This is a genomic window from Janthinobacterium rivuli, assembly GCF_009208735.1.
In the GTDB taxonomy this organism is placed as follows: Bacteria; Pseudomonadota; Gammaproteobacteria; order Burkholderiales; family Burkholderiaceae_D; genus Janthinobacterium.
This window is the reverse complement of the sequence record NZ_WFLJ01000010.1, coordinates 56516-113603: the sequence shown is the minus strand read 5'-3', so window position 1 is coordinate 113603 and position 57088 is coordinate 56516. Positions and strand designations below refer to the sequence as shown.

The window sequence follows — 57088 nt, the reverse complement described above, 5'->3', positions numbered from 1 at the left end:
GGCCATCGCCATCCTGACCCTGGTGCTGCCGAACTACACCTCGAGCGCCGCCGGCCCCTTCTACAATTCCAGCCAGCTGATCTTCATCGCCGTGATCTCGCTGGTCCTGTACGGCACCTTCGTGCTGGTACAGACGGTGCGCCACCGCGACTACTTCCTGCCCAAGGAAGCCGTCGGCGACGAAGAGGTGCATGCGGCGCCGCCCACGCCCACCGTCGCCTGGGTCAGCGCCGGCGCGCTGCTGGTATGCCTGGGCGCCGTGGTGCTGCTGGCCAAGTCCCTGGCGCCCGCGCTGGAGACGGCGATTGCCGCCATGGGCGCGCCGAAAACCCTGGTCGGCATCGTCATCGCCGCCATCGTGCTGCTGCCCGAAGGCCTGGCCGCCGTGCGCGCCGCGCGCGCCAACCGTTTGCAAACGAGCCTGAACCTGGCGCTCGGCTCCGCGCTGGCCAGCATCGGCCTGACGATTCCCGCCGTGGTGGTGGTGTCGCTGGCCACGGGCCTGACGATCACGTTGGGACTCGACATCAAGTCGACGGTGCTGTTGCTGCTGTCGCTGATGGTGGCCACCCTGTCGCTGGGCACGGGCCGCACCACGGTCATGCAGGGCACGGTGCACCTGGTGATTTTCGCCGTGTATCTGTTTACCACCATCGTGCCGTAAGCGTCCCTCCGCGCGACTTCTTGTCACAATCCTGTCACGCCGCTGTCATACGATGGGGGTAGTGTGGTAGGATTTTTAAATCGTTTAAATGATTTATATAGTTTAGCAACTGAATTTGCCAACTTTTTCAGTTGGCACAGTAATGACAAGACAAGAGGCCAGTATGTATGCAGCGGTGGACCTGGGGTCCAACAGTTTTCGTTTACACGTCGGCAAGCATGATGGCGACACGATCCGCGTGGTCAAGAGCGTGCGCGACCCGATACGCCTGGCCGCCGGCCTGGACGCCAATGGCGACCTGACCGAGGCGGCCATGCAGGGCGCGCTGGCCTGCCTGCAGCGCTTTCGCACCATCCTCGCCGGCTTCGAACTTGATGCCGTGCGCGTGGTGGCCACGTCGGCCATGCGCGTGGCGCGCAACGGCGCCGTCTTCCTGCCGCTGGCCGAGCAAGCCATCGGCTACCCGATCGAGATCATCTCGGGCGAGGAAGAGGGGCGCTTGATCTACATGGGCGTGGCCAATGCGCTGGCCATTCCCGGCGAACGCCGGCTGGTGATGGATATCGGCGGCGGTTCGACCGAACTGATACTGGGACGCGGCAACGACATCGAACGCGTCGAGTCCTTCAGCCTGGGCACCGTCAAGCAAAGCCTGTCGTTCTTCATGGGCGGGCGCATCGACGCGCCGTCGTTCGAGGCGGCCATCCTGTCGGCGCGCAGCCATTTCGAGGATGGCGCGCCGCCGTTCGGTCCGCAGCACTGGAAGACGGCGTATGGCTCTTCCGGCACCATCCGCACGATCGCCGACATCATCGCCCGCAACAAGCTTGGCGACGGCTTGCTCACCAGCGTCAGCCTCGATGCGCTGGCGCGCCGCTTCATCGAACTCGGTCACACCAGCCGCATCGACATGCCCGGCTTGCGCCCCGACCGCGCCAGCACCATCGTCGGCGGCCTGGCCATCTTGATCGGCCTGTTCCGCGAACTGGCCATTCCCGCCATGACGCCGATCGAGGCGGGCTTGCGCATGGGCGTGATGTGGGATCTGTACCTGCGCTCGACCAAGCGCGACCGCCGCGAACAGTCGGTGCAGGGCTGCATGAACAAATTCCATATCGACCAGCAGCGCGCCGGCCGCGTAGCCGAGCAGGCGCTGGCCATGTACGCGCAGCTCAAGCCCACCTCCGACGCCCTGGTGAAATGCCTGCGCTGGAGCAGCCTGCTGCACGAAGTGGGCCTGGCCGTGTCGCAGACGGGCTACCACAAGCACGCCTCCTACATCGTGGAAAACGCGGACTTGCCCGGCTTTACCACGCGCGAACAGAAGACCATGAGCCGGCTGATCCTGGCGCAGAAGGGCAACTTGCGCAAGATCGGCGAAGTGCTGTCCGACCCCGATTTCGCCAAGGCCGTGCTGGCGCTGCGGCTGTCGATTTTGCTCATGCATGCGCGCATCGAGGCTGATTTCAGCGAGCTGCGCCTGCGCATGAAGAGCCGCATCGAGCTCGATATCAAGCGCGGCTGGGTGGCGCATCATCCCACCGTGTCGTTCTGGATCGAGAAGGAGCAGGAATTCTGGGATGAGGTCGGGGTCGATTTCACCATCCGCGCCAGCGCGTGAGGAGGGGACAATATTGATGCAATTTGATGTGCAGCAAGCAAGGTTTTAAAAAACCGTATATATTGTTTATATTATTTATTAGATTGGAAAATCCATGACCAAACCCGTTCCAGCGAAAAAAGCCGACAGCGCGTCCGTATCGATGTTCCCCACCAGCGCCTCGATCCATGCCGCAGCGGCCAAGGCCGCACCGGCCGCCAAGCCTGCCGCCAAGCCGGTGGCGAAAGCCGCCGCCAAGCCTGTGGCCGCGAAGCCCGCCGCTGCGAAGCCAGCGGCAGCCAAGCCAGTCGCCGCCAAGCCTGCCGCTGCCAAGGCGCCCGTCGCCAAGCCTGCGGCCAAGGCCGTCGTGGCCAAGCCAGCTGCCAAGCCTGCCGCCAAGGCGGTCGCCAAGGCGGGAGTGAAAGCCGTTGCCAAGCCGGCGCCCAAGGTTGCCGCGAAGCCCGCCGCGAAAGCCGCCGTCAAACCGGTAGCCAAGGCGGCCGCCAAGCCGGCGCCAGCGAAGAAAGCGCCGGTCGCCAAAGCCGCCGCCGTGAAGGAAAAGGCCCGCAAGCCGAAACTGGTGCGCGACAGCTTCACCATGCCGGAAGCGGAATACGAAGTCCTGGGCCAGGTGAAAAAAGCCTGCCTGAAAGCCGGCTTCGAGGTCAAGAAAAGCGAATTGCTGCGCATCGGCGTGGCGCTGATCAGCCAGATCGACCTGGCCACGCTGCAAAACGTGCTGGCCGGCTTGCCGCAGCTGAAAACGGGCCGTCCGAAGAAGGATTGATGGCGCGGGCAGGGGCCGCCCCCTGCCTGGCCATTCTGGTTTACCATGGGGCCTGTGATAGTTCCCCCATGGTTGCCATGTCAGAAGAAACCCCTGTTGAGCGCGCCGGATTCGTCGAGCGCGCCATCGTCCGCCACCAGGCGGGCATCTCTATCCCAGCCACCGACCACGTCGCCGAGGAAATCCCCGTTGCGCTGGTCTTCAATGGCATTTCCCACGTCGTCATGATGGCCACCCCGCGCGACCTGGAAGCGTTCGCCTACGGCTTCGCGCTGACGGAAGGCGTGGTGGCATCGGCTGCCGCCATCTTCGACTGCGAAGTGTTCCTGCGACCTGATTCCGCCGAAGTGGCCTTGAGCATCGCGCAGGAAGACTTCGTGCGCCTGAAGGACCGGCGTCGCCAGCTGACGGGCCGCACCGGCTGCGGCGTGTGCGGCATCGACAGCATCGACATGCTCGACTTGCGGCCCGCCGCGCTGCCGCCGGCGCTGATCCGCGTCGACCTGCCGGCCGCGCTGGCACGCGCATCAAGCGGCCTGCGCGAACACCAGGCGCTGATGCGGGAAACGGGCGGCGTGCATGCGGCCGCGTGGTGCACGGCCGACGGCGATATCGTGCACGTCTTCGAGGATGTCGGCCGGCACAATGGCCTGGATAAACTGATCGGCCATTTGGCACTGAGCGGGGCGGACATGCGGCGCGGCTTCGTCTTCCTGTCCAGCCGCGGCAGCTACGAGCTGGCGCGCAAGGCGGCGCGCATGCAGATTCCCCTGCTGGCGACGATTTCCGCCCCCAGTTCGCTGGCCATTTCCATCGCCACGCAGGCGGGCATGAAGCTGGTGGGCTTCTGCCGCCAGGATGCGTACGTCGATTACACGCCCGGCATCGCCTTGTAGTTTTCGCTGCGTTCCAGCAGCACGGGGACGGACTTCGACGTCGGCGTGCCGGCGCCGTCGGCCGTGCTGGCCAGCGGCACCAGCGCGTTCGTCTCCGGGTAATACGCGCCCAGGCAGCCGCGCGGGATGTCGTAGGCGACGAGACGGAAGCCATCGGCGCGGCGCGCCACGCCGTCGTCCCAGGCGCCTATCATATCGACCATGTCTCCATCCTTAAAACCCAGCATGGCGATATCGGCCGCATTGGCGAAGACGACCTTGCGCGTGCCGTACACGCCCCGGTAGCGGTCATCCATGCCGTAGATGGTGGTGTTGTACTGGTCGTGCGAGCGGGTGCTCATCAAGACCATCAGGCGCTCGCCGTGGCGCTTGCGGGCGCGGTGCAGCGGCGTGTCGAGGTCCAGCGGGGCGACGAGGAAGCTGGCCTTGCCGCTGGCCGTCTTCCACACGCGCTCGCGCGAGGCCACCGTCAGATGAAAACCGCCCGGCTGCGCCACCCTGGCGTTGTAGTCGTAAAAATCGTCGAATACCTTTTCGATATCGTCGCGGATGCGCGCATAGTCGGCCGCGTACGCGCGCCAGTTCACCAGATTGCTGCCCACCGCCGCTTCGGCCATGCCGGCCACGATGGCCACTTCCGAGCGCAGCTGCGGCGAAGCGGGCGCATTGCGGCCGTACGAGATATGCACCATGCTCATCGAGTCTTCCACCGTCACGCCCTGCGCCACGCCGCCCTGCAGATCGATCTCCGTGCGCCCCAGCGTGGGCAGCAGCAGGGCTTCCTTGCCGATGACCAGGTGGCTGCGATTGAGCTTGGTCGCCACCTGCACCGTCAGCGCGCACTGGCGCAGCGCGGCAAAGGTCAGCGGCGTATCGGGCGTGGCGGCGGCGAAATTGCCGCCCAGCGCGATGAACACCTTGACGTCGCCGCGCCGCATGGCGTCGATGGTGGCCACCACGTCGTGGCCGTGCGCGCGCGGCGGAGTAAAACCGTACACCTGGCCCAGGCGGTCGAGGAAGGCGCTGGTCGGCTTTTCCTCGATGCCCACCGTGCGGTCGCCCTGCACGTTGGAGTGGCCGCGCACGGGGCACAGGCCCGCGCCGGGCTTGCCGATCTGGCCGCGCAGCATCATCAGGTTCGACAGCATGCGGATGGCCGCCACGCCGTGCTTGTGCTGCGTCAGGCCCATGCCCCAGGTGGCGATGATGCGCTGGCCCTTGACGACAATGTCCGTCAAGGCCTCGATCTGCGCGCGCGCCACGCCCGATTCCGCCACGAGCAGTTGCCAATCCTCCGCGCGCAGGTCGTCGCGGAAGGCGTCGAAGCCGCTGCAGTGTTCAAGAATGAAGGCGTGGTCGATGACGGCGGGCCCGCCTGCCGCCTGCGCCGCGTCGTCATGCTCGACGACGCGCTTGGCGACGGCCTTGATCAGGGCGAAGTCGCCGCCCAGGGTGGGCTGGACGAACAGACCGGCCAGGCGCGTGCTGCCCAGGGTCGCCATTTCCAGCGCGCTTTGCGGGTCCGTGAAGCGCTGCAAGCCCCGTTCGCGCAGGGGATTGATGGAGACGATGCTGCCGCCGCGGCGCGCGCAGTCGCGCAGTTCGCCCAGCATGCGCGGGTGGTTGGTGGCGGGATTCTGGCCGAAGATGAGGATGGTGTCGGCCAGTTCGAAGTCGGCCAGGGTCACCGTGCCCTTGCCGATGCCCACGGTGGCCGGCAAGCCGCGGCTGGTCGCCTCGTGGCACATGTTGGAGCAGTCGGGGAAGTTGTTGGTGCCGTACAGGCGCGCCATCAACTGGTACAAAAAGGCGGCCTCGTTGCTGGCCCGTCCCGACGTGTAGAAGGCGGCCTGGTTCGGGTCGGGCAGGGCGCGCAGGTGGCGGCCCACGAGGGCGTAGGCGTCTTCCCAGGCGATCGGCACATAGCGGTCGCTGGCGGCGTCGTACACCATCGGTTCGGTCAGGCGGCCGTGCTGCTCGAGCGCGTAGTCCGACTGTTCCAGCAGCTGCGTGACGGTATGGCTGGCAAACAGTTCCGGGCCGGCGCGGCGGCTGGTCGCTTCGGCGGCGACGGCCTTGGCGCCGTTTTCGCAAAAGGCGAACGTGGAAGCGTGGTCGCGGTCGGGCCAGGCGCAGCCGGGACAGTCGAAGCCGTCCGGCTGGTTTTGCGCCAGCAGCGCTTTCAGGTTGCCGGGCGCGACCCGCTCCTGGCGCAGGCTGATGGCCACGTGTTTCAAGGCGTCCCAGCCGGCTGCCGGCTTGGTGTAGGGCGTGATGTGCGGTGCATCCTGGTCTTTCATGGGCTCTTTCGGCTGGGCGGGTGTGGTAATTATGCACGATCCCCGCAGGGCATTGACTTGCGTCACGGAAATGACATTCGGCTGTCATTTTCCTGACATATTAGGCAAGTACGCTGGAGTCGTCTTGATCACAGGGATGAAACCATGCAAAACATAATCGCATCAAACGAAGCCAAGGCGCGGCCGGTCCAACTGGTGCTGAGCCAGGCCACTACCGCGGCGGAATTGCGCGAAGTCCAGCGTTTGCGTTACAAGGTGTTTATCGAGACCATGGGCCTGACGTCGCTGGCCAACGCCGATGGCCTCGACAGCGATGAATTCGACGCGCACTGCGATCACCTGATCGTGCGCGATGCCGACACCCTGAAAGTGGTGGGCACCTACCGCGTGCTGAGCGCGGCCAAGGCGGCCAAGATCGGCCGGCTGTATTCGGAAAACGAGTTCGACCTGAGCCGCCTGAAGAACCTGCGCGGCCGCATGGTCGAAGCGGGCCGCGCCTGCATCCACCCGAAATACCGGGGCGGCAGCGTGATCATGCTGCTGTGGTCCGGCCTGGCCGAATACATGCGCCGCGAGCGCTGCGACTACCTGGTCGGCTGCGCCAGCATCAGCCTGGCCGATGGCGGCCATAACGCCGTCGCCGTGTACCAGGCGCTGGCCGAAAAGCACATGGCCCCAAGCGAGTACCGCGTCACGCCGCACCTGCCTTTCCCCATCCATCAGGTGGAAGCGGCGCACAAGCCGCAGGTGCCGCCGCTGATCAAGGGCTACCTGCGTTCGGGCGCCTGGATTTGCGGCGAACCGGCGTGGGATCCTGATTTCGAAAGCGCCGACATGTTCATGATGATGCCGCTGGCGAATCTGGACGAGCGCTATGCGCGCCATTATGGCGTGGTGCCTGGCTAAGGGCGGGAAGCGAGGACTGCAGCTGGCTGGCCAGCGCCTGCACGGCGCTGCGCAAGCCGGTGTCCCGGCTGTCGCGCGGCAGCAGTTCGAGCAGGAAGCGCAGCGGCGCCGTGATCGCCTCGGGTTCGCCGATGCTGCCGTGGCGCCGCACGGCGTCGTGGTACAGGGCCAGGAAGGCGGCGCGCGCGGGCGTGTCGAAGGGCTGGCCGTCCGGCACCTGCCACAGGGCCGCGAGCAGGGCGGCGCGCACGGGGGCGCCGGCGTCGATGGCGCGGTGTTCGTCCGCGTGACGCTGGCGCGCATAGGCGATGGCGTCGTGCAGCAAGTCGCCCAGCTGCGCATCGAGCGCACCCCAGGGGCCGCTGTCGCCATGGGCTTTCAATAGCAGGGCGCCCGCCAGCACCTGGAAAATCAGGTCGCAGTCGGCCACGCCGCTGCGCCGCCGCGCTTCTTCCAGCGCGGCCAGGCAGGCGTCCGTCATGGCGCGCAGGGCTGGCGCGCCGGAATGTCCTGCGCCGCAGGCCAGGCGCGCCTGCAAGGCCCAGTAGCGTCCCAGCAAGGCCAGGCGCTGCGCCGTGGGCGCCAGCGCCACCAGCAGGTCGATGTGCTGTTTTCCATCCTGCAGCAACTGCCGTCCCTGCGCCGGGTCCGGCGCGGCCGGCACCTCGATGCCGGCGCCCGCATCGAGGCCGCACAGGGCCGCGCCCTGGCGTATCTCCAGTTCCGCCCAGTGCGCCAGCGCGCGCAAGCCCACCTTGCCGTCGGCCGCGCTGTGCGCTGCCCGGTAATGTTCGATGGCGCGCAGTGTGTTGTCCAGGCCACCGAGGCCGGCCCGCGTGGCGGCCATGTTTTCGCGGATGTCGGCGCAGCCGAAGAAGCGCGCGCGCACGGCTTCCTCGATGCTGCCCAGTTTTTCCTCGATGGCGGCGCGGCGCGCAGGATCGGCGCCCGCCAGGCACGCGTGCAGGGTTTCCAGGTCGGCCCGCAGGTGGCCGTGGTAGTGGTAGTCGGGCGCTTGCCAGGGCCGGCTTTGCGTGTTCGGAAAACGGTAGCGGTCGTCGCCATACGCCTGGTAGGCGCCCCAGGTGTTCGAGGCCGGGAACTGCAGATACGCCGCCTCGCGCGCCTGGCGCACGGCGTCGCCGAAGTATTCGCCGCTCAGCATGGCGTGATAAAAGCTGTGCGCGAAGATGCTGGCGGCCTGGTCGTCGATGCGCCAGCCGGCCGCGATCACCGCCTGCGAACCCATTTCAATGAAGGCCGTGGCCAGGCTGGCGGCCAGTTTCGACCACGGCGCGACGGCGTCCGGGCGCATGTCGCCCAGGTGGCAGCAATTGATGAAGACGAATTGCGGCACGCGTTTGAGCTTGCCCACCTGCGCCGCCGTCAGCCGCGTCTTCGGTCCCAGCACCAGGCCCGTGTGGGCGATGCCGGGTCCCGCCACTTCACCGTGGCCGGCCAGGTGGATGGCGAAATAGCGCTCGTCGAACAGGTGCACGAGCACGCGTTGGGCCTGCGGGCGCAGCAGCTCGCGCACCTGGTAGCCGTGCGCTCCGAACATGCGCGCCACGTCCTGCGCCTCGGCTTGCGCGGCGGGCAGCTCGGGCAGGCCGGAATCGGTGTCGCCGATCACCAGCACGCTGTTGCTGGGCGGGCTGACGGCCGATGGCTGCTCGCGCAGGCTGGCCAGCTGGCGCACCATGCCGATGCGCGTCGACAGCGGGCTTTCCTCGCTGCCCGCCTCGTCGCGCATCAGTTCCCACGGATAGATGGCGGCGCTCTGGTCGACGGCCAGGATCAGGCCGCGCATCTCGGGGATGGCCGCCTTCAGGCCATTGGGCAGCATCAGTTCGTACAGGGCGCGTGACAGGCCCGGCTGGTCGGTGGTGTTGTCGGTGGCGTCCATGATCAGGCCATCGACGGCTTGCCGCTGGTTCGGCTCCTCGTCGACGCTGTTGTGGGCGCGGTCCGTCAGCACGGTGAAGCGCAGGGCGCCGGAGAGATCCGCGGCGACGATCTGCACGCGGCGCCAGCCATTGTCGCCGCTCAGGCTGGGCAGGATGCGCCGGTAGCCCCCCGGGCTGTGGCGGATGCGCCGCTCGAACGTGAAGCTGCCCTGGTAGCGCGCTTCGGCCATGATCTGCTCGATGGCCACGGCGGCGGCGATGGCGCGCGCCTCGGACTGTTCGTAGATGGCGATATGGCCGATGCGGCACGCCATGCCCGCGTCTTCCAGGCGCCGGTTGGCGCTGCGCGCGCCGTCGATCAGCGCCCGCGCGCACAGGGCGATGCTCAAGCCGCCGTAGCCGGAACCGGACAGCAGGCTGGCCACGCGCAAGCCGTGTTCGCCCATCGGCGGCGCGGCCACGTGGCCGGCGGCGCGCACCTGCAGGCAGACGCACGCGTATTCGAGCAGGCCGCCGGCGAAGGCGCGCGCCAGTTCGCCCGGCGTCAGCTCGCCCAGCGCGCCCAGGCCGATGACGATGGCGCCGCCGGGCCGGCGCGCCGCGTCGGGCTGCAGCACCACGAGGGCGGAATCGGGACGTTGCGGAAAGCGTCCCAGCGCGTGGATTTCCTGCAGCTTGCCCGCCAGCAGACGGTCGAGAAAACTCATGCTGCCGCGCAGCGATTCGAACGCGTAGCAGCCGCTCATGACGGGCGCGTCGGCCGAGGCCATGCTGCCGTGGATGACGGATAGGCTCAGCTGCGGCGCGCGGCTCTCCGGCGCGCTGGCGGGGCCGGCGGCGCCGATGGCCGCGTCCAGCAATTCCTGCGGCTGCGGGTACAGCGGCATGGCGTCGGGAACGCAGGGATGGAAACGGGGCGGGATGCCGCCGGGCGCGTGCGGCGGGCGCCGTGGCAGGCCCGCGCCCTGGCCGTTCTCGAGCAGCTGCGCGATGGCCGGGTAGTATTCCTTTTGCAGCAGCAGGTCGCCATGCGCCACCGGCAGGTAGCAGGCCGCCACGCTGTCCGGCACCGCGCCTTGCCAGGGCGTGCGGCCATCGCCGTCCGGCGACCAGGCCGTCTCGATGCCGCCGTCGCGCAGGCGCAGCGCCACCGGCGTGTCGGCGCAGCCGGCCAGGTAGCTGCAATGGCGGGCGTCGAGCGGCGCCGCTTCCAGCAGGGCCACGGTGGCGCGCGCCGCGGCCAGCGCCTGGGCCTCGGGCGCCTGCCAGCCGCCGGGCAGGCCCGCTTGCCCGTCACCGGCGGCCAGCTGCGCCCACGCTTCGGCGTCGAAATAATCGATGCTGCCCGGCTGCGGCCACGGCAGCATGTCCAGCACGCCGGGAAAGGCGCGCACGAAGCCGAGAAACTGGCGCCGCGTGTGCTTCCAGCCTATCCAGCAAGCCAGCATCCGCACCAGCCGGTCGCGTCCCAGCAGCACTTGCACCATCGCCTGCGTGCCGCGGTTGGCCGTGCCCACCTGCAGCAGGCGGCTGCCGGACAGGGCGCCGAAGCGTTGCCAGCGGTCTTTCAGGGCCAGGCGCGCCACCAGTCCGCCCATGCCGTGGGCAAGGATGCGCAAGGGCAGTCCGCGCTGTTCGGCGTCGTGCATGGCGTCGTCGAGCACGGGCAGGAAGGCGCCGCTGGAGTGCCGCAGCGAGAGGCGCCAGTCATAGGTAAAGGGCCGCACTTCCTGGCTTTGCGCAAGAAAGCTGGCAAACGGTTCATAGCACGACTCGATCCAGCCGGCGCTGACGATGTGCGGCTGGCCCACGGCCAGGCGTTCGATGCGTCCTTCGACCAGGTTGACGGGGTCGAACCAGATGCGGTTGCTGCCCACTTGCAGGTGGCTGCCCATGATGTCGGGCAGCAGCAGCACGATGGGCGCGTGCGCGCGCCGTTTCGGCACTTCGCCGCCGCGCGCCAGCGGGCCGTGCTCGATGCCGGGCAGGGGCTGGTAGGCGCTCTCGTTGCCGGTGAGCGCCTGCACGGCGGCCTGGCTGGACGGCGTGCGCTCGAAGTAGTTCAGGTGGTGCGTGTGCGGCCCGCGCAGCAGCAGTTGCCGCACCGGCGTGCTGCGCGTGGCGCCGCCGGCCATCGAGGCGCAATTGACCACCAGGTCGCTCTGTCCGCCGTACAGCTGGTCGTCGAGGCAGTCGCCCAGCCAGCCCAGCAGGCCATCGCCGCTGCACGCGCCGGCCAGCACGTGCAGCGGGCTGGCCACGCGCACGTCGGGCGCGTTGAGCAGCGCCACCAGGGGTGAGTCGGGCATCATCGCTTCCAGGCCCGGCAGGATGCGCGCGTCGCAGCGCTGCTGCACCACGGCCAGCAGGAAGGCCATGGCGCCATCGGGAACGCCGCCGTGGAGCAGCAGGTTGAGCATCACGCTGGCCCAGCGGTCGAGCCGGCCCGACATCAAGGTGGTGCCGCGCGCCGGGCAGGCCACGCGCACGAAGCGGGCGATGCGGATGGCGCGCGCCTTCAATTCCAGGCCCAGCTCGCGCAGGCGCGCCGCATCCGCGTCGTGGCCGCCGCGTCCGCCCAGCCGCGCCTGCGCCGTGAAGTGGTCGATATCGTGGCCGTTGAACGCTTCGCCGCCCACGGTGTTTTCGCTCAATCGCTGCAGGCCGTCGCCGGCCAGGTCGACGGCGCCGCGGCTGTCGATGCGCTGCGCCCGCGCCAGCAATTCGCCCACCAGGCCGCCGCGCGAATGACTGAGCAGGTGCAGCACGGCGCCGTGCGGCAGCTGGCGCACGAGGGCCAGCGCGTTCTCGATGGGACTGTCGCTGAGGCTGCGGTGCTCATAGCCGTAGATGCGGTTGCCGTATTGGGCCACGAGTTGCGGCGCCAGGCCATTGCGCCACAGGCCGGCAAAGCTGCGCTGGGTCGACGACGCCGTGCCGTGCAACAGCAGCAGCACCGGTTCCGGCCCGGCGGGCAGGCTGGCGACGGCCGTCATGCTGCCCGCCTCGATGCCGCAGCGGTACAGGCCCAGGCGCTGTTCCAGCTGGCGGTCCTGGAAGGCGCCCGCCGCCACCAGCGCCGTCATGGCGGCGGCGCCGCAGCGGTACACGCGCACGGCCCGCAGCATCCAGGCGCCCAGGCCGTCGCGGCTGGCGCCGGGCGGCTGGCGCGCCCCCTGCGGGCGCAGGGTCAGCCCCACTTCGATGCTGGCGGGCGCGCCGTCGCGCGCCAGCGTGGCCGGTCCCAGATAGCGTGGCAGATCCAGGCTGCCTGCCAGCAGCGAACTGCCGTCGCACAACAGCAGTTGCACCACGTCGGCCGGGCCGATGTCGAGGGCGATGCGGCAGCTGCCGATGCCGCGCGCGCCGGACAGCACATGGGTCTGGCCATGCCAGCCGGGCGCGGCGGGGCAGTCGCCGGCGCTGGCGAGCGGGTCGCGCGTGAGCGTCAGGCGCAGCACGGGCGGCGCAAGAGGATCGCTGGACATGCGGTTGAAATCACTGGTTAAAAGCTGACCTTGATGCCTGCGCGGACTATGCGTGTTGTGTCAGATCAAGTTCGAGTGGAAATGCTGGCTGGCGCGAGCGTGCGCGGTGACGGCAGGGCGGGATGGTGCGGGAGCGGGAGGGCAGAGAAACGGTCAGCATGGTTTGGGCTGGGTCTCTTCGCTATCGTGCTCGGATGTTGTGCGGTGAGCGAACTACGCGAATGGTATGGCAAAAGTTCATTGCGCCGGGGACCTGGGTGCCTGGCATGGCGTTACAACAGCGGGTATATCAATGGACTGGCGTGGCCGACAGCTCCTTCAGTTCGCGGATGGTGATGTCCGATTTTTCATGCATGCGCAATAAAATCGTTGCACCGACCGCCAGTTTGCCGTGACGAATCTTGCTGATGATGGGAGGCTGGACTTCCAGCACACGGCACAGTTCCGCATCATTTTTCAGGTTCATCTTCTCGATCAGCGTATCGAGCAGCTTGTTGGGCACAAAACTCGATGGTTCGAGCGCACGCGCCCGGTTCATCGCTTCAATCATTTCCAGCTTCTTTTGCCGAACGTTCATTTACTCCTCCTTCAGGTTATGCAAGGGACGAGACCACACTGATGCGGTCCCGGCTAAAGTTCGTCATCGCAGTACAGCTGTCTGGGTGACGTGACAACATTCGTGCTACAACATTGATAACCAGGCAAGTGTTTTCAATAATACTACGATAACAAAACTTGTGACAGATGGTCAGTTAAATTAACTGATTGTTTGATCAATTTGGTTGACGATTGTTGTATTTTGTAAGCCGCTTTTCGTCAGGATCATGGTCCGGTCCGCCATTTCGGCGGCGGCCAGCGAATGCGTGACCATGATCGCGCAACTGCCGTTGGCCTTGATTTCGGCGCGCAGCAATTGCAGGATGCTGTGCGCCGTATCCGGGTCGAGGTTGCCGGTAGGCTCATCGGCCAGCACCAGCGCCGGCTTGTGCACGAGCGCGCGGGCAATGGCCACGCGCTGCATTTCACCGCCGGACAATTGCTGCGGAAAGTCGCCGCCGCGTCCGCCCAGGCCGACGGCCTCGAGCATGCTGGCGGCACGCTCCTGGGGCAGTCCGTTGAGCAGCAGCGGCAGGGCCACGTTTTGCAGCAGGGTCAGGTGCGGCAAGACGTGGAAAGCCTGGAAGATAAAGCCCATGCGGGCGCGACGCAGCCGGGTGGCGGCGGCGTCATCGAGGCTGGACATGGCAATGCCATCCACCAGGATAGGGTGCGCTTCGGCACCCGCGTCGGGCGTATCGAGGCCGGCGATCAGGTTCAGCAAGGTCGACTTGCCCACGCCCGAGTCGCCCATGATGGCGATGAATTCCCCCGCCTTGAAACGGCAGGAAATATTGGCCAGCACGGGACGGGCGTTGGCATAGGACTTCGACAGATGGCGCAATTCGAGCATGGTGTTAACGGCTATCGTAAAGGGAGGCACGCGGGGGAGAGGGGGGCCTGGGAACTGCAAAGGGGCGCGGATTGTTTGGCCGGCAATGTGTAGTATACGACAGGCTTATGCTTTTTGCTTGGCAATACCACTTTTGTGTCGTTCCTGCCGCAGGCGGCGCGCGTCGACCTTAAGTTACCTGCCGCACGGCTGGCTTGCGCGGATTCCGCTATGATGGGAAAAAGTCATCGCTAAAGCGCCCGCAGACTGCCATGGCAGGGGCGGCGCGTCCGGTGGCCGACCGTGCAAGCCCTTCGTGAACCTTGAGAAACGACGCCAGCCCATGACCCAGCCACCCGCGCAACAGCAGTCCGATTTGTATCCCGCCGGCAACGCAGAAACGGCCAGCGCCACTCCTGCCACGATAGCCGAGATCAGCGCCGGATTGCTGGCGCGCGCGGCCTGGACCTCGCCCAAGTACCTGTACGACGCGCTGGGCTCGACACTGTTCGAAGCCATCTGCGCCTTGCCCGAATACTATCCGACGCGCACCGAGGCGGCCATCTTCGCCCGCCACGGCGCCGAGATCGCGCACGCTGTGGGGCCGGGCGGCACCCTGATCGACCTGGGCGCCGGCAATTGCGCCAAGGCCGCCAGCCTGTTCCCGCTGCTGCACCCGGCCCAGTATGTGGCCGTGGATATTTCCTATGATTTCCTCAGTGAGTCGCTGAACCGGCTGCAACAGCGTTTTCCGCACATCGAAATGACGGGCCTGGGCCTGGATTTCTCCAGCCGCCTGGACTTGCCCGACAGCGTGCGCGAGGCGCGGCGCCTGTTCTTCTATCCCGGCTCGTCGATCGGCAATTTTGCGCCTGAGCAAGCAATCGCCTTCCTGCGCCGCCTGCGCGCGAATGCGGACGGCGATGGCGGCCTGCTGATCGGTGTCGACCTGATCAAGGACGACGCCATCCTCGACGCCGCCTATGACGACGCGCTGGGCGTGACGGCCGCCTTCAACCTGAACATGCTGCGCCACGTGAACGGGCTGATCGGCGCGGACTTCGACGTGCGCGCGTGGCGCCACCACGGTTACTTCAATGCGGAAGAAAGCCGCGTCGAGATGCACCTGGAGGCGCGCAGCGAGCAAGTTGTCCATTGGAAAGGCGGCCAGCGGCGCTTCGCGAAAGGCGAGCGCATCCACACGGAAGACAGCTATAAATACACGCGCGCCACCTTCGTCGGCTTGCTGGAGCAGGCGGGCTTTTCCACCGTGCAAGTGTGGACGGACCCGCAGCAGTGGTTCGCCGTGATTTACGCACGCGTGATTCGAGACTAAAAGGCGACGATGCTGATCGATCATTACCATCAAGTGCGCCAGCATTCTCTGCTGCTGGCCGAACCCCTGTCCGACGAGGACTGCGGCGCGCAATCGATGCCGGACGCCAGTCCCGTGAAATGGCATCTCGCGCATACCACCTGGTTTTTTGAAACGTTTATTCTGGAAAGCATGGAAGCGGCGTTCGTGCCATTCCACCCGGCCTTCCGCGTGCTGTTCAATTCCTATTACAACGGCGTGGGCGAGAAGCACCCGCGCGCCCAGCGTGGCTTGCTGACGCGGCCTGGCATGGCCCAGGTGCGCGCCTACCGTGCCGACGTCGATGCGCGCATCGGCCGCCTGCTGGCAGGGGAGCTGGCGCGCGACGAGCGCGAACGGCTGACCATGCTGCTGGCGCTGGGCCTCGAACACGAGCAGCAGCACCAGGAATTGCTGTTGACGGACGTCAAGCACCTGCTGGCGCAGAGCGCCCTGTTTCCCGCTTACCTCGATAGTGCGCCGGACGGCGCGCCAGCGCCGCGGCAAGCGTCGCCCACGGCCTGGCTCGCCTTCGACGGCGGCCTGGCGCAGATCGGCCATGCGGGCGACGGTTTTTGCTTCGACAACGAATTGCCGCGCCATCCGCAATATGTGGCGCCCTTCGAACTGGCCAGCGCGCTGGTGACGAATGGCGACTATCTCGCCTTCATCGAGGCGGGCGGCTACCGCACGGCCCACCTGTGGCTGGCCGAAGGCTGGGACTGGGTGCGCAGCCAGCAATTGCAATGTCCGCTGTACTGGCAGCGCGATGCGGCGGGGCACTGGCAGGAATTCACCTTGTTTGGCTTGCGCCCGCTCGACCTGCGGGCGCCGGCCACGCATGTGTCGCTGTTCGAGGCGGATGCGTATGCGCACTGGGCTGGCGCGCGCCTGCCGACGGAAGCGGAGTGGGAGCTGGCGGCGCAAGGCGTCGCGGTGGAAACGGGCCGGCTGCATCCGGCGCTCGGTGCGCCGGGAACGGGATTGCGGCAAATGTTCGGCCACTGCTGGCAGTGGACCAGCAGCAGCTATGCGCCGTATCCGGGCTACCGCACGGCGCCCGGGGCGCTGGGCGAATACAACGGCAAGTTCATGCTGAACCAGTATGTGCTGCGCGGCTCGTCGTGCGCCACGCCGGCCGGCCATGCGCGCGCCAGCTACCGCAATTTCTTTCCGGCCGGCGCGCGCTGGCAGTTTTCCGGCATCCGCCTGGCGCGCCAGGTGGAATAGCTGAACTAGTGCAAGCGCGGAGCGGAGGTCGGCGCAGGGCGGGGCGGCGCCTTGGCGACGGCGTTCTGTTCCAGCTTGAACTGGCTGACGAGGGTTTCCAGTTCGCCCGCCTGTTCATGCATGGCCGCCGCGGCCGCGGCCGCTTCCTCGACGAGGGCCGCGTTTTGCTGCGTCGTCTGGTCCATCTGCATGATGGCGGCATTGATCTGCTCGATGCCTTCGCTCTGTTCGTGGTTGGCGACGCTGATGTCGCCGACGATGGCGCTGACCCGGCCCACGCTGGCCACCACTTCATCCATCGTGGCGCCCGCCTGGCTGACCAGCTGCGCGCCCTGACCGACGCGGGTGACGGAGTCGGCGATCAGTTCCTTGATTTCCTTGGCCGCCGCCGCCGAGCGTTGTGCCAGATTGCGCACTTCGGAGGCCACCACGGCGAAGCCACGGCCTTGCTCACCCGCACGCGCCGCCTCGACCGCCGCGTTCAGGGCGAGGATATTCGTCTGGAAGGCGATGCCGTCGATGACGGCGATGATGTCGACGATCTTGCGCGACGAGGCATTGATGGCATCCATGGTGTCGATCACTTCCGCCATGGCCGAGCCGCCGCGCTGGGCGATGGCCGACGCCGAGCGGGCCAGGCTGTCGGCCTGGCGCGCATTGTCGCTGTTGCTGCGCACGGTGCCCGTCAGTTCGATCATCGACGAGGCCGTCTCTTCCAGCGCGCTCGCTTGCGCTTCCGTGCGGGCCGACAGGTCGGCATTGCCGCTGGCGATCTGGCTCGACGCCACGGCGATCGTGCCTGTGCCGCCGCGCACTTGCCCCACCAGGGTGGCCAGGTTGGTATTCATGTCGCGCAGCGCCTGCAGCAGCTGGCCCGCTTCATCCTTGCCGTCGGCCACGATTTTAGTGCTCAGGTCGCCTGCGGCCACGGCTTGCGCCACGCGCAAGGCATACGCGATCGGCGTGGTGATCGAGCGCGTGACCCGCCAGGCAAAGAGCACGCCCAGCAGCAGGGCGGTCGTGCCCAGGCTGGCCATCAGCACATTGGCTGCGGAAATATTCTGCTGGATTTGCTGGCCGCCATGCACGACCACCTGGCGCTGGAGTTCATTCAGGCGGTTCACCGTTGTTTGCAGCCGATTCAGGGCGGGCAGGGTATCGTCGCGCACGTGCTTGGCCGCTTCCGCGCGCTGTCCCGCCACCAGCAGCTTGTCGGCCTGGCTGAACGAGACGACATAGGCCTTGCGCTGCTGCTTCAGGGTGGCCAGCAGTTCCTTGCCTTCAGGCAGCACGATCAGGCGGTCGAGCACGACCAGCGCATCGGTGATGGTGGCCTTGTTGGCGTCGATTTCGCCATGGATGGCGTTGGCGCGGGCCGGATCTTCATGGATGAACAGCTCCAGCACCAGTGCCGCGTTCGAACGGGTGGTGCTGCGGATGGTGGCGATGGCGTCGGCCTTGGCCCAGTCTTTCTCGATGATGGCTTCGCTGAGCGCGCCGATCTTGTCCAGGCGGAACAGTCCCGTTCCCACAAGCACTGCCATCAGCAGCAGCACCACGCCAAAACCGGCGCCCAGGCGCACGCCTATCTTCATGTCCGTCAATTTCATACTGATTCCCTCGGTAGCTAATAATCTGTCTCCGGTGGTCTTATTATGAAACGATTATACGGCCGGTGATACTTCTTTTGCAGCAACAATTGCCCAGCGGAAATGAAAAAGCGGCACGGCGATCAAGCCGTACCGCTTTTTCTCCCTATGGAGCGCGCCGGAAGGGCTTAGGCGGCGCTGGCCACCACGTCGGCCGTTGTTGTTTTTTCGGCTTCCGTCTGCCCGATGCGGCGGTTCACGGCCGACAGGACCGCCTTGAACGAGGCGGTGACGATATTGCTGTCGATGGCGGCGCCGAACAGGGTCGGACCGTTATCGAGGCGCAATTCCACGTAGCAGGCAGCCTGGGCGTTGGCGCCGGAGCCGATCGAGTGTTCATGGTAGTCCATCAGCTTGATATCGAGGCCCAGCGCATTGACGAAGGCGTCGATGGGACCGTTGCCGCCGCCTTGCAGGGCCAGCGGCGTCTGGCGGTGGGACAGGCTGATGTCGATTTGCACGGACTCATCGCTGCTCGTGTCTTCCACCATGCGGTGCGAGGCATAGGCGTACGGCGCCGTCTGCTCCAGGTATTCCTGCTGGAAGATGGCATGGATATCCTGCGCGGCGATTTCGCGGCCCGTGGCATCGGCCACGGCTTGCACGGCGCGCGAGAATTCGATCTGCAGGCGGCGCGGCAAGACCAGGCCGTATTCCTGTTCCAGCAAGTACGCCATGCCGCCCTTGCCGGACTGGCTGTTGACGCGGATCACGGCGTCGTAGCTGCGGCCCAGGTCGGCCGGGTCGATCGGCAAGTACGGCACTTCCCAGATGCTGTCCGGCTGTTGCTTGGCAAAACCTTTCTTGATCGCATCCTGGTGCGAGCCGGAGAATGCCGTGAAGACCAGATCGCCCGCATACGGGTGGCGCGGGTGGACGGGCAACTGGTTGCACTCTTCCACGCATTTGCGCACGGTGTCGATGTCGGAGAAATCCAGGCCTGGGTGCACGCCCTGCGTGTACAGGTTCATCGCCAAAGTCACCAGGTCGACGTTGCCGGTGCGCTCGCCATTGCCGAACAAGCAGCCCTCGACACGGTCGGCGCCCGCCATCACGGCCAGCTCGGCCGACGCGACGGCCGTGCCGCGGTCGTTATGCGGGTGCACGCTGATGATGATGGAATCGCGGCGTGCCAGCTTGCGCGACATCCATTCGATCTGGTCCGCATACACGTTGGGCGTGCTGCATTCCACGGTCGATGGCAGGTTGATGATCATCTTGTTGGCCGGCGTCGGCTTCCAGATGGCGCTGACGGCGTCGCAGATATGCTTGGAGAAATCGAGTTCGGTGGTGGAGAACGATTCCGGCGTGTATTCGAAGCCCCATTCCGTTTCCGGATGCTGCGCCACCAGCTGTTTGACCAGGGTGGTGCCGGTGGTGGCGATGTTGGTGATTTCTTCGCGCGACATGCCGAACACGACCTTGCGGAACACGGGCGCCACCGAGTTGTACAGGTGCACGATGGCACGCTTGGCGCCGACGACGGATTCCACCGTGCGGCGTATCAATTCTTCACGCGACTGTGTCAGCACGATGATGGTGACGTCGTCCGGAATGCGGCCTTCATCGACGAGCTTGCGGACGAAATCGAAGTCCGTTTGCGATGCCGATGGGAAGCCCACTTCGATTTCCTTCAGGCCGATGGCGATCAGCATGTCGAAGAAACGCAGCTTCTTTTCCGCGCTCATCGGCTCGATCAGCGACTGATTGCCGTCGCGCAAGTCGGTGCTCATCCAGATAGGCGGTTTGCTGATGATCTGGTTCGGCCATTGACGGTCGGTCAATTTAACGGGAGGAAAGGCGCGGTATTTGGAAGCTGGGTTTTGCAACATCATGATCGGGTACTCCTGAAGATAGGGGGGGGAATCAATGGTTGTGGCGCAAGCTTGCCGGGCGGCCACGCAACACTAGGCCAGGCAAGCGATCGGTAGCGATAGCAGATGCGGTGCAGCGACGATGCCGGCAGGGGCGGTCGCAGCGGGGATTACGTGTACGAATGGGGATGGTGCAAACATCATCAAACCTTCCAGGGTTTTTGAAACACGCCGGCGTGTGGCCAGGCGAAGCAATGCGGCAAACTTATGCGCGTGCTAGGTGTAGTCGCGATAGCGACAGCAGGGAAGGGGAGGAATGTTTGAAGGAGGACATGTACTCAATGTAAGGGAAGTGGTGGCTGGCTGTCAAGCGTTTCCTGGCGACACCTTGTCTCAAACGTAACGCAGCTGCGCCGCCTGGTCCGGCATATCCTGCGCCAGGCGCGCCAGGCTGCGCTGCAGGATGGCCGCATCGTGCGGCAGGCGTGCGGCGAAGGCTGTCCAGCCGCGCAGCTCCAGCTGTTGCGGCATGTCCACCAGGCCCGTGATGGCATCCCAGAACGCATCCCAGTTCATGCCATACATGGCAGGGAAACCCAGCGCGGCGGCCAGGGCCGCGTGCAGCTGGCGTGGCGAATTGATTGCGCTCAAGTCGATCGTCACGCGGGCTTGCCGGCTCACAGTATGCCCTTGAGCAGGTTCTGCAGGTTGTGCCGCATGCCGGCGACCACCGTTTCGTGGCGCTCCAGGATGGCGGCGGCGTCCTGGAACGGCGCCGGGTCCAGATACAGGCGCGGCAGGTCGGCCACGGCCACGCCGCGGGGGGCGCCGCGCAGGATGTCGTCCGCATGCTGCTGGATCGAGTCGACGGCCGCCTGGATGCGCGGCGTGGCGGAGGCGGCCAGGCAGGCGGCCAGCGCCGCATCGAGGTCGGCGCGCGCGGGCGCTTGCGGCAGCACGGGCGCGGCGATCTGTTCCAGCGGCGACATGTTGACGGCCGGCTTGCGATAGGCGTACAGGGTGTCGAGCGCCATCAGCCGGTGCGGGCCGCCGCGCTGCAGCCAGTCCAGGATGCGTGGCCACGGCGTGCCCAGCAGGGCCGCCGCCACGCCCCATGCTCCCGCCACGGGCGAGCCGACGTTGGCGTCGATCCAGGCGAGGGCGGCCGGATTGCCCGTGTAGGCCAGCAAGGTGGCGTTCGACGAGCGCAGCGCGGGCGCCTGCGTGGCGAGGATGGCGGTCAGCCAGGCGAGGGCGCCGTCGGGCGGGTTGGCGGATAACTGTTGCGCGTACTGTTCGGCCAGGGCGCGGCTATCGGCAAATTGAAGTTCTGACATAGCGGGAGCACGTAAAAAAACAGCTGCCAGTTTAACAGCAGAGCAGAGGCGCACGTTTCCTCTAAATATTGTCATTTATAAACATTTAAGGCGGCCTTCAGTGCCGGCGGCCCCGCTTGCGCTACAATCGGCTCTCCTTTATTGCCACTGCCGCGCGCGGTTCCCCCTCTCCACCATGTTCCCTAAACGCCTGACCCTGCTTGCCCTGGCCGCCTTTGTGCTGGCCGGCTGCGATACCACCGCCCCGAAACCGATACAAGTATTGACGCCACCCGAGCCCATCGTCGTCACGCCCCGCAAGATCAAGATCGGCCTGGCCCTGGGCGGCGGCGCGGCGCGCGGTTTTGCGCACATCGGCGTGATCAAGGCGCTCGAATCGCAAGGCATCCATGCCGACATCGTCACCGGCACCAGCGCCGGCAGCGTGGTGGGGGCGATGTATGCGGCGGGCAACTCCGGCTTCACCCTGCAAAAGATGGCGTTCGACATGGACGAGGCGGCTATTTCGGACTGGGCCTTGCCCCTGTTCGGCAAGTCGTCCGGCGTGCTGAAAGGCGAGGCATTGCAAAGCTATGTCAACAAGGCCGTCGGCGGCGTGCCGCTGGAAAAACTGAAAATTCCGTTTGGCGTGGTGGCGACCGATCTGAAAAATGGCCAGCCGATCCTGTTCCAGCGTGGCAACACCGGCATGGCCGTGCGCGCCTCGTCAGCCGTGCCCGGCGTGTTCCAGCCCGTGACGATTGCCGGTCACACCTATGTCGATGGCGGCCTCGTCGCTCCCGTGCCCGTGCGCTTTGCGCGCGACATGGGCGCCGATTTCATCATCGCCGTGAATATTTCGTCGCAAACGGATAGCCAGAAGGCCATCAGCTCGATGGAAGTCATCATGCAGACGTTTGCCATCATGGGCCAGCGCATCAACCAGTTCGAATTGAAAGATGCGGACGTGGTGATCCAGCCCAGCCTGGGCGCCATGAAGGGCAACGATTTCAATAGCCGCAACCAGGCCATCCTGGCGGGCGAGCAGGCGACCTTTGCCGTGATGGCGCAGCTCAAGCAAAAGCTGAAGGCCAAGCGCGAGCAGTAAGGCGTTATTCTGTCCCCGCATTTCGTATACAATTTTGCTTCAACATAACAAGGATGCACCATGCAATCGAAACCGATTTTGACCCTGGACGACGTAAAGAAAATCGCTGCCGCCGCCGAAGCGGAAGCGGTCAAGCATAACTGGGCGGTCACGATCGCCATCGTCGACGACGGCGGCCACCTGCTGTGGCTGCAGCGCATGGATGGCGTGGCGCCGATCTCGTCGCACATCGCTCCATCGAAAGCCAAGACGGCCGCGCTGGGCCGCCGCGAATCGCGCATCTATGAAGAGATGATCAATGGCGGCCGCGTGTCGTTCCTGAGCGCACCGGAAATCGACGGCTTGCTCGAAGGCGGCGTGCCCATCGTGTTCGACGGTCACTACGTGGGCGCCGTCGGCGTCTCGGGCGTCAAGTCGGCGGAAGATGCGCAAATCGCGAAAGCGGGTATTGCCGCTTTGACGGCCTAAGTAGTAGCCGCAATTGCAGAGCCAGCCGCCCCGCGCAAGCCGGGCGGCTTTTTTCATGGGGCGCAGGATTTATGCTGCTGCGCAAAAAAATGCCGCGCATTCCACATTTTCTTCCTTGTGGAAAAGCTTCCTTTTGGTTATAATTCAAAGGTTTAGCCAATCACACATATACCGTAGCGACTACCCATCCCCTCATTCAAAATGACCGTTGAAACACCCTGAGTGCATCTGGCTCGGGTATCTAGGCGGTCGGTCTGACGTGGCGCAGCTACGGTAACTTTATCAGGAGTTGCCCTTGCCGCCATTTTTTTCTGGCCCTGCCGTTCCAGCCATATTAGCGCTTGCTGATGGAACGATCTTCAAAGGTTTTTCGATCGGTGCCGCCGGTCATACCACGGGCGAGGTTGTTTTCAACACCTCGATGACCGGGTATCAGGAAATCCTCACCGACCCAAGCTATTGCCGCCAGATGGTCACCCTGACCTATCCGCATATCGGCAATACGGGCGTCAATCCGGAAGACGTCGAGTCTTCCAAGGTACACGCCGCTGGCCTCATCATCCGCGATCTGCCATTGCTGGCATCCAGTTTCCGTTCCACGCTCTCCCTGTCCGATTACCTGAAAGCTGAAAATATCGTCGCCATCGCCGGCATCGATACACGCAAGCTCACGCGCATCCTGCGTGAAAAAGGTGCGCAGGGCGGCGCCATCCTCGTCGGTACGCAAGGCAACGAACCGTCCGCCGCGCAAGCGCTGGAACTGGCCCGTTCCTTCCCTGGCCTGGCCGGCATGGACCTGGCCAAGGTAGTGTCGAGCAAGGCCGCCTACGAATACCGCGAAACGGAATGGACCCTGGGCGAAGGCTATGGCCAACTGGCTGACGCCGACGCGAAGTACCACGTGGTCGCCTTCGACTACGGCGTCAAGCGCAACATCCTGCGCATGCTGACGGCGCGCGGCTGCAAGGTCACCGTGCTGCCCGCGCAAGCGACGGCCGCCGACGCCCTGGCACTGAATCCGGACGGCATCTTCCTGTCGAACGGCCCCGGCGACCCGGAACCGTGCGACTACGCGATTGCGGCGACGAAAGAGCTGATCGAGAAGGGCATCCCGACCTTCGGCATCTGCCTCGGTCACCAGATCATGGCGATCGCTTCCGGCGCGAAAACCCTGAAGATGAAGTTCGGCCACCACGGCGCCAACCACCCGGTGCAAGACCTGGAAACGAAACAGGTCTTGATCACCTCGCAAAACCACGGTTTCGCCGTCGACGCGGCAACCTTGCCCGCGAATTGCCGCGTGACCCATGAATCGCTGTTCGACGGCTCCCTGCAGGGCTTTGCCCGCACGGACAAGCCGGCCTTCTGCTTCCAGGGTCACCCTGAAGCGTCGCCGGGCCCGATGGATGTTGCTTACCTGTTTGACCGCTTCATCAACTTGATGGCTGCGGAGGAGAAAAAGAAAAATGCCTAAACGTTTAGATATTAAAAGTATTCTGATTATTGGCGCTGGCCCGATCGTGATCGGCCAGGCCTGCGAATTCGATTATTCCGGCGCGCAAGCGTGCAAGGCCCTGCGCGAAGAGGGCTACAAAGTCATCCTGGTCAACAGCAATCCTGCGACCATCATGACCGACCCGGAAATGGCCGACGTGACCTACATCGAACCGATCACCTGGTCGGTCGTTGAACGCATCATCGCCAAGGAGCGTCCTGACGCCATCCTGCCGACGATGGGCGGCCAGACGGCGCTGAACTGCGCGCTGGACCTGTTCAACAATGGCGTGCTGGCGAAATACAACGTCGAGCTGATCGGCGCGTCGCCGGAAGCCATCGACAAGGCGGAAGACCGTTCCAAGTTCAAGGACGCGATGACCAAGATCGGCCTCGGTTCGGCACGCTCCGGCGTGGCGCACTCGATGGAAGAATCGTGGGCCGTGCAGCGCACCCTGGGCTTCCCGACCATCATCCGTCCATCGTTCACCATGGGCGGTTCCGGCGGCGGCATCGCCTACAACGAAGAAGAATTCGAAACCATCTGCAAGCGCGGCCTGGAAGCATCGCCGACGAAAGAGCTGCTGATCGAAGAATCGTTGCTGGGCTGGAAAGAGTACGAGATGGAAGTGGTGCGCGACAAGGCGGACAACTGCATCATCATCTGCTCGATCGAAAACCTCGACCCGATGGGCGTGCACACGGGCGACTCGATTACCGTCGCTCCTGCGCAAACCTTGACGGACAAGGAATACCAGATCATGCGCAATGCCAGTCTCGCAGTGCTGCGCGAGATCGGCGTCGACACCGGTGGCTCGAACGTGCAATTTTCGATCAACCCCGTCGATGGCCGCATGATCGTCATCGAGATGAACCCGCGCGTGTCGCGTTCCTCGGCACTGGCCTCGAAAGCGACGGGTTTCCCGATCGCCAAGATCGCCGCCAAGCTGGCCGTCGGTTTCACCCTGGACGAGCTGCGCAATGAAATCACGGGCGGCGCCACGCCGGCCTCGTTCGAGCCGTCGATCGATTACGTCGTCACCAAGATTCCCCGTTTCACGTTCGAGAAATTCCCGACCGCCGACCACCACCTGACGACGCAGATGAAATCCGTCGGCGAAGTGATGGCGATTGGCCGTACCTTCCAGGAATCGTTCCAGAAAGCCTTGCGCGGCCTGGAAGTGGGCGTGGACGGCATGAACGAAAAGACCAAGGACCGCGAAAAGATCGAAGAAGAGCTGGGCGAGCCTGGTCCTGAGCGCATCTGGTACGTGGGCGATGCGTTTGCCCAGGGTTTTACTCTGGAAGAAGTGCACAACCTGACCAAGATCGACCCATGGTTCCTGATCCAGATCAAGGAAATCGTCGACCTGGAACTGTGGCTGGACACGCAGAAGCTGGAAAACCTGGACAAGAACACCCTGTACAAGTTGAAACAGAAGGGCTTCTCGGACCGCCGTCTGGGCTTTTTGCTGCAGACGACCGACACGGCCGTGCGCCAGCAGCGCCATGCGCTGAACATCCGTCCCGTCTACAAGCGCGTCGACACCTGCGCGGCCGAATTCTCGACCGACACGGCGTACATGTATTCCACGTACGACGAAGAGTGCGAATCGAATCCGACCGACAAGAAAAAGATCATGGTGCTGGGCGGTGGCCCGAACCGTATCGGCCAGGGTATCGAGTTTGACTATTGCTGCGTCCACGCGGCCCTCGCCATGCGCGAAGACGGCTACGAGACCATCATGGTCAATTGCAACCCAGAAACGGTTTCGACCGACTACGATACCTCGGACCGCCTGTACTTCGAGTCGCTGACCCTGGAAGACGTGCTGGAAATCGTCGCCATCGAAAAACCGGTCGGCGTGATCGTGCAGTACGGCGGCCAGACGCCATTGAAACTGGCGCTGGACCTGGAAGCGAACGGCGTACCGATCATCGGCACCTCGCCCGACATGATCGACGCGGCCGAAGACCGCGAACGTTTCCAGCAAATGCTGCACAAGCTGGAACTGCGCCAGCCGCCTAACCGCACCGCGCGCACGGAAGCCGACGCTTTGGCGCTGGCGCAGGAAATCGGCTATCCGCTGGTCGTGCGTCCATCGTACGTGCTGGGCGGCCGCGCCATGGAAATCGTCCACGAGCAACGCGACCTCGAGCGTTACATGCGCGAAGCCGTCAAGGTGTCGCACGATTCGCCGGTGCTGCTGGACCGCTTCCTGAACGACGCCATCGAGTGCGACGTCGATTGCATTTCCGACGGCGAAACGACCTTCATCGGCGGCGTGATGGAACACATCGAACAGGCTGGCGTGCACTCGGGCGACTCGGCTTGCTCGCTGCCACCGTATTCGCTGGCGCCGGAAACCATCGAAGAACTGAAACGCCAGACGGCGTTGATGGCCAAGGGCTTGAACGTGGTCGGCCTGATGAACGTGCAGTTCGCGATTCAAAAGCAAGAGATCGATGGCGAAATGAAAGACGTCGTCTTCGTGCTGGAAGTCAACCCGCGCGCCTCGCGCACCGTGCCATTCGTCTCGAAAGCCACCGGCCTGCAACTGGCGAAGATCGCCGCGCGCTGCATGGTTGGCCAGTCGCTGGCCTCGCAAGGCATCACGCAGGAAGTCGTGCCGCCATATTTCAGCGTCAAGGAAGCCGTGTTTCCGTTCGTCAAGTTCCCGGGCGTGGACACCATCCTGGGCCCTGAAATGAAATCGACGGGCGAAGTCATGGGCGTGGGCCTGACCTTCGGCGAAGCGTTCGTGAAATCGCAGCTGGGCGCCGGCGTCAACCTGCCAAAATCGGGCAAGGTCTTCATCAGCGTGAAAGCGTCGGACAAGCCGCGCGCCGTGCAAGTGGCGCGCGACCTGGTCGAGTCCGGCTTCACCGTGGTCGCCACCAAGGGCACCGCCGCCGTGATCGCTGCCGCCGGCATCGCCGTCACGCCAGTGAACAAGGTGATCGAAGGCCGTCCGCACGTGGTCGACATGATCAAGAACCATGAAATCGTGCTGGTGATCAACACCGTGGAAGAGAAGCGCAGCGCCATCGTCGATTCGCGGGCCATCCGCACCTCGGCCCTGGCGTCGCGCGTGACGACCTACACCACCATCGCCGGCGCGGAAGCGGCCGTCGAAGGCATCCGCCATCTGGATGAGTTGCGTGTGTACGATTTGCAAGGCCTGCACAAGACCTTGAACTAAGTGCGTTTGCAGTGACCGCCGTAAGGCGGTACACTGCATGCTTATCAACCACAGAGTTCCGTGCAGAGCAGCGCGCGGCCTCTGTGGTTTTCACTTGGTAAGTCCGTTAACCGTGATGAAACACGGGCAACGGCACCGATAACTAGCAGATAGTAGAGATAACATGACCTCAGTCCCATTGACCAAATACGGCGCAGAACTCTTGAAAGAAGAGCTGCATCATTTGAAGACCAAGGAACGCCGCATCGTCATCGATGCGATCGCCGAAGCGCGTTCGCACGGAGATTTGTCGGAAAACGCCGAGTACGATGCCGCCAAGGAACGCCAGGCCTTCGTCGAAGGTCGCATCGCCGAGCTCGAAGGCAAGCTGGGTGCGGCGCAAATCATCGACCCGACCGCGCTCGACGCGGAAGGCCGCGTGGTGTTCGCCTCGACCGTGAACCTGGAAGACCTGGAATCGGGCCAGAAAGTCACGTACCAGATCGTCGGCCTCGATGAAGCCGACCTGAAAATGAACAAGGTTTCCGTGACGTCCCCGATCGCCCGCGCGCTGATCGGCAAGTACGCCGGCGACGTGGTGGAAGTGCAGGCGCCGTCCGGCCCGCGCGAATACGAAATCCTGGAAGTGCTGTACATCTGATGCTGACGCGCGTGCGCCTCCTCGTTGCCACCCTGTGGGCCGGCAGCCTGTGGACCATCGGCTTCGTCGTGGCGCCGACTCTGTTTGGCACCCTGAGCGACCGCGTGCTGGCAGGCAATATCGCCGGCAGCATGTTCCGCGCCGAGGCCTGGCTGTCGATCGTTTGCGCCTTGGTGCTGCTGGCGTTGCTGCAATGGAGTCCTGGCGCGCTGGAACTCAAGCGCCGGCGCTTGCTGGCGGCATTGGTGCTGTCCATGCTGGTGTGCGCGCTGCTCAGCCATTTCGGCATCTCGCCCCTGATGGCCGAGCTCAAGGCGCAGGCGCCGTCGGGCATCATGGACGAGGCCATGCGCAGCCGCTTCGGCATGCTGCATGGCGTGTCGACCCTGATCTTTGCTGTGCAGAGCTTGCTGGCGGGCGTGCTGATCTGGAAACAGCAGTAATCTTGAATCGGCAGCAATAAAAAAAGCGGAGCAGGGAAGATCCCGTGCTCCGCTTCTTGTTTCAAGCCCGGCCGCCTTGCGGTGGCCGGGTGAACAGGCTTACTTGCTGCCCAGTGCGCTTTTCTTGGCGCTTTTCTGACGTGGCTTGGCACGCTTGATGGAACCGCCTTCGGTAACGCGCTCATTGCCCTTGATCATGACTTTCGTCACGCTGGGGCGCTTGGTGCCGCTGGCGCTGGCCTTGACGATGGTCACTTCGCGCATGCCTTTGCCGGCGCTGACCTTCTCCTTAACCACTTCTTTTTTCGGACGGTAGATTACCAGCAGTTTGCCAATATGTTGTACCGGGGCGGCGCCGAGATTGCCGCAAATCGTATCGTACATTCCGACGCGGGCTTCGCGGTCGTCGCCGAACACGCGGACTTTAATCAGGCCGTGCGAATCCAGGCCAAGGTCGATCTCTTTGAGGACAGCAGGTGTCAAGCCCGCTTCGCCAATGATGACGATAGGCTTCAGCGCGTGTGCTTCGGCGCGCAGTGCGCTGCGCTCTACGGGTGTAAGTTTTAGCATAATAATATTTAGTAATTCCCTTAAAAGCAGTATTCTACGCGAATGGCAAAGAAGAAATTAAACAAAAACTGGTTGCACGACCACATAAATGATCCTTATGTGAAGTTGGCGCAAAAAGAGGGCTACCGCGCCCGGGCAGCATACAAGCTCAAAGAAATCGATGAAGACGAAAAACTGATCAAACCTGGTCAGGTGATTGTCGACCTGGGTTGCACTCCTGGCAGCTGGGCCCAGTACACGCGGCGCAAGCTGGCCGGCAAGGATGGCGGCGGGGTCAATGGTACCCTGATTGGCCTGGACATGCTGGAAATGGAGCCGATCGCCGATTTCCACTTCATTCAGGGCGACTTCCGCGAAGCGCGCGTGCTGCGCCAGCTGGAAGTGGTGTTGCAGGGACGCAAGGTCGACCTGGTCCTGTCGGACATGGCGCCCAACCTGTCGGGCATCGCCACGGCGGACGCCGCGCGCATGGAACATTTGATCGACCTGGCCATCGAATTCTCGCAATTGCACCTGAAGCCGTCCGGCGTGCTGCTGGTGAAATGCTTCAAGGACATGGGTTTCAGCCAGATCGTGGAGAAATTCCGCGCCGAATTCAAGGTCGTGGTGCAGAAAAAGCCCAAGGCCAGCCGCGATAAATCGTCGGAAATATTCCTGATGGGCCGTGGCATCAAGAATCCGCTGAAAAATGCCGTTGAAGAAGATGATTCCGCCCTTGATATTTAAGGCAGAATCCGCACATGGGAACGAGGAGTGCAGTAGCGTCAGATGGCATAAAAGCCTAAATTGTTTATACTGCACTTTTTTTGCGTGAACGCGGTTTTTTCGCGCGCACGGATCGGCGGGCTTTGGCACGGCCCGCTTATTGCGAGTAAAATCGTGTTTCTAGCTATAGGTAAAGAGATGCGCACTGCATCCAAGGAGTCTTCGTGAATAACATGTTTTCCAAATCTGCCATCTGGGTAGTCGTATTGCTGCTGTTGTTCATGCTGTTCAAGCAATTCGACAGTCATGGCGCCACAGGCGGCAGCAAGGCCATCGCTTATTCCGATTTGCTGGATGAAGTCAAAGCCAAGCGCGTCAAGGATGTCGTGATCGAAGGTTCGTCGATCACCGCCAAGCTGATGGACGACACCAAGGTGCGTACCACCGCCACCAGCCTCGACAAGGGCCTGATCGGCGACCTGCGCGACAATGGCGTACATTTCGATGTGCGTCCGCCCGAGGAAGCGTCTTTCCTGCAAACTATTTTTGTTTCCTGGTTCCCCATGCTGCTGTTGATCGGCGTCTGGGTCTTCTTCATGCGTCAGATGCAAGGCGGCGGCAAGGGCGGGGCATTCTCGTTCGGCAAGTCGAAGGCGCGCATGATGGATGAAGCCAGCAACACCGTCACCTTCGCCGATGTCGCCGGTTGCGACGAAGCGAAAGAAGAAGTCAACGAAGTGGTCGACTTCCTCAAGGATCCGAGCAAATTCCAGAAACTGGGCGGCCGCATTCCCCGCGGCGTGCTGATGGTCGGTCCTCCGGGCACGGGTAAAACCCTGCTGGCGCGCGCCATCGCCGGCGAAGCCAAGGTGCCGTTCTTCTCGATTTCCGGTTCCGACTTCGTGGAAATGTTCGTCGGCGTGGGTGCTAGCCGCGTGCGCGACATGTTCGAAAACGCGAAAAAGCATTCGCCGTGCATCATCTTCATCGATGAGATCGACGCCGTCGGTCGTCACCGTGGCGCCGGCATGGGCGGCGGCAATGACGAGCGCGAACAGACCTTGAACCAGTTGCTGGTCGAGATGGACGGTTTTGAAGCGAATTCCGGCGTGATCGTCGTGGCCGCCACCAACCGCGCCGACGTGCTCGACAAAGCCCTGCTGCGTCCGGGCCGTTTCGACCGCCAGGTGTCCGTCGGCTTGCCCGATATCCGCGGCCGCGAGCAGATCTTGAACGTGCACATGCGTAAAGTACCTATCAGTACCGACGTGAAAGCCGATATCCTGGCCCGCGGCACCCCCGGTTTCTCGGGCGCGGACCTGGCCAACCTGGTCAACGAGGCAGCCCTGTTCGCCGCCCGCCGCAGCAAGCGCCTGGTGGAAATGGCTGACTTCGAAGATGCGAAAGACAAGATCTACATGGGTCCTGAGCGTAAATCGATGATCATCCGCGAGGAAGAGCGTCGCAATACGGCTTACCATGAGTCCGGTCACGCCGTCGTCGCCAAGCTGCTGCCGAAGGCCGATCCCGTGCATAAAGTGACGATCATGCCGCGCGGCTGGGCCCTGGGCCTGACCTGGCAGTTGCCGGAACACGACAACTTGTCCGCCTACAAGGACAAGATGCTGGAAGAAATTTCCATCCTGTTCGGTGGCCGTATCGCCGAAGAGATTTTCGTGGGACAGATGTCCACCGGCGCGTCGAATGACTTCTCGCGTGCCACCAAGCTGGCCCGTTCCATGGTGACCCGCTTCGGTATGTCCGACAGCATGGGCGTGATGGTCTACGAAGACAGCGAAAACGAAGGTTTCTTCGGTGGCGCCACCAAGACGATCTCGGAAGCGACCCAGCAAAAGGTCGATGCTGAAATCCGCAACATTCTCGACAAGCAATATGCTTTGGCGCGCACCTTGCTGGAAAGTAACCGCGACAAGGTCGAAATGATGACCAAAGCCTTGCTGGAATGGGAAACCATTGATGCAGAGCAAATCAATGACATCATGGCCGGCCTGGAGCCGCGTCCACCGAAAGTCATTCCGCCACGCCGCAATGCGGGCGACAGCGGCACGGGCGGCATCTCGCCGAACGTGACGGCACCAGCCTGATAACGGCCGCCCTGACCGGCGGCGCGCCATCAAAAGGGTAAGGAGCGATCCTTGCCCTTTTTCGTTGGCGCGCCAGATTTCCCTGATGACTACAAAGATTCACATGCGACACTATTTGCAATTCGGCCGTTTCGGCTTCAACCTGCAGGGCACGCAGGCGCTGGTGATGGGCATCCTGAACATCACGCCCGACTCGTTTTCCGATGCGGGCCAGTACCAGCACCTGGAATTTGCCATTTCGCGCGCCGAGCAGATGATCATGGACGGCGTCGACATCATCGACATCGGCGGCGAATCGAGCCGCCCCGGCGCGCCGCCGTTGCCGCTGCAAGATGAATTGCAGCGCGTCATGCCGGTGCTGTACGCCTTGCGCGACTGCGGCAAGCCCCTGTCCGTCGACACCTACAAGCCGGAAGTGATGCGCGAAGCCATCCTGGCGGGCGCCGACATGATCAACGACATCAACGGTTTCCGCGCGCCGGGCGCCATCGACGCCGTGCAGGGCAGCGATTGCGCGCTGTGCATCATGCACATGCAAAGCGTGCCGCAAACCATGCAGGACCAGCCCCAATACGAGGACGTGGTGCGCGAAGTCACCGATTTCCTGCGCGAGCGCATCGACACCCTGACGGCGGCCGGCATCGCCCGCGAACGCCTGTGCGTCGATCCCGGCTTTGGTTTTGGCAAGACGGTGGAGCAGAACTATGCCTTGCTGCGCGCCACGCGCCAGTTGCGCAGCGAGCTGGACCTGCCCGTGCTGGCCGGCCTGTCGCGCAAGTCGATGATCGGCGCCGTGACGGGACGTCCCGTCGAGCAGCGCCTGGCCGGCAGTGTCGCCGGGGCGCTTGCTGCGGTAGCGCAAGGTGCGGAAATTATCCGTGTGCATGATGTAGCTGAAACCGTCGATGCACTGAAGGTCTGGCGCATGGCGCACTGAGCCTGTAAGATTCATTATAAACAACAAAAAGAGAAATTTATGACGCGTAAATATTTTGGCACCGATGGCATTCGCGGCCTGGTGGGCACGGCTCCGATCACTCCCGATTTCGTCATGCGCCTCGGTTATGCGGCCGGCAAGGTGCTGGCCAAGTCGCAAGGTGGCAAGGCGCGCCCGACGGTGCTGATCGGCAAGGACACGCGCATTTCCGGCTACATGCTGGAAGCGGCGCTGGAAGCGGGCCTGTCGGCGGCCGGCGTGGACGTGATGCTGGCCGGCCCCATGCCGACCCCGGCGATCGCCTACCTGACGCGGGCGCTGCGCCTGTCGGCCGGCGTGGTCATTTCCGCTTCGCACAATCCGTACCATGACAATGGCATCAAGTTCTTTTCCGGCCTGGGCACCAAGCTGCCCGACAGCGTGGAACTGGAAATCGAAGCGGCGCTCGACGAGCCCATGGCTTGCGTGCCGTCGGACAAGCTGGGCCGCGCCAAGCGCCTGGACGATGCCCAGGGCCGCTACATTGAATTTTGCAAGGGCACTTTCCCGAACGAGCTGGACTTGCGCGGCCTGAAGATCGTCGTCGATTGCGCGCATGGCGCCGCCTACCATATCGCGCCGCACGTGTTCCATGAGCTGGGCGCGGAAGTGATCGCCATCGGCAACAAGCCCGACGGTTTCAACATCAATGCGGGCTTCGGCGCCACGGCCACCAAGGCCATGGCCGAAGCCGTCGTCGAGCATGGCGCCGATCTCGGCATCGCCCTCGATGGCGACGCCGACCGCCTGATCATGTGCGACGCCACGGGCCGCCTGTATAACGGCGACGAGTTGTTGTACGTGATGGTCAAGGACCGCCTGGCGACGGGCCCCGTGGCCGGCGCCGTAGGAACGTTGATGACCAATATGGCGCTGGAAGTGCTGTTCAAGCAGCAGGGCATCGGCTTTGCGCGCGCCAAGGTGGGCGACCGCTACGTGCTGGAAGTCATGAAGGAAAAAGGCTGGATACTGGGCGGCGAGGGTTCCGGCCATCTGCTGTGCCTGGACAAGCACACGACGGGCGACGGCATCGTATCCGCGCTGCAAGTATTGTCCGCGCTCAAGCGCAGCGGCCAGAGCCTGCAGCAGTGCCTGGCCGAGCTGGTGCTGTTCCCGCAAACCCTGATCAATGTGCGCGTGGCCCCCGGTTTCGACTGGCAACAGAATGCCGTCATGGTGGCCGAGAAAGAGGCGGTCGAGGCTGAACTGGGCGACACGGGCCGCGTGCTGATCCGCGCTTCCGGCACGGAGCCGCTGATCCGCGTGATGGTGGAAGCCAAGGACAAGGAGAAGGCCGAGTCCATGGCGCGCCGCATCGCCGATAAAATTGCCGCATAGAACCAAAGGCAGGGGCGGGCGCGATAGTTATTTCCGCCTAATTCGTCTATGGCAATTGACGAAATTGTGGGGAAGCGTTATTATCTTGTCTTCGGAGTGTGGCGCAGCCCGGTAGCGCACCTGGTTTGGGACCAGGGGGTCCAAGGTTCGAATCCTTGTACTCCGACCAAAGTCATAAGCGGGCTGTCAGAAATGACAGCCCGTTTTCTATTGTGCGACGCCTTGGCATTGCTGGCGCGCATAGACTAAAATGCTGCACCTTTCCGCCCATCGTTCAACGGATAGGACAACGGTCTTCTAAACCGTGAATGGGGGTTCGATTCCCTCTGGGCGGACCAGTATGTACTGGCCAGTAATGCCATCAGCGGCGCAATGCCCGCGCTCTATCCTCTACCTGTTCCCCTTTTCCCGTGCCGTGGCCTTCCTGCGCCAGCGCCAGCCTATCCAGCCCAGGCCCGCCAGCAGCATGGCATGCGTCTGCGGCTCCGGCACCGCGGACAGGATAGGCTCGGAATACACCGTCAGCATGATGTCGTGGAAGCTGACGTGGGCCAGCGAGGGGTTGGAGATGTAATGACAGCAAAGATAGGGGTCGGGATCACGCATGTGCGCCCATTGTGCCTTGGCATCCGTCGTCAGCATGGCATCGAAGCGGATGGAAAAATCGTGTGTCAGCGACAGGCCGGAAGCGCCGACCAGGAGCTCGCCGCTGCTATCGAAGAATGTTTTCGACTGGCCGACGCCCACTGCGCTGCCATCGGCCAGGCGCGTCTCGACGGCCAGTGTCGCCGAGGTGTAGGCGTAACCTGGCGCGATTTCAACGTACTCCTTGTCGTAATTCTCCCACCCCAGGGCGACCCGGGTGGCGCTGAATACATTGCTCTGCAGGGTGTATCCCGTTATGCGGTAGCCATCCTTCACGCTGATCTGCATGGCATCCCCATACGGCAGGGTTTTCGGCCCTGGGCGCGGTTCGTAGGGCAGTGCGTCGTCCCATGACTGCAGCGCGATGGCTTTGTCGTAGTCGCCAAAGGCGATGCGGCTGACGCCTGGCTGGTCCGATGCCAGGTAATCCGACCAGCTGCCTTGCGTTCCGCTTGTCAGGAAGGTAAAGGCATGCGTCTCTTGCTGCGCCCCCACCTGCGCGAAGGCTTGCATGGATGACGCGGCACAGATGACGGCGGCCATATACAGTCGAACTCGATGCATTTCTTTCCCCTTGGGCGCGTATTCTCGCCAGTCACTTCGCCGGCGGCGCCGGCACAAGAGTCGTTATCATATTCTTATTGCATTGATGGAAACGCTTCAATTGTCACTTTATTACTATCCTGGCGCGCCATCGGCGCCTACGGCTGCGCAGACAGTACCACCGCCAGCAGGTAGAGGATGGGCGCCGCGCTCAGCATGGCCACGACCAGGGGGGCACGCTTCCTGTTCGCCAGGCGCAAGCGTTCACGCGCCGGCAGGTGGCGCCGCAGGATGCCGGGGCGGCGCGTGCGCAAATGCGGTTGATGCATGAAGGACTCCTCGCAAAATGGCTGGTGATGCCGTTCAGCATAGCGAGGGGGGTCTAAAAATGGTGTAAACAGTGGGCCTGGCGCCGCAAGCGCGGCGTAAAGATGCGGCTGGCATGGAGGCGGCAGCGGGCGCCGTTGCGCCGCTGCCGCTGGTGATGCTTACTTTCCCTGGCGGCGGCGTGCCAGGAAGCCCAGCATTCCAAGGCCGGCGAGCAGCATGGCATAGGTTTCAGGTTCCGGCACGGCGGAAATGAAAGCCCTGTAGTTGCTCAGGTCCTTGGGCAGGCCCGCCACCGTGAACGTGGTGCCGGCAGCCAAGGGAGCGGCCCAGTGGAACACCAGTTCGCCATGGCCGAAGTGGATGGCCAGGTAGTCATAGGCGGCCGCGCTCGTAAACGAATTGACGCCGCCGCTCAAGCCTGCCGTGGTGCCGGCGGTGCAGCCCGAGGTGGCGTTGTCGCAATACGAGACGGCGGAGCCCAGGCTGGTGCCGAACACGCCATTGATGTAACCCTGGATGTCGGATGGGCTCTGCGGCACCAGATCGTCATCATAATATTTCACCTGCAGTGCCGGCGATGGTGAATAGGTGACGGTGCTGCCGGCGATGACGAAACCGCTGGCCGGACCCACATCCACCCAGGTGGCCGCCTGCGCCGCACCTGCCAGCACGGTCACTGCGGCCAGCATGGATGCCTTGATGGCAATGCTCTTTACGCTTTTCATGAAAATCCCCTCTGTAGAAGACAGTCGCTTCACAATATTGGGATGCGTCCCTGCATGGCGGGGAAATCATCCCATTGCCCTTTTTCTAACTATTTCCTGCGCGTAGTGAGTACGCAAATGAAAGCTTACTCTTGATCCAAACTAATACAATTTTAATAATTCTATTGGTTTGCTTGACAACATCGCATACGGCTATGTATGGCTGTGCTAGCGACAGCCGACATGACGTTTCGACACGGCGTGACAAGACGCGCCAGCGGCGTCTCGGCTCGGGAAGGGGGAGGGTGCTTCAGTCGCTGTTGTTGCTGACGCCAAACAGGCGATCCTTGGCATTGAGCAGCTTTTGTACCTTGGCGCCCATTTTCATCAGTTGCGCCATCGATTCGGGCGACAGGCGCTGCAAGTCGTCGAACCAGGTGTTGGCCAGGTCGACCAATTCATACATTTCACGCATGCGCTCCTGCGCATACTGGTCCACCGGTTCCGTGGCCGGCGCCAGCAGCGATTCGCGCAGCACCGTCAGGGTGGGCGCCACTTCGCGGCGGCGGCGCTCGGCGGCCACCACGCGGAAGATTTGCCACACGTCGCCCAGCGAGGAAAAATACTCGCGCCGGTCGCCGGGGATGCGCGACTGACGGATCAAGCCCCAGCCCTGCAACTCCTTCAAGCCGATGCTCACGTTCGAGCGCGAAAAACTCAGGTGCTCCGCGATTTCGTCCGCGTGCAAAGGATGCTCCGCGACAAACAACAAGGCGTACACTTGCCCCACCGTGCGGTTAAAGCCCCAGCGGCTGCCCATCTCGCCGAAATGGCTGACAAAGGTCAGGATCAGCGGCGTCATTTGGATATGTTGAGTTTTCATAATTATCTGAATTTTTTCACGCCACACCGGCAGGGTCAATTGATATATGTCATGTTTCGCAGTATTATACAAAAAATCGAATTTACAGAAAATTCTGAAAACTCAAGAAATATAGAAGATGCCGACCACGCCACTGTCCTTGCCCCGCTTTATTCTTCCCCGTGTCGCCAGCCTGGCGCAAGGCGGCGCCGCCTTGCTGTGGCTGCCGCAAGCGGCCTTGCTGGCCTGGGCCGTGCAGGCGATGCTCAACGGCGCTGCCTGGCGCGCGGCCCTGTTGCCGGCCGCCGGCGTGCTGTTGCTGGGCGTGCTGCGCGCCGGCTGCGAAGCGTGGGGCGCGCGGCGCATGTACGGGGCGGCGCGCGCGCACCTGTCCACCTTGCGCGGGCAAGTGGCGCAAGCGCTGGCGCGCCGTTCGCCGCTGGACCGCCAGCGCGCGCAGTCGGGCCAGGCGGCCAGCGTGATCGCCGAGCAGGCCGAAGCCATCGTGCCGTATCTGGTGCGCTACAAACCGGCGCGCTGGAAAGTCATGCTCGTGCCGCTCGTGATCCTCGCCGTGGTGACGCCGCTGTCGTGGATCGCCGCGCTGATCCTGCTCATCGCCGCGCCGTTGATTCCCGTCTTCATGGCCCTCGTGGGCATGGGCGCGCAAGCGGCCAGCCGCGCGCAGATGGTGGAAATGGGCGGCATGAACGCTTTTCTATTGGACCGCCTGCGCGGCCTGGCCACCCTGCGCGCGCTGGGCGCCGTCGACGCCACGGCCGAACGGCTCGATGCCTCGTCGCAATCCGTGCGCCGGCGCACGATGGTGGTGCTGCGCATCGCCTTCCTGTCGTCCGCCGTGCTGGAGCTGTTTTCCGCGCTGGGTGTCGCCATGGTGGCCGCGTTCATCGGTTTCTCCTTGCTGGGTAGCATTAATTTCGGCACCTGGGGCCGCGAACTGAGCCTGGGGCAGGGTTTGTTCATCCTGCTGCTGGCGCCCGCATTCTTCGAACCCTTGCGCGAACTGGCCGCCGTCTGGCACGACAAGGCGGCCGGCGAAGCGGGCCTGGCCGGCCTGCACGACCTGGCGGCCGAGGGCGTTCCCCTGCCGGGCGCCGGCGTGGCAGCGGCTGCCGTCTCCGCCGCCGCCATGGCGGTGGCGCCGCCACCCGCCGTCGACATTCATCAATTGCGCTTTGCCCATCCCGGCGAGGCGCCCGTATTCGACGGCTTCGACCTGACCGTGCGCGCCGGCGAGCACGTGGCCCTGCTGGGCGCCAGCGGCGCCGGCAAGACCACCTTGCTGTCCTTGCTGGCCGGCTTGCTGCCCGCCAGCGGCGGCGAGATCCGCATCGGCGGCGTGCGCCTGAATGACAGTACCGTCAATACCTTGCGTCAGCGCATGGCGTGGATGGGCCAGCGCCCGCACGTGTTTGCCGCGTCCGTCAGCCAGAACGTGACGCTGGGCCGCGCAGGCGCGCATGCCGCGCAAGTGACGCAGGCGCTGCACCTGGCCGATCTGGCTGGCGTGGCGCAGGCGCAACCGGCCGTCATGCTCAGCGATGGCGGCCAGGGCTTGTCCGGCGGCGAAGCCGTGCGCCTGGCCCTGGCCCGCGTGGCCCTGCATCCGCATGCGGACTTGCTGCTCGTCGATGAACCGACGGCCCACCTGGACAGCGAAACGGCGGCGCGCGTGACGGACGCCTTGCTGGCACTGGCGCAAGGCAAGACGATGTTCGTCGCCACGCACGACCCCGTGCTGGCTGGCCGACTGCAGCGCACGGTGCAGGTCGATGCCGGAACCCTGGCACAGGAGCCGGAACAGGAACAGCCGGCATGAAAACTTCCCTCATAGCGAGCCCCGTCCTGCGGCAATTGCTGCTGGCCCAGCCCGGCAAGCTGATCGGCGGCGCCATGCTGGCGGCCCTGACGGCGGTGTCCGGCATGGCGTTATTGGGTTTGTCCGGCTGGTTCATCACGGCCACCTCGATTGCCGGCCTGCACGCCTCGACGGCCATCCTGTTTGACGTGTTCGGCCCGTCGGCCGGCATCCGCCTGCTGGCCATCGGGCGCACGGGCTCGCGCTATGCGGAACGCCTCGTCACGCACGACGCCACGTTCGCCGCGCTGGCCGGCATCCGCGTGCAACTGTTTCGCGGCTGGTCGCGTCCGGAAGCGGCCAGCCGATTGCTGCGCCAGCCCGCCAAGCTGCTGTTCCGTCTGACGGCCGATATCGACGCGCTCGAATCGCTGTACTTGCGCCTGCTGGTGCCCGCCTTCACGGCCGTGTGCGCGGCCTTGCTGGCGGGCGTGGCGCTGGGCGTGATGCAGTGGCAGCTGGGCCTGGGCCTGGCCGCGTGGCTGCTGGCCGCCGGCGGCGGCATCAGCTGGGCCGTGGTACACCGCGCCCGCCGTCCCGCCATCGTGCGTTCGCGCGCCATCGAAAGACTGCGCTCCGGCACCATCGACCTGGTGGCGGGCCAGACGGACCTGGTGATGGCGGGCCGCATCGACGCCCAATGCGCCGCGCTGGGACAGATCGACGGCGCGCTGGCGCAAGCCGATGTCGCCCTGCAGCGCCTGGAGACGGCGGCCGGGGCCGCGTATGGCGTGGCTGGCAGCGCGACACTGGCTGGCGTATTGCTGGCCGTGGCCGCGCTGGTGCAGCAGCAAACGCTGAACGTGCCGGCCGCGGCCCTGGCCCTGCTGATCGCCCTGACGGCCGTGGAACCGTTCGCGGGCCTGCGCCGTGGCGCGCTGGAGGCGGGCCGCATGCTGCTGGCCATGCGCCGCCTGGCGCCGCGCCTGAATGGGGAAGATGTCCCTGCGCCGCCCGTCGACGCCGCGCCGGGCTTGCGCCTGGAACACGTCAGCGCCGCGCATGCGGGCAGTAACTTGGCTATCTTGCATGACGTGTCGCTGTATATCGCGGAGGGCGAGCGCGTGGCCTTGATCGGCCCCAGCGGCGCGGGCAAGTCCACCTTGCTGGCCATCGCCGCGCGCGAGCTGGCGCCGCTGTCGGGCAAGGTGCACGCGCCGCGCGCATGTCTGTTCACGCAGAAGACGGAATTGTTCCAGGACAGCTTGCGCGACAACCTGCGCCTGGCCGACCCGTCCGCCAGCGATGCGCAGCTGTGGGCGGCGCTGCAATCGGCCGGCCTGGACGAGGAAGTGCGGGCCTTCGCGGGCGGCTTGGGCACCATGCTGGGCGAGGGCGGCCTGGGCTTGTCGGGCGGCCAGGCGCGGCGCCTGGCGCTGGCGCGGCTGTTCCTGCACGAATCGACCTTGTGGCTGCTGGATGAAGCGACGGAAGCGCTCAATACGCAGGTGGCGATCGACGTCCTGCAGCGCCTGAGGGCGCGCAGCGCGGGACGCAGCTTGTTGATCGCAACCCACTTGCGGCGCGAAGCGGCGCTGGCGGACCGGCTCGTCAGTCTGCGCGATGGCCGCATCGTGGGCGAGGCGCGCCGTGGCACGCCAGCCTTCGAAGCGGCGCTGGCCGGCTTGCGTGGAGATTAACAAGAACGGAGACAGGCGGTGCGCACGCCAGTCCGGGGGCGGCGCAACCAAACGAACAACCTCAGACAGATGCCAAGTTTACAATTAATGTAGGGAAACACCAAGGAAATCATATGGACTTCGATATTGTCGCTTTATCCAGACTGCAGTTTGCGCTGACAGCTCTGTACCACTTTATATTCGTTCCGCTGACGATCGGCCTGTCAGTGATCCTCGCCATCATGGAGACGGTTTACGTGATGACGAACCGCCCCATCTGGCGCGACATGACCAAGTTCTGGGGTGTCTTGTTCGGCATCAACTTCGCCATGGGCGTGGCGACGGGCATCGTCATGGAATTCCAGTTCGGCATGAACTGGAGCTACTACAGCCATTATGTCGGCGACATTTTCGGCGCGCCGCTGGCCATCGAAGGCTTGATGGCGTTCTTCCTGGAAGCGACCTTCGTCGGCCTGTTCTTCTTCGGCTGGGACAAGCTGTCGAAGCGGGGCCACCTGGTCACGACCTGGCTGGTGGCCATCGGTTCGAACTTTTCGGCCCTGTGGATCCTGATCGCCAACGGCTGGATGCAAAATCCCGTCGGCGCCGCCTTCAATCCGCAAACCATGCGCATGGAAGTGACGGACTTCGGCGCCGTGCTGACGAATCCCGTGGCACAGGCCAAATTCGTGCACACGGTGTCGGCCGGCTATACGGCCGCGGCGGTGTTCGTGCTGGGGATTTCCGCCTGGTATCTGCTGAAAGGGCGCCACGTGCAGCTGGCCAAGCGCTCGATGACGGTGGCCGCCTCGTTCGGCCTGGCCGCCTCGCTGTCGGTGGTGGTGCTCGGCGATGAAAGCGGCTACCTGTCGTCCGAACATCAAAAGATGAAGCTGGCCGCCATCGAAGCCATGTGGACCACGGAACCGGCCCCGGCCGCCTTCACGGCCTTCGGCTTCCCGGACGCGAAAGCGCGCGAGACGCATTACGCCGTGCACATCCCGATGGTGATGGGCTTGATCGGTACGCGTTCGCTGACGACGGAAATTCCCGGCATCGAGCAATTGGTCGACCGTGGCGAGCTGCTGATCAAGGATGGCATCAAGGCGTATGACGCGCTGCAAACCATCCGCGGCGTGGCGCCAGGTAGCCCGGTGCCGCAGGACGCGAAGGACATGTTCGAGTCGAAAGGCCAGTCCATGGGCTATGCCTTGCTGCTGAAACGCTATGTCGACGACCCGCGCCTGGCCACGCCCGAGCAGATCCGCAAGGCGGCGCTCGACACTGTGCCGCCCGTGGCGCCCCTGTTCTGGTCGTTCCGCGTGATGGTGGGCCTGGGCATGTTCTTTATCTTGTTGACCGCCACGTTCTTCATCCTGTCGACGCGCCGCACCCTGGACAAGCACCGCTGGCTGCTGAAGCTGGCCGTGTTCGCCATTCCGCTGCCGTGGGTGGCGATTGAAGCGGGCTGGATCGTGGCCGAGGTGGGTCGCCAGCCTTGGGTCATCGAAGGCGTGCTGCCGACGGCCGTGGCCGTCTCGAACCTGGGCGCGACGACCTTGCTCATTACCATCGCCGGCTTTGCCGCCATCTACACCGTGCTGTTGATCATTGAAATGAAGCTCATGCTCAAGGCCATCCGCAAGGGGCCGGAAGAGACGGCGCCGGCCCCCGTGCCAGCCCCCGCAGCCATTCATACTCAACGCGCCTAAGGAGGGCCAGACCATGATTTTGCATGAAATGATTTCTTACGAAACACTGCGCCTGATCTGGTGGCTGCTGATCGGCATCCTGCTGGTGGGCTTTGCCATCACGGACGGCTTCGACCTGGGCACGGGCATGCTGCTGCCCTTCGCCGGCAAGACGGACCTCGAGCGCAGAGTCGTCATCAACAGCATCGGTCCCGTGTGGGAAGGCAACCAGGTGTGGCTGATCCTCGGCGGCGGCGCCATCTTCGCCGCCTGGCCGCAGCTGTACGCCGTCTCGTTCTCGGGCTTTTACCTGGCCATGTTCGTCATCCTCGTGGCGCTGATCGTGCGTCCCGTGGCCTTCAAGTTCCGCAGCAAGCGCGAAGACCCGCGCTGGCGCGCGCGCTGGGACGCGGCCCTGTTCGTGGGCGGCTTCGTGCCGGCCCTGATCTGCGGCGTGGCGATCGGCAACGTGCTGCAAGGCGTGCCGTTCCGTTTCTCGCCGGACATGCACATTTTCTATGATGGCAGCTTCTTCGCGTTGCTCAACCCGTTCGCCTTGCTGTGCGGCCTCGTCTCGGTGGCCATGCTGGTGATGCACGGCGCCACCTGGCTGCAGCTCAAGACGGACGGTGCCGTGGCCGAACGTGCGCGTCGCTACGGCAGCGTGGCGGCGATCGCCACCGTCGTGCTGTATGCGCTGGCCGGCGTGGCCCTGTGGCTGTGGGTCGATGGCTACCGCGTCACCAGCGCCGTCGTCATCGATGGCCCGTCGAACCCGATGCTGAAAACGGCGGAAGTGCACGTGGGCGCCTGGTTCCTCAACTTTGCCGCCCACCCGTGGACCTGGATCGCTCCAGCGCTGGGTCTGCTTTGCCCCTTGCTGGCGTTCGCCTTCCAGCGCGCGCGCCGTGAAGTGCCCGCCTTGCTGGCCAGCGCGGCCAGTATCGCCGGCATCATCCTTGGCGTGGGCGCGGCCATGTTCCCGTTCATCCTGCCATCGTCGATCGACCCGCGCGCCAGCCTGACGGTGTGGGATTCCTCGTCCAGCCACATGACCCTGTTCATCATGCTGGTCGTCACGGCCGTCTTCATTCCCCTCATCGTGGCCTACACGACCTGGGTATATAAAGTGCTGTGGGGTAAGGTTGATGCAAAAGCCATCAAGGACGACAGCGGTCACGCCTACTAAGAATCAACGAAAGGATATAACTATGTGGTATTTCGCCTGGATACTGGGTCTTCCGCTGGCGGCGACGTTCGCCGTGCTCAACGCGATGTGGTATGAAGTCGCCGATGGCGACACGACGCCCGAGCAGTACCGCGACACGCCCAAGTAGGCGCGCGTCGGCTTGACCGGCCCCGCCCCGTGCGCATGCACCGGGCGGGGCTTTTGCTTTGATTAAAGCAAGATGAATTCGCCGCGGATGCGCAGCTTCATGCCGCGCGGCGCGTCGGCGCCCGCCGCCACGGCCCAGGCCGTGATCCAGCGCGCACAGCGTTCGCGCGCCGCCGCATCGGCCAGCGCCTCGTTCAGCCGCCGCAAGCGCGCATCGGCCCGGTCGATGCGCTGGGCCAGGTACAGGCGCTGATCCATGGGATCCGTTTTTTTGCTGTAATGCTGCATGGCGATTCCTTTCCGCTTCAGTCATGGCATAGCCATGTACGCGGGGATGGGGCGCCCGGATTCAGTTCAGGAAAAAAAAGGGCTATGTCACCGTCAAGTGTGGGAATGCGCCCAATGTTGCTTTCAGTAACGTTTCGGGTGAACGGATACGTCTGGCGTCGAGTATCCAGCGCCAGCCCAGGTAGTTTGGCAGGTAGCGCGTCGCCACGCCGTGAAACGGCCTTAACCATTCGCGCAGGCGGCTGTGATACGCATTGACGTTCTGCACATGCGCGGCACCGCGCACGCGGATGCCTGCGCGCAAGTTGACGGCCTGATGGCTGAGGCCCGCCTCCCGCGCAAACGCCCGGTAGGCGGCATGACCATCCGTGACCAGCAGGATATCCTTATCGATGACAGGCAACAAACAGCGGTGCAGCTGCGCCTTCGTCAGTTGCCCTTTACCCATGACGAAATCGAGGGTCTGGCCCGTGCGGTCGCGCGCCACCAGGATGCAGACTTGCTCGTTGGATATGCCGCGCCGTTGCGCATGGCCGCCCCGGCGGCGGGCCGGACGCGTCATCTGCCTGGATCCCTTTTCCGATTCCAGCAGATATAGCTCGTCAGCCTCGGCGATGCCATGCAGGCCATGCGGCCGGTCCGTTTTTGCCAACGATAAAAATCGATGGCGCCAGCGAAACGTGGTGTTGCGGTGTACGCCCAATTGGCTGGCCGCCTGGCGTACCGACCGGGAATCGAGCAGGCAGTCGGCATAATCGAGCCACCGCGATTTATGGCGCAGGCGAGCCAGCGGCGTGCCGGTGAGCGCATTGAAGGTGCGCCCGCAAGGCACGCAGCGGTAGCGCTGCAGGCCGTGCGCATGGCCATGCCGATGCAGGTGGGACGAGTGGCAGGCTGGGCAGGCCAAGCGCGACTGCGCCACGCCCTCCAGCAGCTCGACGGTCGCGTCGTGTGGCGTGTTGCCACGCAGCAGGGCCATGCCCGCCTGCCGCTGGCGCCGATTCAACTGCGCAAACTGCGCGATAAATCTGATCCATTCGGCTGGCTGCATGATCGGCTCCCTGTGTGGTGGGTATGCAGAGTCAGACAGCACCGCCAAGCGAAGATTCCTGTATTTCCCCTATTTGCCGATGACATAGCCAAAAAAAGCCACCGCAAGGGTGGCTGCTGGGGCTTGCGTCAGGATGCTGTCTTGCCGGCCGGTTTGGGGGTGGCAATGGCGATCGGGTCGCTGGCGGGAAAGCTTTCCTTCAGCGCTTCATCGAGCGCTTGCTCGGCATGGCTTTCGCTGGCCGGCGTGGGCGAATCGCGCTCCGGTGGCGGGGCGGGCGTGGTGGCGGCGTTGGTGCTGGAATGCATGGTGATCCCCTTGCGGTGGTGCGCCAGGGGGCCGGAATGGCCGTGGCGCGTGCTGATGCTTTCAGCCTAGCACATCGCGCAAAAAAAGCGCGCCCGCCGCGCCTGCGCAAGGGGGGATGGCCGCGTCTGCTACACTGCGCTCCACTTTTAGCTACGGAACCACCATGACTTCCATCTCCCTGCCGTACCGCGCCACCGCCCTTGAAGCCTGTGCCTGGCTGGCGCAACAGACGGGCACGCCATGGACCCTGGCGCGCCTGCTGGAGCAGGGCGGCTTGCCGTACGTCTGGCTCGACTACAGCGACGCATGTGCCGAATTGTTCCACGACGGCGTGACGCGCTACGCGGCGCCCATCGTGTTCATCGGCGACAAAGAGCACCTGGCGTCGGGCGCGGGCGACGTGTGGCTGCGTTTCACGCGCGACTCTGGCAACATCGCCATCGAACTGAAGGCGCCGGGATTGCGCGTGCCGGTCGATGGCTTGCATTTCCAGGAGCGCGATCTGTTGCGTTTGCTCAAGGAGTTGCAGCATCCCAAGCCGGATCCTGCTGAAGCGGAAAAAACGCCGCCCGCAGTCTTGCCCAGCGCCTTGAAGGGCCTGGCCCGCGAGCAGATTTTGATCGCCTTTGCCGGCGTGGGCAAGGTCGACCTGGACCAGGGGCTGGCCAGCGGCGTGGGCATCTTCGGCGATGACGGCGCGCGCGTGCGCAAGAATTCGCGCGGCGGCAAGAACAGCCATGTGTGGCATCCGGTGACCTTGGCGTTCGGCTTGCACGATGTGCACCGCGTGCCGATGGCGCATTTGAAGAAGGCCTTCGCCACGCAGCCCTTGCTGCGCGAGTGGAAGGCGGACTGGCTGGAATCGCTGCGCCTGCTGGGCGAGTGAGCTTACAGCTCGATGGGTGCCACCTCGGTGCCGATATCGGGCGCCGCGTAATGCATACTGAAATACACGAAGGCGCCGATATTGAGGGCGACCGTGATCCAGAACACGATGCGGAACGAGCGCTTGCTGGACTTGTGGCGCAGCCATTGCTGGGCCAGCACGGCGCCAGGCCAGCCGCACAGCAGCCCCAGCAGCAGCAGGGTGCGCTCCGACGTGCGCCAGCGGCCCCCTTTGGCGGCGGACTTGTCGATCGCATAGGCAACGAAGCAGCTCAGGCTCAGCACGCCATATACGAGGGCGACCAGGGCGGGGATATGGAAAAAGAACGTGGCCAGCAAATACAGAACGACAAAGAACAGGATGGCAAGGTAGGGCATAGGAGGTGTGGTTTTGAGCGGAGGGCGTGAGTATCCCACAAGAGGAGCGATACCGCCGCCTAAAACAAACAGCCTTGCGCCGTATCGACGTGCACGGCGCGGCGGCGGGCGTGGCCCGTTTTCAGCGCTTCGCGGTCGCTGGACAGGGCGATGCCTTCCAGCGCCAACAAGGTTTCCTTCGCATGGAGGCCGCCCGCAAAGCCCGTCAACTCGCCCGTGGCGCCGATGACCCTGTGGCAGGGGGCGATGATGGAAATGGGATTCTTGCCGTTGGCGGCGCCCACGGCGCGCATGGCGGCGGGACGGCCGATCTGGCGCGCGATTTCGCCATAGCTGCGCGTCTGGCCATACGGTATCGTCAGCAGCGCGCGCCACACTTCCTGCTGGAAGGCGGTGCCGGCGAAATCGAGCGGCACCTCGAAGCTCTGGCGCGTGCCGGCGAAATATTCGCGCAGCTGGCGCGCCGTTTCCTGCAGCACGGCGCAACCGTCATCGACGCGCATCGCGCCCAGGCGCACGCGGTTGGGCTTGTCGTTTTCCCACAGGATGGCGGCCAGTGCCGCGCCGCGCGCCACCAGCGTCAGCTCGCCCACGGGCGAGGGCACCACGATGCAATCGTATTCCATGTTGGTTCCTTGATCAGATGGCGCCAGTGTAGCAGGCTGGCGGCAGCCTGCGTATCGCGTGTAGGATAGTGTTTTTTCGCTACGGAGCACTGGCTGTGACAAATATTTCCACCTATGACGAAATCCGCGCCATCGCCGTGCGGCTGGTACGTGAACGCTATCCCACGGCCGTGGCGGCCATCATCGGCGGCTCGTTCGCCACGGGCCGGCAAACGGCCAGTTCCGATATCGACTTGCTGCTGCTGTTCGACCACGTCGACTGCGCCTGGCGCGACACCATCGTGGCCGAGGGGCGCACGGTGGAACTGTTCGCGCACGACCTGGCCACGTTCACGTATTTTTGCAAGGAAATGGATGCGCCAGGCGGCACGGTGCCGCTGGCGAGGATGGTGGTGGAAGGGGAAAACATCCTCGCCGCCGGCGACGCCTACACCCGGCTGCACGCGCTGGCGCACGCCATCGACGAGGCCGGGCCGCCCGTGCTCGACGTGGAGAACTTGCAGCGGCGCCGCTACGCCATCACCACCGCGCTGGAAGACCTGGTCGACAGCACGCAGCCGGGCGAGGCGCTGGCCGTGGCCAGCCAGCTGTACGAAGCGCTTGCCGACCTGCACTTGCGCGCGGCGGGCGTATGGAGCGGCGGCGGCAAGCATCTGTTCCGCCGCCTGCAGGCGTATGACGCCGCCATCGCCGGGCAGCTGGACGGCGCGCTGCGCCTGGTCGCCAGCGACTTGCCTGCCGGCCAGCGCGCGTTCGAGCGGGTCGCCGCCGCCGTGCTGGCGCCCGTGGGCGGCCCCTTGCTCGACGGCTTTACTTTGCCCGCGCCCGCGCACTGGCGCAGCGAAGGGGGATGAGTCTTACTGCTGTGGCCAGCGCTGCGGATAATGCTGCTTGATGTAGTCGGCGACGGCTTTCACGTCGGCATAGCCGGCATTGCCGCGCCAGGCCGTGTACATGAAGCCGTTGACGCCTGTCACGCCATTGCTTTCCGCCTGCGCCAGTGCCTCCATCCAGGAATACACGTTGCCGGTTTCGATGGCGCGGTCGTCATAATAGCCGGCGATCATTTGCCGATGCCCGAGACCATGGAAGAATTCCAGCGATGCCTTGCGCTTGGCGGTTCCTTGATCGCTCCAGTTGACGATGACCGTCGTCGCTTTCAAGCCTAGCCATGAGTTGCTGAGGTCGCCATTGACGGCCCAGTATTTCGGAATGGCGTTCATCTTCGGATCGAACATGTCATTCCACACATACAGTTCCAGATTCGGATACGCTTGCAGCAGGGTTTCTTGGTGTTTCTCGATCATGTCCGCCAAGTATTTGCCGGCCGTGATGTTGCCGCAGGCCGGGTCCCAATTCATGACCCGGTTCTCGTCGTAGTAAAGAAAGAATTTCTGTGGCGCCGATAAGAGCGCGTAAGTCTTGTCGAAGTATCTTTGTTGAATATCAAAGAATTTTTCGTGGCAGGCGCTGGCCGGAGTTGTCCACATCGACGTCATATTCTGGCCAGATTGATAGGAGGACACGCGAAGTATCTGGCCTTCCCTGATCGTGCTATTGGCCGGAATTGACAAGGACTCCATGCCAACGATGTAATCTGCCGGTGTCTGGCCATCGCTATTCCACTCGGCATAGCTGATGCTGCCATCGGCGGACGTCACACTGATCGGCAGCGATTGTGGGTCGCGTCTGATAGTGTGGGCAAGGCCGATTTCGCGGATTTCGACATCATCCAGCCAGGCAAGTCCACCAGGGTTGCTGCCATTGCCCTCACTCATGAAATATAACTTCAAGCTGGAATTGTTGCCGCTGTTGAAGTCCAGGTTGTATTGCTTCCAGCCTTGGTTTGCCTCGAGAGTATTTCCACTGGAATTCCATTCACCGTTGCTCGTACCCCAACCCAGGCGCGCATCCGTATTGAAATACATGGGCGTTGCTTCCTCGCCATAAATACGGATGTTGAGAGGAGCATTATAGTTTTTGGTCGCGATCCAGAAGGACATGCGATATGCCGCATGCGGCCGTACATTCGACAGGGTACGCAGCAGGCGCGCGCGATTGGTCTGGCTGACTTGCGTGAATTTGACGGAGGTCTGGCCCGAGTGTGCTTCGATGGTATCGTACGCAAGGCCGCCGACATTTTTCTCGATCAAATCCCAGGCCGCATCGCGTTTTTCAAAGCTGCTGTCGCTGTTGATGATCTGGCCCTTCGGAACGGCGCGTCCATCGTGCACGATGAAAAGCGTATCTTTGACAGGCAAGGCTTCAATCAAATCAGGCGCGACTTTGGCGGGCATTTCCGGGCCGCCGCCAACTGGTATCAGCTCGATACCGTTTTCTTGGGCCACTCGCACGATTTGCGCATAGTTCGGATAGTAATCGGGGGGCGGAGCGGTTGCGCTCAGCATGCTGGCGAACGAGCCGTTGGCGCCAGGATTGAAGGCTATGCCGTTGTAGCCTTCTGCCTTGGCCAGATGTATCAGTTCGATGACTTTGTTGAAACTGGCATCAGCCGTGGAAGCTGCCGCCGTAATATTGCCGCCAAAATAAATCCAGCGTTTTTCAAAGCAGTTCGTGCAAGGTGGCGTCGCCGCGTTTGCGGAAACCAGGGGCAGCACGCTGGCGCATAGCGTCGCCAGCGCCGTCCAGATAATCGTCTTTTTCACTTTCATCAGATATCCCTGTTTTAAATTTTTGATAATATCAAAAAATTATCAATGCAGGGATGTGTTCATGGATGATGATTGCCTATTTGGATTCCATATCAATGCATGCGCTATCGCGCAAGCCATTGCCATTCAAGGCACGGCGGACAGGACCGCGTCCGCCGTGCCGGCGCTGCTGCTACGATTCTTTAAAACGCCGTGCGCACGGCCAGGCTGATGTTGCGCGGTTCGCCCCAGAACACGCCGTCAAAGAAGCCCACGTTGCGGTAGTACTTTTTATCGAGCAAGTTATTCACGTTCAGCTGCACGCTGGCGTGGCGGTTGATGGCATAGCTGGCCATGGCGTTGACCAGTGCATAACCGGCCTGCGGGATGTTCGTCATCTCGCTTGACGGCGGACGGCCGTACCACGATTCGCTGTAGGTGGCGCTTTGCGCCGTCATGCTGGCGCCCGCTTTCAAGCCGGCCAGCCTGCCGTCGAAACGGTAGCTGGTGGCCAGGCGCAGCAAATGGCGCGGCTGTGTGGTGGCGGCGCGGCGGCCATCGGCCTCGGCCGCGTGCAAATAGGTATAGCCGCCGCTCGCTTCCCAGCCGGCAGTTAACTGGCCGGAAACGTCGAATTCGACGCCCTTGGCCGTCACGCCGGCGCCGTTGGCCACCATGGCCTGGCCGCCGTCGGGTAGCAGGAAGCCGGGCGGCACGGAACGGTCGAGTTCCGCCAGATTCTTTTTCTGCGTGTGGAACAGGGCGGCGGACGCGTTCAGCTTGCCTTCATAGAATTCGCCCTTGATGCCCAGTTCCGCATTGTCGCCAGTTTCCGGCGCCAGGAAACGGTTGTTGCGGTCCTTGCTCGATTGCGGGTTGAACAGCTGCGTGAAGCTGGCGTAGGCGGAATACTGCTTGTTGATGTCGAACACGGCGCCCACATAGGGCGTCACTTCATTGCGCGTTTCCGCGAAATCGCCGCTGCCCGTGTACACGCCTTGCGTGTTGTAGCTGCGCGTATCCGTGCGATAGGTGCTGCTGCGCGCGCCGATGATCAGGTGCAGCGGGTCGGCCAGGCTCAAACGCGTGGCCACATAGCCGCCCGCCAGGCGCGTGACGGTTTCCGTGTGCGAGCCGTCCGGGTGGAACACGGGGCGGGGGATGTTGCCCGTCCAGCTGCGGTAATCAGGGATAAAGTCCGGGTAATTGATTTCCGCTTCGCCGCCCAGTGAGCGTGAGCGCTGGTTGCCGCCGTTCCAGCCTGCAATGGCCGTGTGCTTGCGCCCCAGCAAGGTGAAGGGGCCGCTGGCGTACAAGTCGAAATTGTCGCCTGTGTTCTTGCCCGCACCCCAGGCGCCCGTCCACAGTTTCATGCCTTCGCCCGTGGCGGGATCGGGATAACCCTTGCCCGCATAGAGAACGGTGGTGCGGTTCGTGCTTTCCGTGCGCGCATAACCGAGGTGCATGTTCCAGTTGCCGGGCAGGCGCTGGTCCAGCGAGGTGAATAGCGTGTGCTGCTTGTTGGCCCAGGTGCTCCATGGCGTCGTCCAGCTGGTGTTGCGTGGCAAGTTCGCCAGGCTGCCGTCCGCGTTCCAGTAGGGCACGGCGCCCCAGGTGGCGCCCGTCGGCGTGTTGTCCTGGAAGTCGACGCCGGCCGTCAGCAGGGTGCCGGGGCGCACGTCCGCCTCGAGGATGACCATGCCGACCGTCTTGCGCTCGTGATACATGTCCAGGTAGGAATCGCGCTTTTGCCAGGCCAGGGCCGTGCGCGCGCGCACGCTGCCCTCCGCGTTCAGCGGCGTGGACAGGTCGGCTTCGAGGCGCTGGTCATCCCAGCGGCCCATGATGAGGCCGGCGCTGGCCTGGAATTCCTTGGTCGGCCGCTTGCGTATCATATTGATGGTGGCCGACGGGTCGCCCGTGCCGCCCATCAGGCCGGTGGCGCCGCGCACGACCTCGATGCGGTCGTACAAAATCGTGTCTTGTAGCGGCGCATTGCCGCCGCGCGCCATGCCGTCGATCTGGAGATTGTTGATGCCGAAGCCGCGTGCATAAAAGGTCGTGCGCTCCGTGTCATTCTGGCCCACCTGAATGCCCGTCGTCTGCGCCAGCGCCTGGTCCAGGCGCACGGCGCCCAGGTCGTCGAGCAACTGGCGCGTGATGACGCTGACCGATTGCGGCGTCTCGCGCAGGGACAGGTCCATGCGCGTGGCGCTGCGCGCTTCGCCTGTCGTGTACGACTGCGTGCCTTCCGTGCTGGCCATCGACTGGCCCAGCACGGTGACGGCCGGCATGGTGACGTCGGTCGCGCCGGCATCGGCGGCCTGTGCCGGCAGGACTGTGCCGGCGGCAAAACTGAGCAGGCTGATGTGTAATAAACGGGGGAGGGGGCGCAAGACGGGCCGGGGAGAAGAAGAGAAGACTGTCATCGATTGCATCATTTTCCTGGAATATTTTAGTCGTGGTTTTTCCTATCTCGTCTGGCGAGGTGCGCAGTAGCTGGGGGGATGGCGTGACGCTGGCCCGTGGTCTGGCTTGGATAGCAGTTCCACCGCAAGGCCCGGCGCGTGCGGGCAGTGGAAAAGAAGGGCGCGCGATTCCCTTCATTTATGTGAATAAGAATCATTATCAATATAAGTGTTATTTGCCAAATAATCAAGCGTGCGCACCAACACAGTGCCGGCGAGCCCGGAGTGACGCGCAGGCTGGCCTTCTGCGATAATGCGGGGGCTGACAAAATATTTTCCTTATTGAAAGAAATGCATGCGTACATGGATCGCTTGTGCAGGATGGTTGTGTGTCGTGTCGCTGGGCCAGGCCCAGGAACACGCGCCGCCGCCGGCTGTTCCCGCGCCGCTGCAGAGCGCCAGCGTGCCGCCCACCATTGATACCGTGCCCGTCACTTCTGCTGCGCCGATGGCGAGCGCGGAGGAAGCCTTGCCTCCGCAAACGGTGACGGTCACGGCCAGCAGCGACGCCAAGGCGCCGCGCGTGCGCTTCACGGCGTACCGCGAAAGTTATCTGACGGCCAGGAAGGTGTGGCAAGTGTCGAGCGGCAGCGTGGTCATGGCCCTGCGCCTGATTCCGGCCAAGCTGAGCGCCACCATCGATGACGTGCGCGTGGCCCTGCAAGGCAATGGCGCGCCGATACCGGTCAAGGTGTCCGACGGCGGCGTGTTTGTCGTGCCGCTCAACGAAGACATCGCCGCGCAGGACGGTACGTTCCTGGTGAACAAGGGCAGGGGCGAGCTGACGGCGAATATCGTGCTCCAGCCGTCCGTGGCGCGCGATGCCTGGAACGTCACGCGCGTGGGGCAAGTTCTGCGCGACGCGCGGCGCGCCGTGCGGGCCATCACGCCGTGGTACAAGCGGCCGTTCGCCAGCGACGTGCAATCGCTGGCGTTTTGCGCGGCCGAGCGGGGCAGCGCCTTGCAGTTGATGGATGGTGAGCAGCTGATCGCCACCTTGCCGATGAACGAACCGGCCGTCAACGACATCAGCCAGCCCGTGTTTTGCAAGATTTTCGACGGCGAAGACAAATACCCGGGACACTACCGCGTGGTCCTGCCCGAGCACGCCACGGTGCTGCTGCTGTAGCGTCTAGTTGGGCTGGCGCTGCACCAGTTCCAGCGCCGCCGCCAGGGCCAGGTCCATGGTGGCCTGGTGGAAGATCAGCCATTGCGGCAACAGCGACAGCGCATGGCGCCCCTGTTCCAGGTCGCCTTCATCGACGGCGGCCCAGGCATGGTGCAAGCCGCTCAGTACGCGCGCATGCTGTTCGCGGTGGTTGGCCAGCGAGGGAAAGGCGATTTGTTCCATCAAATCCTCTTCCTCGCGGAAATCGCGCTCGACGGCCGCGATCAGCTCGCGAAACGCCACGCTGAAATGCTGGTCGCTCAATTTCCCCAGCCGTGCCAACTCGTGAAACAGCGCCTCATGCGCCTCGTCAATGGCGGGCACGCCCAGCGCCATCTCGTCTTTCCAATCCGATTCACCCATGCCGACGCTCCCGGTTAAGTCCGTCGCGGCGCGATGCGGACTGTTCCAGTTTGGGCGCAGCGAAGGGGTAAATCCATGATCTGGATCAAAAATATGGTGAAGAGGGGAACAAGAAAACACGGCAAAAGCAAATGGATGGAGGAAAAAATTCCCACCCGCAACAAAGCGGTTTTTAACGATGCGGCATGTTGCCGAGCGCCGCTGAAAAACGCCGCTGGCAAGGCGCCGTGCCGAAGGCAGTACGAATGTACGACGAGGCACGGCAACGCAGTCAGCGACGTTTTCTCAGCCGCGCGTCTTATTGTTCTCAGCCGCGCGCCTTATTGCTTGGGCCAGTGGGCCCACATGCCTTGCGCATCGACATTCGGCACCTGCAATTGCTGCCCGGCCGATGTTTGCATCGTATCCCGCAACACGAGGGGTACGAGCAGCAGGGCCGACAGGGCGAGGCAGGCCAGCACTTTGAGCGTCAACATGGTCGTCTCCCGGTGTCCCGGCGGCGGCGCGGGGATGCGGCGCCTGCCGGTCACTTTCTTATGTACTACCATGCTTGCAGTTTAGTTCATCTGATTGTAACTTCAACTTATTGCTGTGATGCACCGCACCAGTTCGCCTGGTGCCAGGCGCTTACTTGGCCTTGCGGCTGCGCCTGGGCTTGCCTGCCTGTGGCAGGAAAGAATCGAACCACACTTGCGTCAATTGTCGCGTGTTTTTCGCCGCTTCGCGCTTGACGGCGGCCGTGGCGTGGCCGCGCGCCGTGTTGGCGATGCGGTTGGCGGCGCTCAGGTACATGCTCATCCAGGGGTTTTTCATGGGGTGCCTCGCAAACGGTGGGTGGCGCGGCGGGCAGGTCGCCATGCCGCGATGTCCCCACTGTAGTCCGATGGCTGGCGCTGACTGTGCGCCTGCCCACATAGCCGGGCGGCGCCGGGTGCGGGTTGAGGCGGATCAATACACGTCGCGGCGGTAGCGTCCGGCCGCCAGCAGGGCGTCGAGACCCTCCTGGCCCAGTGCTTCTTGCAGGACAGCATCGATTCCTGCCGCCATGCCGTGCAGGCTGCCGCACACGTAGACGATGGCGCCTTGCGTCAGCCAGTCGCGCAGCTCGCCGGCGTTGGCGCGCAGGCGGTCCTGCACGTATTCACGTTTGCCGCCATCCTTGCCATCGCGCGAAAAGACGCGGTCCAGGCGCCCAAGGTGGCCGGCGTCGCGCCAGCCTTGCAACTCTTCATCGCAGATGCTGTCAAAAGCTTGCTGGCGTTCGCCGAACAGCAGCCAGTTGCGGGCCAGTCCCGCCCGCTGGCGTGCGCGCAGGTGCGCACGCAGGCCGGCCAGGCCGGAACCGTTGCCGATATAAATGCAGGGCACGTCCACCAGGGCGGGCGCGAAGGCGGGATTGGCTTGCAGGCGCAAACGGATGGGGCTGCCCAGCGGGGCGTAGCGCGTGAGCCAGCCGGAACAGACGCCATGGCCCTCGTTCTCGCCGCCCGCATGGCGTTCCTGGCGCACCAGCAATTGCAGTTCGCCATCGGACGGCAGCGACGCGAGCGAATAGCTGCGCGGCGCGTGCTGTGCATGCTGCGCGTCGCCCTCGCTGCCATCGGCGTTGCACGCGATGATTTCCGCCAGCGCGCCCGCTTCCCAGGTGGCGCCGGCCGGGCCCGTCAAGGTGATTTCATGCAGCTCGCCGCCCAGGCTGCCCGGATTGAGCAGCACGCGGCGCGTCAGGCGCCACTCGGCATACGACGCTTCTTCCTGCACGCCGATGGCGTCGATGGCGCTGCCGCTGCAGCGGGCCAGCGCTGTGGACCAGTCGGCCAGCGCTTGCGCGTCGTGCTTGTCCACTTCGATCAAGGGGAACAAGGGCGCGGCGCCCAGCGCTTGCAACTGCTGCGCCAACGCATTGCCGAAGCCGCAGAAGGCGCTGTAATGGCGGTCGCCCAGGGCCAGCATGCCGAATTCCAGGCCCGCCAGCGGCATGCCCGAGGTTTGCTGCAGCAGGCGCGCGAAGCGGCGCGTGCCGTCCGGCGCCTCGCCGTCGCCAAAGGTACTGGCGACGATCAGGGCCCGTTCGTACTGGCGCAACTGCGCGGGATCAAAACGGTCCAGCGACTGCACGTCGACGGCCACGCCCGCCTGCTGCAGGGCGCGCGCGCTTTCCAGGGCCAGGCGCTCGGCCTGGCCCGACTGGCTCGCGTAGGCTACCAGGGTCGGCAAGCCCGTGTTCGCCTGGCCTGGCGCGCCGGCGCCCAGCAGGGCGCGCTGCGCCTGCACAGCTCGCTTAGCCTTGCGGCGGCCCAGGTACAACATCCAGCCCGTGATGGCGAACAGGGGCAGGCCCAGGCTGGCGAGAGTAACGATGATGCGGCCCGGCAAACCGAAATACGTGCCCATGTGCAGCGGATAAATGATGTTGACGAGGCGCGCGCCCAGCGCTTGCTGGCTGTACGGTTCGTTTTCCGTCACCGCGCCGTCGGCCGCTGCAATGCTCAGGCGGCTGCGCGCCCGCTCGTGCGGCGCATCGCTGGCCAGCCACGTGAATTGCACGGCTTCGCCAGGACGCACGGGCAGGCGCATGCTGGCCAGGGTCCAGCCGGGGGCGTGCCGCTGGAAGCTGCTCCAGGCCAGGCCGACGTCGACGGCGGGCGCCTTTTCCTTGACGCCGCCCTTTTTCGCGGGCGCCTGTGCCATCCTTGGCGGCTTGCCGGCCCAGGCGTCGATATTGTCGCGCACCACGTCATAGCTCCAATAGATGCCAGTCAGGGTCAGCGCCACGTAGACCACCAGGCACCAGGTGCCGGCCACGGTGTGCAGATTCCACAGGAAGGAGCGGCCTTTCAAGGCAGGGTCGAAGGTCAGCCAGGTGCGCCAGTCCAGCGGGCGGCGGGGCCAGCGCAGGTAC

At 64.0% G+C, this 57088-nt stretch carries 49 protein-coding genes and 2 tRNA genes (2 of these 51 cut by a window edge); 27 read left to right on the top strand and 24 right to left on the bottom strand.

The genetic code is table 11. The annotated features are described in order from the left end of the window. The 4 genes from GCN78_RS15020 to fdhD all read left to right on the top strand — a co-directional run. Positions 1–664: the 3' portion of a calcium:cation antiporter gene (locus GCN78_RS15020; RefSeq protein WP_152252406.1), read on the top strand. The gene continues 419 nt to the left of window position 1, outside the view; only the last 664 of its 1083 coding nucleotides appear in the window; its start codon lies off the left edge, out of view; it ends in the stop codon at positions 662–664. A gap of 163 nt (positions 665–827) precedes the next feature. Then, positions 828–2285 (top strand): Ppx/GppA phosphatase family protein, encoded by a 1458-nt coding sequence (locus GCN78_RS15015; protein ID WP_152252547.1) that lies wholly within the window; start codon positions 828–830, stop codon positions 2283–2285. Between the two features lie 94 nt (positions 2286–2379). After that, positions 2380–3051, top strand: coding sequence for a hypothetical protein (locus GCN78_RS15010; protein WP_152252405.1), 672 nt, complete (start codon positions 2380–2382; stop codon positions 3049–3051). Between the two features lie 68 nt (positions 3052–3119). Then, positions 3120–3947, top strand: a complete 828-nt coding sequence (gene fdhD / locus GCN78_RS15005; protein ID WP_152252404.1) for a formate dehydrogenase accessory sulfurtransferase FdhD — start codon at positions 3120–3122, stop codon at positions 3945–3947. On the opposite strand, the gene GCN78_RS15000 is transcribed toward fdhD, so the two are convergent. Next, positions 3923–6247: an FdhF/YdeP family oxidoreductase gene (locus tag GCN78_RS15000; RefSeq protein WP_152252403.1), complete on the bottom strand. Its 2325-nt coding sequence runs from the start codon at positions 6245–6247 to the stop codon at positions 3923–3925. The two genes, fdhD and GCN78_RS15000, sit on opposite strands and share 25 nt — an antisense overlap. Positions 6248–6391: 144 nt before the next feature. On the opposite strand from GCN78_RS15000, the gene GCN78_RS14995 reads away from it, so the two are divergent. Beyond that, positions 6392–7153, top strand: coding sequence for a GNAT family N-acetyltransferase (locus GCN78_RS14995; RefSeq protein ID WP_046683713.1), 762 nt, complete (start codon positions 6392–6394; stop codon positions 7151–7153). On the opposite strand, the gene GCN78_RS14990 is transcribed toward GCN78_RS14995, so the two are convergent. The 3 genes from GCN78_RS14990 to GCN78_RS14980 form a co-directional block, all read right to left on the bottom strand. Next, positions 7086–12548 carry a CHAT domain-containing protein gene (locus GCN78_RS14990; RefSeq protein WP_152252402.1) on the bottom strand — a complete coding sequence of 1821 codons (5463 nt, stop codon included), beginning with the start codon at positions 12546–12548 and terminating at the stop codon, positions 7086–7088. The two genes, GCN78_RS14995 and GCN78_RS14990, sit on opposite strands and share 68 nt — an antisense overlap. 289 nt (positions 12549–12837) lie before the next feature. Further along, positions 12838–13125 carry a hypothetical protein gene (locus GCN78_RS14985; RefSeq protein ID WP_152252401.1) on the bottom strand — a complete coding sequence of 96 codons (288 nt, stop codon included), beginning with the start codon at positions 13123–13125 and terminating at the stop codon, positions 12838–12840. Positions 13126–13305: 180 nt separating this feature from the next. Then, on the bottom strand, positions 13306–13998 hold the full coding sequence (locus GCN78_RS14980; protein WP_034757401.1) for an ABC transporter ATP-binding protein: 693 nt from the start codon (positions 13996–13998) through the stop codon (positions 13306–13308). Between the two features lie 322 nt (positions 13999–14320). Between GCN78_RS14980 and egtD the strand changes: the two genes are divergently transcribed. Both egtD and egtB read left to right on the top strand, forming a co-directional pair. Continuing rightward, positions 14321–15313, top strand: a complete 993-nt coding sequence (gene egtD / locus GCN78_RS14975) for an L-histidine N(alpha)-methyltransferase (protein ID WP_152252400.1) — start codon at positions 14321–14323, stop codon at positions 15311–15313. 9 nt (positions 15314–15322) lie between these two features. Further along, a complete protein-coding gene (egtB, locus tag GCN78_RS14970) occupies positions 15323–16561 on the top strand; it encodes an ergothioneine biosynthesis protein EgtB (RefSeq protein WP_152252399.1) in 1239 nt (412 codons plus the stop codon). Positions 16562–16566: 5 nt separating this feature from the next. On the opposite strand, the gene GCN78_RS14965 is transcribed toward egtB, so the two are convergent. The 4 genes from GCN78_RS14965 to GCN78_RS14950 all read right to left on the bottom strand — a co-directional run bounded on the left by GCN78_RS14965 (position 16567) and on the right by GCN78_RS14950 (position 21361). Further along, complete coding sequence (locus tag GCN78_RS14965; RefSeq protein WP_193316748.1) at positions 16567–18171, bottom strand: methyl-accepting chemotaxis protein; 1605 nt, start codon at positions 18169–18171, stop codon at positions 16567–16569. A gap of 167 nt (positions 18172–18338) precedes the next feature. Continuing rightward, positions 18339–20045: a 2-isopropylmalate synthase gene (gene leuA, locus GCN78_RS14960; RefSeq protein ID WP_152252398.1), complete on the bottom strand. Its 1707-nt coding sequence runs from the start codon at positions 20043–20045 to the stop codon at positions 18339–18341. A gap of 372 nt (positions 20046–20417) precedes the next feature. Next, a complete protein-coding gene (locus GCN78_RS14955; RefSeq protein ID WP_152252397.1) occupies positions 20418–20705 on the bottom strand; it encodes a barstar family protein in 288 nt (95 codons plus the stop codon). Then, complete coding sequence (locus GCN78_RS14950) at positions 20702–21361, bottom strand: hypothetical protein (RefSeq protein ID WP_152252396.1); 660 nt, start codon at positions 21359–21361, stop codon at positions 20702–20704. Before GCN78_RS14950 ends, GCN78_RS14955 begins: the two co-directional genes overlap by 4 nt. A gap of 175 nt (positions 21362–21536) precedes the next feature. Here GCN78_RS14950 and GCN78_RS14945 point away from each other — a divergent pair, with 175 nt between their 5' ends. The 6 genes from GCN78_RS14945 (at position 21537) to GCN78_RS14920 (ending at position 28696) form a co-directional block, all read left to right on the top strand. After that, on the top strand, positions 21537–22448 hold the full coding sequence (locus GCN78_RS14945; protein WP_152252395.1) for a patatin-like phospholipase family protein: 912 nt from the start codon (positions 21537–21539) through the stop codon (positions 22446–22448). A gap of 60 nt (positions 22449–22508) precedes the next feature. Next, positions 22509–22916, top strand: coding sequence for a GlcG/HbpS family heme-binding protein (locus tag GCN78_RS14940; protein WP_077402812.1), 408 nt, complete (start codon positions 22509–22511; stop codon positions 22914–22916). A gap of 295 nt (positions 22917–23211) precedes the next feature. After that, positions 23212–24390 (top strand): glutamine-hydrolyzing carbamoyl-phosphate synthase small subunit, encoded by a 1179-nt coding sequence (carA, locus tag GCN78_RS14935; RefSeq protein ID WP_152252394.1) that lies wholly within the window; start codon positions 23212–23214, stop codon positions 24388–24390. Next, a complete protein-coding gene (gene carB / locus GCN78_RS14930; protein WP_077402818.1) occupies positions 24383–27613 on the top strand; it encodes a carbamoyl-phosphate synthase large subunit in 3231 nt (1076 codons plus the stop codon). The genes carA and carB overlap by 8 nt, the downstream gene beginning before the upstream one ends. A gap of 163 nt (positions 27614–27776) precedes the next feature. Beyond that, on the top strand, positions 27777–28253 hold the full coding sequence (gene greA, locus GCN78_RS14925; RefSeq protein WP_034757428.1) for a transcription elongation factor GreA: 477 nt from the start codon (positions 27777–27779) through the stop codon (positions 28251–28253). After that, positions 28253–28696 (top strand): DUF4149 domain-containing protein, encoded by a 444-nt coding sequence (locus GCN78_RS14920; RefSeq protein ID WP_193316747.1) that lies wholly within the window; start codon positions 28253–28255, stop codon positions 28694–28696. The genes greA and GCN78_RS14920 overlap by 1 nt, the downstream gene beginning before the upstream one ends. Positions 28697–28795: 99 nt before the next feature. On the opposite strand, the gene GCN78_RS14915 is transcribed toward GCN78_RS14920, so the two are convergent. Beyond that, on the bottom strand, positions 28796–29266 hold the full coding sequence (locus GCN78_RS14915; RefSeq protein ID WP_010397237.1) for a YhbY family RNA-binding protein: 471 nt from the start codon (positions 29264–29266) through the stop codon (positions 28796–28798). 42 nt (positions 29267–29308) lie between these two features. Here GCN78_RS14915 and GCN78_RS14910 point away from each other — a divergent pair, with 42 nt between their 5' ends. From GCN78_RS14910 to GCN78_RS14885, 6 genes are all read left to right on the top strand, one after another. Continuing rightward, a complete protein-coding gene (locus tag GCN78_RS14910) occupies positions 29309–29992 on the top strand; it encodes an RlmE family RNA methyltransferase (protein ID WP_034757436.1) in 684 nt (227 codons plus the stop codon). Positions 29993–30195: 203 nt separating this feature from the next. Next, positions 30196–32076 carry an ATP-dependent zinc metalloprotease FtsH gene (gene ftsH / locus GCN78_RS14905; RefSeq protein ID WP_152252392.1) on the top strand — a complete coding sequence of 627 codons (1881 nt, stop codon included), beginning with the start codon at positions 30196–30198 and terminating at the stop codon, positions 32074–32076. Between the two features lie 103 nt (positions 32077–32179). Further along, entirely contained in the window at positions 32180–33013 is an 834-nt protein-coding gene (folP, locus tag GCN78_RS14900) for a dihydropteroate synthase (protein ID WP_152252391.1), read from the top strand. A gap of 39 nt (positions 33014–33052) precedes the next feature. After that, positions 33053–34390 (top strand): phosphoglucosamine mutase, encoded by a 1338-nt coding sequence (glmM, locus tag GCN78_RS14895; RefSeq protein ID WP_152252390.1) that lies wholly within the window; start codon positions 33053–33055, stop codon positions 34388–34390. 92 nt (positions 34391–34482) lie between these two features. Next, positions 34483–34559: transfer RNA gene (locus GCN78_RS14890), tRNA-Pro, on the top strand. A 94-nt stretch (positions 34560–34653) separates the two neighbouring features. After that, positions 34654–34728: transfer RNA gene (locus GCN78_RS14885), tRNA-Arg, on the top strand. 52 nt (positions 34729–34780) lie between these two features. Here GCN78_RS14885 and GCN78_RS14880 read toward each other — a convergent pair. From GCN78_RS14880 to GCN78_RS14870, 4 genes are all read right to left on the bottom strand, one after another. Further along, a complete protein-coding gene (locus tag GCN78_RS14880) occupies positions 34781–35599 on the bottom strand; it encodes a PEP-CTERM sorting domain-containing protein (protein ID WP_226939648.1) in 819 nt (272 codons plus the stop codon). A 137-nt stretch (positions 35600–35736) separates the two neighbouring features. Beyond that, the gene (locus GCN78_RS29355; protein WP_193316745.1) at positions 35737–35907 is read right to left on the bottom strand and encodes a hypothetical protein; all 171 of its coding nucleotides are present in this window, start codon (positions 35905–35907) and stop codon (positions 35737–35739) included. Between the two features lie 159 nt (positions 35908–36066). After that, entirely contained in the window at positions 36067–36633 is a 567-nt protein-coding gene (locus tag GCN78_RS29715; protein WP_226939647.1) for an FxDxF family PEP-CTERM protein, read from the bottom strand. A gap of 289 nt (positions 36634–36922) precedes the next feature. Next, positions 36923–37474, bottom strand: a complete 552-nt coding sequence (locus tag GCN78_RS14870; protein ID WP_170909696.1) for a GbsR/MarR family transcriptional regulator — start codon at positions 37472–37474, stop codon at positions 36923–36925. Between the two features lie 139 nt (positions 37475–37613). Between GCN78_RS14870 and cydD the strand changes: the two genes are divergently transcribed. From cydD to cydX, 5 genes are all read left to right on the top strand, one after another. Next, positions 37614–39314 (top strand): thiol reductant ABC exporter subunit CydD, encoded by a 1701-nt coding sequence (cydD, locus tag GCN78_RS14865; RefSeq protein WP_152252389.1) that lies wholly within the window; start codon positions 37614–37616, stop codon positions 39312–39314. Next, positions 39311–40993, top strand: a complete 1683-nt coding sequence (locus GCN78_RS14860; RefSeq protein WP_152252388.1) for an amino acid ABC transporter ATP-binding/permease protein — start codon at positions 39311–39313, stop codon at positions 40991–40993. Before cydD ends, GCN78_RS14860 begins: the two co-directional genes overlap by 4 nt. 113 nt (positions 40994–41106) lie before the next feature. Continuing rightward, positions 41107–42684, top strand: coding sequence for a cytochrome ubiquinol oxidase subunit I (locus GCN78_RS14855; protein ID WP_152252387.1), 1578 nt, complete (start codon positions 41107–41109; stop codon positions 42682–42684). Between the two features lie 13 nt (positions 42685–42697). Further along, positions 42698–43852, top strand: a complete 1155-nt coding sequence (cydB, locus tag GCN78_RS14850) for a cytochrome d ubiquinol oxidase subunit II (protein WP_152252386.1) — start codon at positions 42698–42700, stop codon at positions 43850–43852. Positions 43853–43874: 22 nt separating this feature from the next. After that, complete coding sequence (gene cydX, locus GCN78_RS14845; RefSeq protein ID WP_076570210.1) at positions 43875–44000, top strand: cytochrome bd-I oxidase subunit CydX; 126 nt, start codon at positions 43875–43877, stop codon at positions 43998–44000. 62 nt (positions 44001–44062) lie between these two features. Here the strand turns inward: cydX and GCN78_RS14840 are convergent, their stop codons facing one another. From GCN78_RS14840 to GCN78_RS14830, 3 genes are all read right to left on the bottom strand, one after another. Then, positions 44063–44287: a hypothetical protein gene (locus GCN78_RS14840; protein WP_034757471.1), complete on the bottom strand. Its 225-nt coding sequence runs from the start codon at positions 44285–44287 to the stop codon at positions 44063–44065. Between the two features lie 82 nt (positions 44288–44369). Continuing rightward, positions 44370–45338, bottom strand: coding sequence for an IS1595 family transposase (locus GCN78_RS14835; protein ID WP_152252385.1), 969 nt, complete (start codon positions 45336–45338; stop codon positions 44370–44372). Between the two features lie 128 nt (positions 45339–45466). Beyond that, complete coding sequence (locus GCN78_RS14830; RefSeq protein WP_152252384.1) at positions 45467–45646, bottom strand: hypothetical protein; 180 nt, start codon at positions 45644–45646, stop codon at positions 45467–45469. Positions 45647–45810: 164 nt separating this feature from the next. On the opposite strand from GCN78_RS14830, the gene GCN78_RS14825 reads away from it, so the two are divergent. Beyond that, entirely contained in the window at positions 45811–46533 is a 723-nt protein-coding gene (locus tag GCN78_RS14825) for a hypothetical protein (RefSeq protein ID WP_152252383.1), read from the top strand. Between the two features lie 2 nt (positions 46534–46535). Here GCN78_RS14825 and GCN78_RS14820 read toward each other — a convergent pair whose 3' ends face one another. Next, the gene (locus GCN78_RS14820) at positions 46536–46910 is read right to left on the bottom strand and encodes a DUF1294 domain-containing protein (protein WP_152252382.1); all 375 of its coding nucleotides are present in this window, start codon (positions 46908–46910) and stop codon (positions 46536–46538) included. A 59-nt stretch (positions 46911–46969) separates the two neighbouring features. Beyond that, a complete protein-coding gene (locus GCN78_RS14815; protein ID WP_152252381.1) occupies positions 46970–47536 on the bottom strand; it encodes a methylated-DNA--[protein]-cysteine S-methyltransferase in 567 nt (188 codons plus the stop codon). Between the two features lie 95 nt (positions 47537–47631). On the opposite strand from GCN78_RS14815, the gene GCN78_RS14810 reads away from it, so the two are divergent. Then, entirely contained in the window at positions 47632–48390 is a 759-nt protein-coding gene (locus GCN78_RS14810; protein ID WP_152252380.1) for a nucleotidyltransferase domain-containing protein, read from the top strand. 3 nt (positions 48391–48393) lie between these two features. On the opposite strand, the gene GCN78_RS14805 is transcribed toward GCN78_RS14810, so the two are convergent. Both GCN78_RS14805 and GCN78_RS14800 read right to left on the bottom strand, forming a co-directional pair. Beyond that, entirely contained in the window at positions 48394–50208 is a 1815-nt protein-coding gene (locus GCN78_RS14805) for a hypothetical protein (protein ID WP_152252379.1), read from the bottom strand. A 182-nt stretch (positions 50209–50390) separates the two neighbouring features. Then, the gene (locus GCN78_RS14800) at positions 50391–52625 is read right to left on the bottom strand and encodes a TonB-dependent siderophore receptor (protein ID WP_193316744.1); all 2235 of its coding nucleotides are present in this window, start codon (positions 52623–52625) and stop codon (positions 50391–50393) included. Between the two features lie 325 nt (positions 52626–52950). On the opposite strand from GCN78_RS14800, the gene GCN78_RS14795 reads away from it, so the two are divergent. Further along, positions 52951–53784, top strand: coding sequence for a hypothetical protein (locus GCN78_RS14795; protein WP_152252377.1), 834 nt, complete (start codon positions 52951–52953; stop codon positions 53782–53784). 3 nt (positions 53785–53787) lie between these two features. Here the strand turns inward: GCN78_RS14795 and GCN78_RS14790 are convergent, their stop codons facing one another. From GCN78_RS14790 to GCN78_RS14780, 4 genes are all read right to left on the bottom strand, one after another. Then, on the bottom strand, positions 53788–54186 hold the full coding sequence (locus GCN78_RS14790; RefSeq protein ID WP_152252376.1) for a bacteriohemerythrin: 399 nt from the start codon (positions 54184–54186) through the stop codon (positions 53788–53790). Between the two features lie 320 nt (positions 54187–54506). Beyond that, entirely contained in the window at positions 54507–54662 is a 156-nt protein-coding gene (locus GCN78_RS29350) for a hypothetical protein (RefSeq protein ID WP_193316743.1), read from the bottom strand. A gap of 151 nt (positions 54663–54813) precedes the next feature. Continuing rightward, positions 54814–54999 (bottom strand): hypothetical protein, encoded by a 186-nt coding sequence (locus GCN78_RS14785; RefSeq protein ID WP_152252375.1) that lies wholly within the window; start codon positions 54997–54999, stop codon positions 54814–54816. A 135-nt stretch (positions 55000–55134) separates the two neighbouring features. After that, positions 55135–57088, bottom strand: partial view of a PepSY domain-containing protein gene (locus GCN78_RS14780; RefSeq protein ID WP_152252374.1) — the 3' portion only. The gene runs 584 nt beyond the window's last position; 1954 of the gene's 2538 nt are visible here — the last part of the coding sequence; the start codon falls outside the window, past its right edge; the stop codon is at positions 55135–55137.

Excerpts from the sequence above, each read along its gene's own strand:
- GCN78_RS15015 (WP_152252547.1), top strand. The coding sequence starts at position 828 with ATGTATGCAGCGGTGGACCTGGGGTCCAACAGTTTTCGTTTACACGTC.
- GCN78_RS15010 (WP_152252405.1), top strand. The coding sequence starts at position 2,380 with ATGACCAAACCCGTTCCAGCGAAAAAAGCCGACAGCGCGTCCGTATCG.
- fdhD (WP_152252404.1), top strand. The coding sequence starts at position 3,120 with ATGGTTGCCATGTCAGAAGAAACCCCTGTTGAGCGCGCCGGATTCGTC.
- GCN78_RS15000 (WP_152252403.1), bottom strand. The coding sequence starts at position 6,247 with ATGAAAGACCAGGATGCACCGCACATCACGCCCTACACCAAGCCGGCA.
- GCN78_RS14995 (WP_046683713.1), top strand. The coding sequence starts at position 6,392 with ATGCAAAACATAATCGCATCAAACGAAGCCAAGGCGCGGCCGGTCCAA.
- GCN78_RS14990 (WP_152252402.1), bottom strand. The coding sequence starts at position 12,548 with ATGTCCAGCGATCCTCTTGCGCCGCCCGTGCTGCGCCTGACGCTCACG.
- GCN78_RS14985 (WP_152252401.1), bottom strand. The coding sequence starts at position 13,125 with ATGAACGTTCGGCAAAAGAAGCTGGAAATGATTGAAGCGATGAACCGG.
- GCN78_RS14980 (WP_034757401.1), bottom strand. The coding sequence starts at position 13,998 with ATGCTCGAATTGCGCCATCTGTCGAAGTCCTATGCCAACGCCCGTCCC.
- egtD (WP_152252400.1), top strand. The coding sequence starts at position 14,321 with ATGACCCAGCCACCCGCGCAACAGCAGTCCGATTTGTATCCCGCCGGC.
- egtB (WP_152252399.1), top strand. The coding sequence starts at position 15,323 with ATGCTGATCGATCATTACCATCAAGTGCGCCAGCATTCTCTGCTGCTG.
- GCN78_RS14965 (WP_193316748.1), bottom strand. The coding sequence starts at position 18,171 with ATGAAATTGACGGACATGAAGATAGGCGTGCGCCTGGGCGCCGGTTTT.
- leuA (WP_152252398.1), bottom strand. The coding sequence starts at position 20,045 with ATGATGTTGCAAAACCCAGCTTCCAAATACCGCGCCTTTCCTCCCGTT.
- GCN78_RS14950 (WP_152252396.1), bottom strand. The coding sequence starts at position 21,361 with ATGTCAGAACTTCAATTTGCCGATAGCCGCGCCCTGGCCGAACAGTAC.
- GCN78_RS14945 (WP_152252395.1), top strand. The coding sequence starts at position 21,537 with ATGTTCCCTAAACGCCTGACCCTGCTTGCCCTGGCCGCCTTTGTGCTG.
- GCN78_RS14940 (WP_077402812.1), top strand. The coding sequence starts at position 22,509 with ATGCAATCGAAACCGATTTTGACCCTGGACGACGTAAAGAAAATCGCT.
- carB (WP_077402818.1), top strand. The coding sequence starts at position 24,383 with ATGCCTAAACGTTTAGATATTAAAAGTATTCTGATTATTGGCGCTGGC.
- greA (WP_034757428.1), top strand. The coding sequence starts at position 27,777 with ATGACCTCAGTCCCATTGACCAAATACGGCGCAGAACTCTTGAAAGAA.
- GCN78_RS14920 (WP_193316747.1), top strand. The coding sequence starts at position 28,253 with ATGCTGACGCGCGTGCGCCTCCTCGTTGCCACCCTGTGGGCCGGCAGC.
- GCN78_RS14915 (WP_010397237.1), bottom strand. The coding sequence starts at position 29,266 with ATGCTAAAACTTACACCCGTAGAGCGCAGCGCACTGCGCGCCGAAGCA.
- GCN78_RS14910 (WP_034757436.1), top strand. The coding sequence starts at position 29,309 with ATGGCAAAGAAGAAATTAAACAAAAACTGGTTGCACGACCACATAAAT.
- folP (WP_152252391.1), top strand. The coding sequence starts at position 32,180 with ATGCGACACTATTTGCAATTCGGCCGTTTCGGCTTCAACCTGCAGGGC.
- glmM (WP_152252390.1), top strand. The coding sequence starts at position 33,053 with ATGACGCGTAAATATTTTGGCACCGATGGCATTCGCGGCCTGGTGGGC.
- GCN78_RS14880 (WP_226939648.1), bottom strand. The coding sequence starts at position 35,599 with ATGCATCGAGTTCGACTGTATATGGCCGCCGTCATCTGTGCCGCGTCA.
- GCN78_RS29355 (WP_193316745.1), bottom strand. The coding sequence starts at position 35,907 with ATGCATCAACCGCATTTGCGCACGCGCCGCCCCGGCATCCTGCGGCGC.
- GCN78_RS29715 (WP_226939647.1), bottom strand. The coding sequence starts at position 36,633 with ATGAAAAGCGTAAAGAGCATTGCCATCAAGGCATCCATGCTGGCCGCA.
- GCN78_RS14870 (WP_170909696.1), bottom strand. The coding sequence starts at position 37,474 with ATGACGCCGCTGATCCTGACCTTTGTCAGCCATTTCGGCGAGATGGGC.
- cydD (WP_152252389.1), top strand. The coding sequence starts at position 37,614 with ATGCCGACCACGCCACTGTCCTTGCCCCGCTTTATTCTTCCCCGTGTC.
- GCN78_RS14860 (WP_152252388.1), top strand. The coding sequence starts at position 39,311 with ATGAAAACTTCCCTCATAGCGAGCCCCGTCCTGCGGCAATTGCTGCTG.
- GCN78_RS14855 (WP_152252387.1), top strand. The coding sequence starts at position 41,107 with ATGGACTTCGATATTGTCGCTTTATCCAGACTGCAGTTTGCGCTGACA.
- cydB (WP_152252386.1), top strand. The coding sequence starts at position 42,698 with ATGATTTTGCATGAAATGATTTCTTACGAAACACTGCGCCTGATCTGG.
- cydX (WP_076570210.1), top strand. The coding sequence starts at position 43,875 with ATGTGGTATTTCGCCTGGATACTGGGTCTTCCGCTGGCGGCGACGTTC.
- GCN78_RS14840 (WP_034757471.1), bottom strand. The coding sequence starts at position 44,287 with ATGCAGCATTACAGCAAAAAAACGGATCCCATGGATCAGCGCCTGTAC.
- GCN78_RS14835 (WP_152252385.1), bottom strand. The coding sequence starts at position 45,338 with ATGCAGCCAGCCGAATGGATCAGATTTATCGCGCAGTTTGCGCAGTTG.
- GCN78_RS14830 (WP_152252384.1), bottom strand. The coding sequence starts at position 45,646 with ATGCATTCCAGCACCAACGCCGCCACCACGCCCGCCCCGCCACCGGAG.
- GCN78_RS14825 (WP_152252383.1), top strand. The coding sequence starts at position 45,811 with ATGACTTCCATCTCCCTGCCGTACCGCGCCACCGCCCTTGAAGCCTGT.
- GCN78_RS14820 (WP_152252382.1), bottom strand. The coding sequence starts at position 46,910 with ATGCCCTACCTTGCCATCCTGTTCTTTGTCGTTCTGTATTTGCTGGCC.
- GCN78_RS14815 (WP_152252381.1), bottom strand. The coding sequence starts at position 47,536 with ATGGAATACGATTGCATCGTGGTGCCCTCGCCCGTGGGCGAGCTGACG.
- GCN78_RS14805 (WP_152252379.1), bottom strand. The coding sequence starts at position 50,208 with ATGAAAGTGAAAAAGACGATTATCTGGACGGCGCTGGCGACGCTATGC.
- GCN78_RS14800 (WP_193316744.1), bottom strand. The coding sequence starts at position 52,625 with ATGCAATCGATGACAGTCTTCTCTTCTTCTCCCCGGCCCGTCTTGCGC.
- GCN78_RS14795 (WP_152252377.1), top strand. The coding sequence starts at position 52,951 with ATGCGTACATGGATCGCTTGTGCAGGATGGTTGTGTGTCGTGTCGCTG.
- GCN78_RS14790 (WP_152252376.1), bottom strand. The coding sequence starts at position 54,186 with ATGGGTGAATCGGATTGGAAAGACGAGATGGCGCTGGGCGTGCCCGCC.
- GCN78_RS29350 (WP_193316743.1), bottom strand. The coding sequence starts at position 54,662 with ATGTTGACGCTCAAAGTGCTGGCCTGCCTCGCCCTGTCGGCCCTGCTG.
- GCN78_RS14785 (WP_152252375.1), bottom strand. The coding sequence starts at position 54,999 with ATGAAAAACCCCTGGATGAGCATGTACCTGAGCGCCGCCAACCGCATC.